Raw genomic sequence first — 47,916 nt, 5'->3', positions numbered from 1 at the left:
ATCCTAAGTAATACATCTTCAGTATCAATATTTAACTTTTGGGCAAGAGATTTTTTTAATTCAAATGTCATTTTAGAATATTTATATATACCCAACGGATCATTTATTAACCTTTTATTTGAATTATTAACTTTTTCAAAATAAATATATGAATTCTTATTAATATATTTTGTTAATGGATTTGTTATTATTACATCGGACATAAATAATACATCTTCTCCATTTTTTATGTCCTTAAAAATAATTTTGTTATCAATCAAGAATTTTCTTCTAAATAACCTTCCAAAGACATTATTCAAATTAAAACCTATAACTATATTATAAGCTAATTCTCGTTCACTCATATAAGGTTGTGAATTACTAGTAACCATACTAAGGGTACTTGTTTTTATTGAATTTTTTACAAGAATATTAAAAATATATAGATCCACTCTATCATTTAAATTAATAGTCAAATTATTAAAAAATTTAGGAATAATTTTATCATCCGCATCAGCAAAAAAAATATATTCCCCCTTAGCCATTTTTATGCCAATATTTCTTGCCTTACCAACACCTTTTTTTTTAGTGTAATAATAGTTTATCTTATCATCATTATTTGATAATTTTTTATATACTTTACTTTTTTCTATATCTGAATTATTGTCAATAATCAAAACTTCATATGTTAGTAAAGTAATTTGTTTAATCGATTTAATACATTCCTCTAGTTCAAAGAACGAATTATTATAAACGGGAATTATAAAACTAATTAATGGTTGCATGCTATCACTCACACTTCCTAGAAAGATTTAAATAGAAATTCTCGAGTATTCTATACGATTTTGATATATCATAATCATTGTTATTTAATTTTAATATTTCACGACTTTCGCTATTATTAGCACTTTTATAAATTAACTTTGCCCAATCATATTTAGATGATTTTAATGAAATAAATTCTGAATTTTTACTAAACGCAACTTCTTTAGGTATATTTTCAGAAAATATGCATGGCAATCCGGAAAATTGCGCTTCTATACCTACAACAGGGATTCCTTCATACAAAGAAGGCATGACAAAAACATCCATTGCTTGATACAATTCATTAACGTCATTTCTATTACCTAAAAAAGATACATATTTTTTTAAATTTAATTTCTCTACTTTTTCTTTTAAACGTTTTTCTTTTTTTCCAACACCAACTATAATTAAATGTGAGTTGATATCATTACGTATAAGAATATTTAAAATATCAATTAAAAAGGACTGATTCTTTTGATTAACAAGTCTCCCAACATTTCCAATTACTAATTTTCCATTTAACGACAATTGCTTTCTTATTTTTCTTCTAATATTAGGATTGTAGACAAAATTATTTTTATCGATTGCATTAGGAATATATGTAAATTTTCTCTTATCTCTAAATAAATATTTACCTGCTTCTTGCCCACAAGCACAAAATTCGTTTGCAACATTAACAATTTTGTATCTAAAAAGCTCTTTTAATATAAATTTGTAATCCAAATCTATTGAAGTATTATGACTATGAGCGATTCTAATAGGTACTCCTGCTTTTTTTGCAGCTAAAAGTGGAAGATAACTCATAGAATCAATATGTGAATGCACTATCTTATATTCTGGATGTTCTGCAAAAAAATCACGCATAAAATGAAAATACTTTACATAGTTTTGTGGATATAATCTTGGAGCATGATAAATATGTCCTCCCATTTCTAAAATTTCAGAATCATAGTCTCCCACAAAATCTCTATGAGTTAAAAAATCAAATTGAATCCTATTCCTATCAATATTCCTATAGTAATTCATTAACATAGTTTCCAATCCAGCATGATTCATACTATTCACTACCTGAAGAATTCTAATAGGCATTTTAATGTCCTCCTAGGCCATATAGTTTTTCGGTTTCTTTGACTATATCATTCCAATTAAACTTAGATAATACATAATTGCTACTCCTATCTGAATACTTTTTTACAATTAAAGGATTATCGCATACAAACTGTAATTTATTTTTTAGATCTTCTAAATCATTATTTTTAAATATTAATCCATTATCTTTTATTACAGACTTAATCTCTTCTATACTTGAACCAATGACACAATTTCCATACGCCATGGCTTCTAATAATGACATCGACATTCCTTCAATTTTTGACGGTATTACATAACTATACGCATATGTATAAAGTTCATTTAAAGCTTCACCCGATAAAAAACCTGTGAAAATTATGTTAGGATTGGTTTTAGCTATTTTATACAGCTTTGCTTTATATTCATCAGTATCACTTGAATCACCAACTACTACCAATTTCTTTTTGGTTTTTACTTGCATATATGCTTTCATTAATAGATGAATCTGCTTTTCTTGAGTCAATCTAGAAACACTTAATATATACCCATCTGGCTTTAAATTGTACTTATCTAGAAATATTTTTTTTTCACTTTTTTTAGGTGAATTTACACCATTAGGAATTAAATATGTTTTTCTACTATACTCACTCAAAAAATATTTTTTCGTGCTTTGATTTAAAACTATTATTTCATCTGCATATTTGGCTAATATCTTTTCAGAAAATTTTATATATTTAGAGCCAAAGCCATTTTTCCATTTATCACGTTTCCAATCCAATCCATGAACTGTAACTATACATTTTTTTCCAAACAGTTTTGGTATCATTATCCATAAAGATGGCCCTTCTGCATGAAAATGTACAACATCTATATTTTTATTTAAGCTTGCACGAATACTTGCAAAAAAGGATGAAGATACTGCAGCTAATCCTTTCTTTTTGAGAGTAAAAACACTTTTTAAATGTACACCCTTATATGTATTATTAACTATTTCATTATTATATTCATTATCTATATCATCGAAGTCTCGATTAAAACAAATAACATTATAACCATCTCTAACTAGGAGAGGGGTTAATGTTGTCAAAACTTTTTCGATACCTCCATTTCTAGAAGGTACGACTTTTTGTCCTATCATAGCAACTGTAACTTTATTTTTATGCATAACTTTCTCCATTTAATATGAACTATTAGGTGTAAAAATAACAGCAATGGTTTTCCAAATAATTAAAAGATCGTATTTTACACTACAATTTTTAATATACTTCAAATCTAATCCAACCATTTCATCAAAACCAACATTATTTCGTTCGGTTGCCTGCCATAGTCCCGTACAGCCAGGTACTACATACAGTCTTTGCTTATCATAACTTGTGTATTGTTCTACTTCAGATGGTAGTGGTGGACGTGGCCCAACAAGACTCATATCGCCCTTTAAGACATTTACTAACTGTGGCAATTCATCTAAACTATGTTCTCGAATAAAATGTCCGACTTTTGTAATTCGAGGATCGTGCTTCATCTTAAACATTGCACCATCTACATCATTTTTTTCTTTCAATTTATCTAATAACTGATCTGCATTAACCACCATTGAACGAAATTTATACATTTTGAATTTTTTACCATTTTTTCCAACTCGTACCTGCTTATAGAATACTGGTCCACCATCTTCTCGCTTAATCTTATAAGCAACTATTCCCATTACTGGACTTAAACCAATTAAACCTAAAGTTGATAACACAATATCAAGAAAACGTTTCGTCAAATGGTAGACTTTACGAGATTCAACTTGTTTTTGGTCTATTAACTTCTGTTGTTCAATCATCAAATTAAATTAGCTCCTCTCTAAATAATAATTAAAACAACCAGAACCTCTTTTTCTTCTTTAATTCCCGAATCTCATTTATCGGTACATTCTCACCATTAATAATTAATCGGGCATTTTCTGCATAACGTTTAGCAAGTTCTGCATCAAATTGACGACTCAACTTTTCAAATGCTTGACGCATTTCATACTTCCGCCCTGGTAAATCGTGAGCATCAGAAGCAAACAAGTATCCTTGCCCATTTGCAATTAACTTTTTACTAAAGTCTTCTACCTTCTTACCAAAAGTTCCAGCATAGGAGCTAGCGGTAATTTGTGATAAACATCCCTTTTGTAATAACTGATACAACAATTCCGGATGTGCCATAATCTTAGTATTCCGTTCTGGATGAACAATTACTGGTGTAATTCCCCGTTGCTGGAGTGCAAAGATCATTTGATTAGTATAATGCGGTACATCGTCATCAGGAAACTCTAGCATTAAATACCGATTCCCCTCGTCCGCAAATAAAATGTCATCTTTGTCCAACGCTTCAATCAGCTGCCCATTAATTCGCACTTCCTGGCCCGGAAAAACTGTTAATGGAATATTATGTTCTTTTAATTGCTGCCGAAACTCGACAGTTTCTTTAATCACATCCTGTTTATGGTTAACGTACCGCCCATTCATATGGTGTGGAGTTAACAATGCATGGGTAACCCCATTTTCAACGGCCTCTTGAGCTAATCGTAAAGAGATTTCCATATTCTTTGATCCATCATCAACCCCTGGCAAGAGGTGACAGTGTAGATCAACCATTACCATTAATCATCAATCCATTTCTTACTTTGATTCTGAAGAATATCCGTAGCCATAACCATAACCATATCCGTAGCCATAACCTGCATCACCGTTCCGATCAACATCGTTCATGATATAGCCAAGAATATTGGCATGAGCTAATTTTAATAGTTCAACTGAGCGCTTAAGACCCGCTTTTTCAGTTTGTCCCATTTTGACAACCAAAACAACACCATCAAGGTGACTAACTAACGCTTGGGTATCAGAGACGGCCAAAATCGGCGGTACATCCAAAATTACAACATCATAGTTATCCTTCATACTAGCAATCAATGCCTGCATTCGTTGGGAATTCAATAATTCGGCTGGGTTGGGTGGAATTGGACCAGAAGTAAGGATCGACAGATTTTCCACCTCTGTTTCTTTAATCATGTCGGTAATATCCATTTCCGCTGCTTCTGAAGTCAAGATTGTTGTTAATCCTTTTTGGTTAGGCACATTAAAGGTCTTATGAAGCGTTGGTCGACGCAAGTCAGCATCAACCAACAAGACTTTTTTACCTGCATTTGCTGCAACTACTGCAATATTATCAGTAACCGTTGACTTACCCTCACTAATATTGGCTGAAGTAAAGGCAAAGGTCTTAATAGGATGATCAATTCCCATAAAACTAATATTGGTACGAATAGTCCGGAACTGTTCAGCAATAACACTTTTTGGCTTTCGTACTGTAATCAATTTTGCACCATATTTGGTGGTTTCATTACTTACAACTGATTTTCTCTTAAATAGACTCATCTGAACGATCCCTCCTTATACCCGACGATGGTGATCTGCAGATTGACTTGATTGAATTCCGTGTTCACTTGGTTTCATATGAATATGAGCAACGGTACCAAGGTTAGTTAACCCTAATTCGTTTGTTAAGAAGTCATCACTCTTCACAGTCGTGTCAGTTAATTCCTTAATTAGAGCGTAAGCAAAACTAAGCACAAGGCCTAAAACAGCTCCCACAAGCGTAAATAACTTTTTGTTTGGAAAAGACGCTGCCTTGGGTGCATTAGCTCGTGAAATGATTGTTACATTATTGACAGACATAATATGCTTAATCTGCTTCTTAAAAACTGACGCAACGGTATTGGCAATTGCTGCAGACTTTTCTGCATTATCAGTTTTTACATTTAAGGTAAAGACTTGCGAATTCTGTTGGGTCTGAACAGAGATAGCCTTCTTTAATTGTGCTGTCGTAACATGGTAGGACTTTTGACCGGTTTGTTCAACAACTGCCGGTTTAGCTGAGCGAACAAGTTCTCGGTTACCATTCGCATTTCGTTCGTAAACAGCCTTCTTAGCTGGCGTGATCACTTTAACCGGATTTTCTAGCTGTTTACTAGCTTTCGATAAAATAACCTGATTGGTAATAATATCTTTATAGGTATTAATTACTTGGATATCGGCTTGCTGATTATTGTAAGCTTGGCCGTCAGCATTGTTATGCTTTTGATTAACCAAGATTTGTGTAGATGCCGTATATTGCGGTGTAATTACGAACTCAGCCACCACAAAACCAAGAACGGCCATAATTACTGTCCAAATAGCAAACAACTTCACGTGGTTGTGACAGATTTCCATTAAACGGTGTAAGTCAATTTGATTTTCTTGACTTTCTTTTTCAGTAGAACTATTGTTATTCACTTTTTTCTCTCCTGTTTAGTTAGTTTTATATATTAAGGTAAAATAGATTTTTATTAGATTATTTGACCGAAGGTCGTTAGCTTCTAAGGCAGCACAGTCAAAACGTGTTCGCCCTAACCTTTCTAATGCCTCGTAATCTAAATATGCTTGCCAGAGACTTGCTAGAATCTCTGATGCAACACAGTCTAAATATGTTCGCCACGACCGCAATCTCCGCCTAAATATCCCGTCCTTGATTGCAAGCCAATCATCGGCCGGGAATCCCTTAGTGCTCGATTGCTAGTTCGTCGTGGCTCTCATTCTAGTGACTTCTCCACTAAATTCGTGATCCGTTGACGTTCGTCGTTGTTGACGGTTTGGAAGGAAACACCGCCTTCGTTGTCGTTATCTCCTTCAGCGTGGTCCTGAACGATATGGTCACGAGCGTCGGAATAATGCTGGGCAAGTTGTAACATGTTGTGCATTGTAAGATCAGTCTGTGAACTATCAGCGATTGAATTCAAAAAGCTCTTATTAAGGACTGTCTTGTATGAAACTGACTTCTTTAGTAAGGCTGCAATGATTAATCGTTGTCGTTGTTGGCGACCATAATCACCATTCGGATCATCATATCGCATCCGACTGAAGGCGAGAGCTTCTTTACCATTTAGGTGATACTTCTTTCCTTTTTCAAATGAATGTCCTTCATAGGTAAAGGTTAATGGTGAAACCACATCGACTCCGCCAACTTTATTAATTGCTTTTTCCAAACCGTTCATATTAACCAAGAGGTAGAAGTCGATTGGAATATTAAATTCTTTTTGAACGGTATTAATTGCTTCCTTAACTCCACCGTAAGTATAGGCAGCGTTAATCTTTGACGGTGAATATTCAGGATAACCAGGTAGGTTGACCTTCATATCCCGCGGAAGACTAACCACAGTAGTTGTCTTCGTTTTGGGATTGAGGGTCATAATCATTAACGTATCTGTCCGTCCCTTTTCTGTCCGGCCAAATTCACCGGTATCTGTTCCCATTAAGAGGATTGATACTGGTTTCTTTTGTGCTAGTACTTGTTGTGCATTTCGCTTGGTATTGGCCCCTGAAGTGCTATACATGTTATCAGTCGTCACATCCAAATTATGGTACGCAACTCCCGCAAAAATCAAAGCAATGATAACCAAGGCTCCCAGGATTGACCAAAAGATCTTCCATCCCCGCCGCATATGATGGTGACGGTGGTGGTGATGATGTCTATGGTGATGGTGCTTTTCTACGCTATTTTCTGAAGACCAATCATTTTCCGACATACTAATATCTCCCCACGCATTATTTAATTTTTCTATAAACTTTAATTTTTATATCATACTGTAAAAAATTGTCTATTTCAAGCCGCTTTGAAAGGTTGTCAAGTAAAAACGCTTGATTGGGTTATCGCTAGAATAATAATTTTCCTTCTACTAATTAGCTTCAATACCAGCATTTTAGCTACCTTAAATAATAAAAATGCTTTTTTCACTAACCTTTCCGAATCAATTTTCAGCAACCGTTCACTTTTTACATACTCTTCTTTTATCACTTATTAACTATAATTTAGGCTATGACTAACAGTTAAGAAGTAATTGGCCTAAAAAATAAGAGCCGCCAAAGCAGCTCTTCATTAACCCTTTTGGTAATTTTCCTGCCAAAAGAATCACAATCTAGTCATCGCCCATGAATAAAAATCTGTGTTGACACAATTTTTAGAGATTGGGAATATAGGCAATGACCTACAGTTAGTGATTATATAAAATTTTCACAAAAGATTAAAGAACATCTTGCTAAAAGAATTAATTTTAACCTAAAAAACAAGGTCACAGAACTTCATCCGTGACCTTGTTCTACTTCTATTCTCATATCTCACTAAATATTCATATACTTCCGCACAACTTCATCCCGAAACTTAACCAGGGACTTTAAGTCAGCAACCTGTTCCGGTTCAACAATCAGTTGTGGGATAATCTCTTCTTGGTCATCCATTCGTTGACGACCCCAAACACTTAACGAAATTAACATATTCCGTAAGTCTTCACCATCATTTGATAGTGTCCATTTTTGTTTGTCGTCCTTAATTGGATTGACCACACCGTTCTCACGTAGCTTTTGTAATGCAAGCTCAATTGCTGTACTTTCACTATCGATCAGAACAGCAAGTTCATCTTCATCGAAGGGCCGAAATTCCAGCTAGAATATCAAGGCTGCTTGATCTGGATCAGCCAAAACCTTTTTGGCATATGTAAATCCACTTTGTTTAGAAACATTCTTCATAATAACACTTCCATGCCTTTCCGCTCTGAATATCCCCCTTCTCCTCATATCATAATAGATTATCAGACAAATTGTTAGTCTTTTGTATATAAAATTTTCTAATATAAGGTCAAAGTCCGCCGCAATTGGGCATAAAAATCAGTGCTCAAGTCATCCCCATAGCACTTATCCGCCGTCTGCTTAACTCCATCTAAAATTTGATCCAGGAAAACTTTTTCGTATTGTTTCCGATGAAGGTAACGTTCATGGTAAGTCGTGGTACAGGAAAGATGGTTCAGTTCTTGATCACCAATCCCAAATTTATTACAAAGGTTCTTCACCGACTCCAGCTGGATCTTCCCCACTGCATGAGCTTGTTGCAAAAGGCGGTTAAAAGTTGCCATACAAGCATCGACCATAACCGTGATTAGTCGTTGATTAGCTCCTTTAAATGTGATCAAGATATTCTTATTTTCCTGGTTCAACTGGTAATTATCCATGTGGTGGGCCATGTAATAAGCAACCCGGCAGTTGCCCTGTCCACACGTCGGTACTAACTCATAGTGACCAGCGATAATCCCCGGTGTGTGTCCCCCGACCATCCGATACAGGATCTGCATTTCAATCCGCGGAACGTCCGCCCACTCACTGAAATCGTGCAGGACTTCTTTCAAGCGCTTCGGTAAAATGATCCCTTCACCATCGCGTGTCAACACGTACGTTCTTTCCCGATCATATCCCGTCATCAATAAAACATTATCCCAACGCGGCTGGAAACCGCTCGTAACTAAGTAATCCTCAAGCTCCCCTAGTCGTGAAATATCAACTATTCCATTCATGTAGGTGGCCCTCCCTTTGCAAATCGTAAATTTAAGCATAATTAATCTAAAATTTGCTCATTTAATAACAAATAATACAATATGCGATTATGCAACCGGTGTCAACAGCTTTTTAAGCGGATTAGACCATTTTCTATCACTCGCTCAGTCAGCGGCTTTTTGATAACTTTAAGTCACTCAAGAGCTCTTGGGAATAATCTCACAAAGGATGTTTCCAAATGACAAATGAAAAAATTATTGAAGGTCTCGTTTATTTATCGACAAACAAGCGAATTAATCTCGTCCACAGCGTCTTAAAGCAGCTCCACCTTTCACCAATGCATGACTGCTACGACGACTTCTTCCAGGAAGGATGCCTGATCTTCGGCCAAGCCTACACGAAGTTTCCCGACGACCCAACCGATCCGGAAAACGAACGGCAGTTAATGAACTTTGCCTTTAAGCGGATCTACTGGCGACTATTGGACAAGTTGCGCCGGCAAGTCTGGGAAAAGGAACACTGGCTCGGTTCGATGAATGACGAATCTCTAGATGAAACCACCCGTAATCGCTTTAACTTTGATCCCAGCAGTCAAGTCGGTTTTGCCCATCTTGAGAACAGCGACTTTTTTACCCAACTAGCAGCTTGCTGTTCACCAAATGAAAAGCGCTACCTCAAAGCAGTCCTCCTCTTGGATCTCAAGGACGCCGAGATTGCTAAGAAGTATAATGTCTCCCGTCAGTCCGTTTATTCATGGAAACGGGGACTAATTAAGAAAGCCCGGTCGCTTGATTGTCCGATCTAGTCTATAATACCGGTGAGGTGGTATTGTGAATCAACATCAAACAAGCAATCATGATCAGTGGTTCCACTCTTGTTATGACGGTGAAGACCAGGACGATGGTTGCCAAAATGAACTCAGCATTAAGCCCAGCCAGGAAGAAGCGGATCGCCTTGAGCTACTTTTAACCAATGTCGGCTTTGATGGGCACACGTTTGACAACACCTTCTCCCTCACCCGAGAAGATGCGGCCTTGCTTAAAGATTTTTTGACTAACTGGCTTCGTAAGCAATAATATAGAGAAAAAGAGACGAGGAATGCGTTCTGCTTTCCTCGTCTCTTTTCAATAGCTAATTTCTAGCTTGTTTTTAGAATTCCCGTAGCGCATCCCCCAAGAACTTCCAATAGTCCAACAGGAGTGACATGTCGACCACGCTCAAGTCATCGAGACTAAGCTTAGTCATGTCATTGAGGCTCACCCGGAGAATATTTAAGAAACTCGTCATCCGGACAATCTTCCCCTGCTGAATCTTGGGAATCCGTTCCAGAATAGATGACTGTAATTCCTGCAGGATCCCGTCATAGAAGCCGGCCTTATCCGTTGCTTGGATCGGCATGGCGTCAAAGATCTCCTCGCTTTGCTGAGAGAATGACTGGTGCCACTGATCCATCGCGGTCCAGTAAAGCTGGTACAAACGTTGATCCTCCGCAGTCCCGTGTTCTGGGCGGTAACGGTTGACCGCCTTCCACTGGGCAAGGACTTCAAGGTACAGGGATTCGTGTTGGGTCCACACCTGATCCTCACGGGTTGCGGTAATCCACCGTTGCATATCATCAATCAATTTTTGCGGGTTGACGTTCTGGTTCACTTAAAAAACTCCTTTCGGGATTAAATGTTTTCGTCACTACTTACCGTGACTAAAGAATTGGGCCGCTTTGATGGCTTGTTGCCAGCCCTGGTAAAGTTGTGTTGCTTTATCTTCGGCCATTTGAGGATTAAATTCATCCCCGATCTTAGAAAGCTTCTTCACTTCATCCTGGTCATGCCAAAAGTCGACGGCTAAACCGGCGAGGAAAGCTGCTCCCAAGGCGGTAGTTTCTTCCATGGCCGCGCGTCTGATTGGGGTTTGAAGGATATCGGCTTGGAACTGCATCATGAAGTTGTTCCGCGATGCTCCACCATTAACGGTTAAGGCCTTCAGTGGTAATTGAGTATCTTTGACCATTGTATCGACAACATCCCTGGACTGGTAGGCGATCGCTTCTAGGGTTGCCCGGATAATGTGCCCCCGGTTGGTCCCCCGGGTCAGGCCAAACATTGCCCCACGGACTTCCTGATCCCAGTATGGCGCACCCAGTCCAGTAAAGGATGGGACAACATAAACGCCACCAGTGGTTTTCGCATCGACGGCCATCTTTTCTGATTCACTAGCATGTTCAAAGAGCTGCAGACCATCCCGCAACCATTGAACGGCAGAACCGGCAACGAAGATACTCCCTTCCAGGGCATAGTGGGTCTCACCATTAATCCCGTAAGCAATCGTTGTCAATAAACCATTATCAGAGAGGGTCGGCTCCAGGCCAGTGTTCATCACAATAAAGGCCCCGGTGCCGTAAGTATTCTTGACGGATCCCTTCTCGTAAGCCGCTTGACCAAACAGGGCTGCCTGCTGGTCCCCGGCAATTCCGGCAATCGGGATCTGGACACCGTAGAAGTGGTAGTCCCCGGTATAACCATAGATTGCTGAACTCGGCTTTACCTCTGGCAGCATTGCCTTCGGGATATTCAAGAGCTTCAGGATATCATCATCCCACTTCAGATCGTGAATATTAAAAAGCATCGTCCGGCTAGCATTAGTGACATCAGTCGCGTGAACCCGCCGTCCGGAAAGGTTCCATAGCAGCCAGGTATCGATCGTCCCAAAGAGGAGATCACCATTAGCGGCCTTCTCCCGGGCTCCCGGAACCCGATCCAGGATCCACTTAATCTTGGTGGCGGCAAAGTAGGAGTCAATCACCAGCCCCGTCTTTTGGTGGATCATGTCCTTATAGCCGTCCTTAATCAAGTCTTCCGCAATCGCGCTAGTTTGCTTTGATTGCCAAACGATCGCATGGTAGATCGGCTTTCCGGTGTGGCGATCCCAAATAATGGTTGTTTCCCGTTGGTTGGTAATCCCGATTGAAGCAATCTTATACGGGGGGATCTGTGACTTGATCATTACGTCAGAGATGACCGACTGGACAGCATCCCAGATCTCTAGTGCATCGTGTTCCACCCATCCTGGCTTCGGGAAGTATTGGGGAAATTCTTGTTGGCTCATGGCCACCTTATTACCATCATGATCAAAGATAATGGCCCGGGTGCTGGTCGTCCCTTCGTCAATCGCCATTACATATTGTTGTTCATTCAAAGTAATCATCCTTTTCGTTTGAGCTAAAAAAAGGTCGGGAAAGTTCTGCCTTTCCCGACCCCTTTATCTTACTTGTCGCTAACCATCTTGCCGGCAACACTGTAACGATCCTTACGCATTTCGTTCAATACGATGTGGATCCGTTCGGCTGGAACGTTGGCATCCTTAGAAATAGCAGCAGTAACGTCCTTTACCAAGGCCTTCAATTGTTCATCGGTCCGACCTTCAAGTAAGTCAATATGTACTAATGGCATCTGTGTGCCCTCCTTGTTCAATTTTCTTTAATCTTACCATATCACCAGGTGTCCGGCAATCATTCTTCTTAACCCCGACGACCAAGCCGTTGACGAACTTCGTTAACGATCTCATATGGCCCGGTATAAAGAATGTGATCACCGTATTCGATGACGGTATCACCATTTGGTGAGATTGGTCGGTGCTTCCGGTAAATCCGACTGATCGTGATCTGATCAATCAATGGCAACTCATGCAATTCTGCTCCAACGTAGCGCCGGTTGCGGATTGTGACTTCGAAAAGTCCAGAATGGGCACTCATCAGCATTTCAAAGACTGATGGCGACTCGATCAGGGAACGCAAGACACTGTTTTGAACCATGTAACTATTGAAGATTTCCACGCCAAGACGGTGAAGTTCTTCAATGTGATCCACTGCCGTCTTTGGATTCTGGACACTTGCGATTACCCGCTTGACCCCGTGCTGTTTAGCCAGGTTCGCCAACCGGTAATTCTTCTCGTCTTTCCGGAAACCGAGGACCATGACGTCGGTATCAAAGTACTTGCGCTCTTCCAAGACCTCTTCAGTAATCTCGGGGAAGTACTTCAAGTCATCAACCTCACTATTGAAGGTCTTATAGTTATCCTCCTGGTCCGTCAGCATTCGCACATTGTACCAGTTATGAGAAAGCTGCTGGGCAACCGGGACAGTCAGAATATTACTACCGATAATGACAACCCGTTCCTTAACGAGGTCTTCCTTAGCCAACTTGTAGCTAGAATTGAAGACGATTGGGGCAACGATACAAACGATCACCGCGGCCAGGACAAAGGCAGCCGATTGACTACTGGTAATCGCATGGAGGTTTTGAGCAACTTGCAACGAAGGCAAAACCAACGTAATAGTCGTTACCGTTAAGAAACCACCAGCGAAGGAATTACGCCCGTTAAAGCGCCGCCGGTAAACCAAGACCGTTGGCAACTTGGCGATGATAAAGCAGAGAACTAAAACTGGGATCAAGGCTAAGGCCGTCTTATTAGCGAATAATGATTTCAGATCAAGGCGGACCCCAGTCATGATGAAGAAGACCGGGATAAAGAAGCCGTAACCGATCGAAGTTAGTTTCTCCTGAGTAGCTTCACTTGGTTCGAGGAGCTTCATGACCATCCCCGCAAGAAAAGCCCCCAGGATATTTTCCGCACCGACAGTTTCGGCAACGGTAACCAGGGTAAAGATCAGGAAGAAGGCTAGCCGGATATCAAGCTGGGTCGTGGCCTTGGAGACCTTATTGAACCAGATGTATGGTTGCTGGAACCGTCGTAAGAGGATAATTGCCGCCAAGAAAAGGAGGACAATCAACCACAGACGGCCAGCATTATGACCGTAGATCGAGGCGTAAAAGGTCAGTGCAATCATCGGGACTACTTCACCCAAGACCGCCGTCAAGAGGATCGTTTGCCCCATTGGCCGACCCAAGATTTCCTTTTCCTTCAGGGTTGCAATGACCACTCCTAAGGCCACCGTTGAAAAAAGAATCGTCCCTAAGAGGATGTCCGAAAAGAAGCCCATGAAGTGGAGAATAACCCCCAGTAGGAATGCGGTGATGATGACACAAGTAAAGCTCAGCGCGGCCATTGAGACTGGCGAATTAGCTGTCCGCTTCTGTCCGGGTGTCTTTTTGAAGAGATCAAAGTTAATCTCCATCCCGGAAAGGAACATTAACAGGATCACCCCAAGGCTAGACAGGAGGTGCAAGTAACCCGTTTCCTGAACGACATTAAACGCACTTTTTCCTAAAAGGATCCCGATGACGATTTCCGCAACCGCGGTCGGGATGCTTGAGACCTTAAAACGGGCCATCACAATTGGAATTATTAGTGCGGCCAACATCACAATCAATAGTGATAGTTGTTCCATGTTCTACCTTCTCTCTCGAAAATAATTACCTCATTATATGATCTTTTTATGGTGAACACCAATAAATATTCAAGCTGGGAATTAACCTTTTAGGGAGCCTGGTTGGCTAACCTAGAACGATGAATGATGATGAAATCATCAGAGTCGTTCGTAGCCAAATAGGCTTGCTCCGCTGCGTTAGACTCAAAGGCTCTGGTTACGACGCGAAGCTAGCCTATGGATTCCCGCGATTAGACTCTGTAATTTTAAAAAGCGTTAGTTATATATTGATACTTAAAAATAAAATGCTTTTTCCAATCTTTGCTAAGTAGTGCGGTGTATAATTGAGGTAACGATAGTAAGGATAGTGTCACCGTTTCTTAAAATGGTGAGATAAATTAATTTTAAAAGGGGTTTTAGATATGCCAAACAAATTATCCGCATGTACGAGTATTTTGATTGGGAAAAAAGCCAGCATTGACGGCTCAATCATGATTGGGCGAAACGAAGATGCCAAGGCTGCCTGGCCAAAGCACATGGTAATCCACCCACATGGTGCGGTTCCACGAAAGTTTACTTCAAAAGAAACTAAGCTTGAAATCGACTTACCAGACGATAGTGCCCGTTATTCCGCTACTCCAGAATGGACGGACAAGTATGGGCTGTTCGAAGAAGACGGGATTAACGAATACGGTGTTGCAATGAGTGCGACCGAAAGTGCCTACTCCAATAGCCTAGTCCTTGGTGCGGACCCACTGGTAAAGAACGGGGTGAACGAGGAAGCAATGGTCACCGTTGTATTGCCATTTGTAAAAACTGCCCGTGAAGGGGTTCTCCGCCTGGGTAGCCTGATTGCCAAGTACGGAACTGGCGAAACAAATGGTGTCCTATTCGCCGATGATGATGAAGCCTGGTACTTTGAAACCGGTGCGGGGCACTACTGGGTTGCCCAACGGATCCCGGATGATTGCTACGCGGTAGTTGCTAACCAATTGGCAATCCAAGAAATCGACTTCAACGATCCGGACAACTTCATGTTCCAACCTGGGATCCAAGAGTTTGTCGAAAAGAACCACTTGAACCCCGACCCAAGCACATTTAATTTCCGTAAGATCTTTGGAACCGCGGATCGTTCCGACGCAATCTACAGTGAACCACGAGTCTGGATTGGTCACCAGATGTTCAGTCCAAGCCAAGCTAGCGACGAAACTCCAGAATCAACCGAATTGCCATTCTTGATGAAGCCGGATCGTTTACTTTCAGTTATTGATGCCCAAAACTACTTGAGCAACCACTATGAAGGAACCAAATTTGATCCACTCACTGATGGTCCGAACGCTCATAAGTACCGGCCAATCAGCCTGGCAAAGACACAGGAATCACACGTTCTCCAAACTGGACGAAAGGGTCCAAGCATCCACTGGCTCGCCATGGGAGTTGCTAACGAAAGTACCTATGTCCCATTCTTTAATGGGATCACGAAGCTTCCTGCCCCATATGGCCGCGGAAAATTACCAGCTCAATTAAATTCAGCTTACTGGATCTTCAAGCATGCTAGTGTCCTGGTTGATAGTCACCTCCACGACTTCCTTCCCCTTCTCCGGGATGTTCAAAAAGAACGGAACAGCGCTGCTCAAAAGCTTATTCGGGTGACGGACGAGACAGTTCCTACATTGCATGGTGATGCATTGACCGATTACTTGAATGACCAAAGCGACAAGTTTGCTACCGATACTTTGACGGCTTACAAGAACTTAGCTCTAGAATTGATTACTAAGATGACCGATTATTGTGAATTGAACTTTAAGACGGATGAGAATCTGTAATGGGATAAAGATAAAGTGCTGATAGGCTTATTATCGGCGCTTTTTTTGGTTTAAAATAGGTTGTAATATTACACATAAGGATGCGATTAGCATGGCGATTACAACCACTGAAGCTAACTTTAAAAAACACCTTAACAATTACCTTGACCAAGTCAGCGAAGACAAGCAAACAATTCTTATTACCCGTACAAAGCAAAAAGCAGTTGCGATCTTTTCTAAAGGTGAATTAGATACTCTCCTTGATGCGACACATGGTAAAGAGAACTCGTTAGACTTTGCAATTGCCCGGGATAAGTTAATTGGCATGAATGTCCTTCCCGATGATCCAATTGTTAAATCAACTGATGATTATTGGGATAATTTTAAATAAATAAAAACCAGTCAACAACGTAAAAATTGCTGACTGGTTTTTATTTTGGTTGAGATAGGCATTGTTGTGACCGCGATCTCCGACTAGCAATCCTAGGCAACCTAGCCGAAACGTGTTCGCCAGGAGAAATTGCTAACTTTCCGCAGGCTCTATGCTGGCTCACACCCTACTTATCCAACACAATATCTCCCGGCTTTACTTCGCTGCCGAAGTAAGGCTTTAATTGGCTGTTGTAGTCTTGGGTGAAGAAGCCCTTCTTGGTTAACTTGGTGATTTCCTTGTTGGACCAATCGAGGAGGGACTTGTTACCTTTCTTAACGGCTGGGGAAATGTATTGCTTAGGACCGATGCTCTTGATACCAACAGTATACTTCGGGTTCTTCTTTACCCAAGCATAGAGGTAAGAGTTATCATCGGCCAAGGCAGCAGCACGGTTATTCTTCAAGGCATTGAATTGTTGGGTCTTGGAGTCAAACTTTAAGAGTTGAACGCCGGGTTGCTTACTGGTGAAGTAGTTTTCAGCAGTAGTTCCCTTGGTAACGATGACTTTTTTACCCTTCAATTGGCTAACCTTGGTGATGGCCTTCTTCTTAGGAGAAACGACACCAACAGAAACCTTCATGTAAGGCTTAGCGAAATCAACGACCTTCTTCCGTTCTGGGGTAACGGTGAAGTTAGCCAAAACGATATCGGCCTTGTTGGAGTTCAAAGTATCCACCCGGTTATTGGCGTTAACTTGGATGAACTTTGGCTTTACTCCAAGATCCTTGGCCATTTGACGGGCTAACTCGACATCATAACCAACCCGCTTACCGTCTTTGTTTACCCAACCATATGGAGGTAAGTCACCAAAGACAGCGACCCGGAGCGTTCCCCGCTTCTTAATGGCGGAAACAGAACTTGAGTTACTTGCGGCACTGGCGGTAGTTGGCTTAACGTAGCTTGATCCGGCAAGTAAAGCGACTGCGCCGGCTACGGTAAGGGCACCGGCAATAATTTTCTTCCAATTAATCTTCTTCATCTTAACTCTTCCTTCCTAAAATTCCATACTTGATAAGAATTCTGCTGCTCTGGCGGTTTGTGGGTGTTCAAAGAATTGCTTTCCTGGGGTTTCTTCCAGGATCCGGCCATTCTCTAAGAACAGGACCCGGTCCGCAATCTGGGCAGCAAAGTTCATTTCGTGGGTCACAATGATCATCGTCATGTGATCACGATCAGATAACTCCTTAATAATTTCGAGAACTCCACGGACCATTTCGGGATCTAGTGATGCGGTCACTTCGTCAAAGAGCATCAATTCAGGATGCATCGCCAATGCCCGAACGATGGCGATCCGTTGCTTTTGTCCACCGGATAATTGCCGGGGGTACGAATTAGCTTGGTCTGCTAGATCGACCCGGTCCAAGAGCTCCATCGCTTCCTTTTTAACATCCGCGCGGTTCCGTCCTTGAACCTTAGTTGGTGCCAGGAGAATGTTGTCCAACACAGTCAAGTTCGGGAAAAGATCGTAACTCTGGAAAACCATCCCGATTTCTTGACGCAACTTCTGCCATTCCTTCGGGGTCGGATCAATTTTCTTTCCTTTAAAGTAAATACTTCCTTTCCGGAATGGTTCAAGACCATTGAGCGTCCTGATCAAGGTACTCTTCCCCGAACCAGACGGTCCAAGAAGGGTCACAACTTCACCCTTCTTGAGATCAAAGTTAATGTCGTGGAGGACTTGCCAATCACCATAAAACTTATTTAAATGTTCAACTTTTAGAATTTCTTCCGTCATAATTCCACCTGCCTATTTTCGTTCTGCCTTTGCGGTTAAGTGCTTTGACCATAGTGATAATGGGTAATCAACAATAAAGTAGAGGATAAAGATTAACCCGTACACCCAGAAGATTCCGGTTGGGTGTGTCTGGTTATTCGCCTCAATAATCTGTTGGCCGACATTAATTACATCCATAACGCTAATCATCAGCAACAGCGAAGTCGTCTTGATCACCCGGGTAGCCAAATTAATGGTTGCCGGCAATTCAAGCTGGATTGCTTGGGAAAGCAAGACATAACGGAAAAGTTGCCATTGGTTCAAGCCCAACGCTAAGCCAGATTCTCGCTGGTGTTGGGGAACCGATTCAAGCGCTCCCCGAACGATGTCACTAAATTCAGCAGCAACCCACAGGGAAAACGCTAAGACTGCCATCCAGGTTGCCGGGAGGTTAATATCAAATTGCCGTGGCAAGATGTAGTAAACCAGGAACAAGAGGACTACCGTCGGGACAATCCGGAAAAATTCAAGGTATAACAAGAGGATGAAGCGGATAATCCGACTCCGCATGGTCCGCAGAAGGCCAAAGATTGTCCCAATCAAAAGACCAATCACTAGGGAAACAACCGCGATCCAAACCGACGTCCACAGGCCGCCCATTAGTCGGGTAAAGTTCGTCCCTTCAAAGAGAACACTAATCCCCGAATGCGCCATAACGGACCCTCCTTTCAAGCCAATCAAGTAGTAAGATTACTGGAATCATGATAATTGCGTAGGCGATTACCAACATCAACAGGTATTCGTTGGACCGGTAGTACATCCCGATCAAGTCCAAGGCGGTGTTGGTTAGTTCCGGGATGGCGATTACAGAAAAGATTGATGTTTCCTTAATTAGGAAAATAATGTTCGCTGCCAATGCCGGAACACTCAACGATAAGCCTTGGGGCAAGACGACATACCAGGCAAGTTGGTACTGGTTCATCCCCAGTGCCTCTCCCGCGTCAATCTGGGTTTGGCTCACCCCGTTGAAACCACCGGTAAATCCCTCAGCCATGTATGCACCACCGAGGAAAATCAAACCGATAATCCCACAGGTCTCAGCTGTCATCTTAATCCCCATTACCGGAAATGCATAGTACAGGAAAAATAGCTGAATTAGTAAGGGGGTATTTCGTGCAACCTCAACGTAAATCCCGAACATCCGGCGTAATACCGGGATCCGAAAGTACTGAATCAAACTCGTAATGATACCAACAATAATCGATCCAACAATCCCAACCAGTGAAAGCCACAGGGTTAATTTAAATCCCTGGACGAAATTGGGTAGGCTTTGCTGGATTATCGTCCAATCCATCGATAGATCATCCTCTCTCCTTTTTTACCGCGAAGTTAAAATAAAAAAGGCTTGCAATTCCAAATCCAGAATTGTAAGCCTAGTTTATGAGCAGTCAAAATAAACACTTATCTCAACCATTTACTAGAGTACAAATTACTGAATTTTTCCACACCAAAAGTCTTGTTACAAACACTGCAACAAGCAAGACAAACTTCTTTTGGCATGGCAAAACTCTGCATAATCTGAACTCCCTTCGTGATTAATTACCTAAATTCTACATGATAATTACTAAAAGTCAATAGGATATACTAACTTATTGTAAGTTTTCAAAAGAGATTAACTATCTAGTACTCCTTATAACTAGAGAATGCTTACTAATGAGGTCAAAAGAACAACGATTAGAATAATTCCCATGATAATTTTAGCGGGACTAAACTTTTCAGGCTTTTTTTGCATATGCCTTCCGGTGTTCCTTTTCAACATGGTTTAACCGATCAAGGGCATGCTTTTCTATCATTGACTCATTATTATTATCTTGCTTTGCCATCCGTTATCGCCCCAATCACTTCTTTATACTGTTCAACAGTTGAATCATTAGCATATTCACGTTGAGTATCAATTAGTTTCTTCATTAGCGCTGGTTTGAGCAATGCTGTTAAGACTGTTTGGGTCATCTGCTGAGCTTGATTAGACTCAAAGACGTTTTGTGGAGCAACAAATTGCGGCTCATGAAGAGTATCCTTAAAGCCAAGAATTAACATATTTTGTTCAAATGCCGCCCGAACACTATCAAGAATTTCACTACCATGATTAATATCAAGGTAAATATCACAGTCTTTTAATAACTGTAAGGCTCGCTTACGACTAACATTTGGATAAACTTCAACATTTGGTCGTTCACCAAATGCCAATAATTTCCCAGACATTTCTGTTACTGCAGCAATCCGGAATTCAATATTTGGCATTGCATTTACCAATTGATCCAAATGTTCAATTTCATCAGAATTAGTCATAATTAAAATCCGCGGTTGAAGTTTATTTCCTCGTGGATGAGGATAAATCATCCCCAAGTAATGAAAATCAGCTACATTACCAGTTCCTTCAGGGAATAATTCTCGCCGACGAACCCAATCACGGTACTTCTGGAAAACAATGTGCTTTGTTCGCGTATTTTTGTTAAGAAGGTATTGCATATTACCAGGAATCGTTGCACCAGTATCCTCATTCCAAAATAGGGTATCTGTTCCACCAGCCGGTAATTCATCCATCACCCATAGCGGATGACTCAGCGAGTTATAGAAGACGTGATCCAAGTTATATTTACGGAATTGGAGGTAGAAGGTTACAAACTTAGCCAATGACGTAAAGTGCCGATGGAGTCCCTTCACATCCAAGAAGAGATCTTCAGCCGCAAAATTCCACTCAATTACGGTCTGACCATGATTATTAAAGTATTTTCGGTAAGTTGCTTTTCCATCTTGATAATAGGTCTTAGCAAAAAGGTGGCCATGGTTATTGTAGTGATCAACCCATGATGTCGTCCCAACATCATTAAACCACTGGACTTCTTTAACAAAGCGGGAATTATCCGTTGCACTGTAAATAATTCGCGCTTTCATTTTGTCTAAATCATAAATCTGACCACTTTCGCCAGTACTCAAGATCCGCCAATAGTACGGAATCTTAAGTTGATCAAAGTAGAGTGGATCATGGTCATCATTTAAATTACAGAAGTACTTAAATGGTGAGTCAACATCATCAGGCAAAAAGCCATTATCAATCATTGCTACTGATGGAATCTTAATTTTGGCCATTTTTTGGGAAAAAAGGAAATCACGGGAACTACCGTCATATTTTTCAAATAGGTTAATCATTCTTCAATTCCTCCAATAGCTTTCCCCAGCGTTTAGCAACATTATCGGTTAAATATGGCTCAGCCAATTCATATGAACGCTGGACGAACTTTTCTTGATCGGCTTTGGTAAAGAGTTTGACGACCGCTCCGGCCAAAAGGTCAACCTTTTTATCGTCACTCCAATCCTGAGCATACGGCAATAGGTAACCATTTTTACCATCATCAATGAAGGTCTGGTTACCATATGGAACATCGAAACCAATCATTGGTAAGCCAGAACCAACTGCTTCAAGCAAACTTAAGCCAAATCCTTCACTAGTCGAACCAGCAATATAAGCGGCATACTTTTGGTAAACGGTAGTTAGATCATGTTGTCCCATGAGGCGAATATACGAGTTAGCCTTATACTGGTTAATTAATTGACTCAACCGGCCCATTTCACCACCCTGGCCATAAATATCAAGTGTTACATCCGGCACTTCCTGGTGGGCTTTTGCTACTGCTTTAATTAGCCAGTCAATATGCTTTTCGGTAGCTAATCGGGAAGCAGTAATTAGAGAATGAGGTTTCCGTTTAGTTGTCGGCTTCGTTAATTGTTTAAGATTACCGACCGGAATCGTTGTAACATTTGGTTGTACGTTTTGATATTGTTTAAATTGCTTTTTTAATAAGTCACGTTGCTTATCAGTAGCAACGATAAAACTAGCAACATCTTTAGTATGAGTGAATTGGTACTCATAGAAGTTGTTCCATAAAACAGTCTTCTTGTTAGTATAGTGCTCATCATAGTGATCAGCATGGACCACGATTACCAACTTGGCGGGATCATGGTGTTCAAAAATTAATTGACCATTAATCAAGATATTTCCATCATCTTCCCGATCAAGAATAATGGTATCGTCCTTGGTTAACTTCAGTCGTTTCAACATTTCTAAATAAAGGTCATTCTTTGAATAGTAGATTTTATCAGGAAATTCAAAAACCTCATGTTGTCCCCGAACATGTTGGGTATAGGCAACACTACCATCTTCGTTGTAAAAGTCACGGTGGGTAACCTGATTATTTTCCTTAACCCCATTGTAATATTCGGTCGCATATTTCGTGTAAGAGTAGAAATCACGCTTAACCATCACTTCATTAGCAACGTAAGACACTTGATCAATCGTTTTCTTTTTCTGATCATGAAAACGCACATTAATTGATAATCCTTCATCAGCTAAAGTATAGAAATAGTTCTTTCCGCCATTAATTTCTTCACGTTTAGCATTCCGTTCATTAAGGTTAATATCCTTTTCAAATTGACCCAACGGGTAATCTGACGGTGCAATCTTCACGTCAGTAAAGAAATTGTAAAACCAGATAATCTCATCATCGGAATAGCCAAGATTCTTTGTTAGATCCTCGATATTATTGGCCAAGATCAGATCTGAAAAGATAAATTTAGCTGGTACTTTTAATTTTCGCAAGGATTGCGCACGGTAAGCCTGGGCGTATTCTATACCACTGCTTCCCCAACCAATCCCGAGGTTGACATTATATACAGTCATCTAATCTTCCTCCCGTGTAACTAGTTGAAACTAACCACTAGTTGGTTCTTCTTGTTTAGTTTGATCCGACTAAGCAGCAAGTTATCAACCACTTTTTTTCGTGCTTCACGAAGCATATTTTTGTAAGAGTTAAAAGCCTTTACTTGATATACATAACCGGGATCACGACCAGAAAGTGACCATGGTTCAACAATAATTCGTAAATCATTAAGGCAATTAACCTGATCAGTCCAACAATTATCCAACGCGGTTAACAGGGCTGAACGGTAAAACTGGTTTAACTGCTCCGTATTAATTAAGGTCTTGTACTTTTCCTTCAAAATATCAGTACATAAACCTTCAAGATATTTCTTTAGCGCTTTCCGGTTATACATTAGGTTATCTGGGACCTTGACTTTCTTATACGTAAAGTGCTCATTAATTAAGTGTTGTAACTGACTAGCCGTCCATTCGGTCTGGGTGTTTAAGAAATCATCGTTTCCTTCACTTAACCAGTTACCAACCGTTCGCTCTAGCCGGGCATTATTCATCAACTTTGCCCGTTCCTTGTAGAACTGGGTCCGCTGAATCCGCAAAGCCACTTCATACTTATTCGTCTTCTTCCGTGAACGAACTTCACCATCCGCTACCCGGCTCTTTAACATTTCAAGACTAAACCGGATTCGTGAGCTCTTTAATTCTTTTGGCATTGCACCTTTACGCCGTTTTTCAACTAACTTCCGGTACATCTTCTTGAATCGTTTAGTACTTGCCTTTGCGATGTAGCTATCTTCCAGTGAAATATAGAACTGACTCGAGCCGGGATCATCCTGCCGACCCGCACGACCAGCAAGCTGTAATTTAACCCGTTCCGGAAGCATCTCAGTCCCAATAACGGCAAGACCACCTTTTTCCTTAACACCGGATCCTAATTTAATATCGGTTCCCCGTCCGGCCATATTAGTCGCTACCGTTACCGCTCCTGGCTGGCCAGCATCCTTAACGATTGCGGCTTCTCGAGCGATATTAAAGGCGTTTAGGACGTTATGCGGGATTCCCCGGTCCAGGAGTAATTTAGAAATAATTTCAGAATTTTCTACTGAACCAGCAACTAGTAAAATTGGGCGTCCTGCTTTATGGAGAGTGATGACATCATTAAGAGCCTGCTTTAATTTTTCTGAAGTTGTTAGGTAGATCTTAGCCGGATAATCTTTCCGAATAACTGGCTTGTGAGTAGGAATCTGAACAACTTCCATATTATAAACGTTGATAAATTCGTCTTCATCACCCTTAACGGTCCCACTCATTCCGGAGATTTTATCGAACAAACCAAAAAGGCTTGGGAACGTAATCGAGGCAGCCGTTTTTTGGTTATCAGTAACTTCAACGTGTTCCTTTTGCTCAACTGCTTGGTGAAGACCGGTGTTAACTTTAACCCCGTTCTTTAGCCGACCATCGGTTTCATCAAGGAGAACGACCTTCCCTTTCTCAACCAAGTAATCATGACCATTCTTCATGAAATAGTGGGCCCGCAATGCCAAGGCAATATGACGGTATACTTCACGACTTTCATCATCATACAAGTTCCGAATCCGAAAATATTGTTCAGCACGTTGAACACCGTTATACGTCAACCAGACCGCCTTGTCTCGACGGCGAACAGTAAAGTCACGTTTTGGCACAAGTATCCGCACAAAGTCATCACATAGCCGGTAAAGGTTAGACTGTAGCATCGGGGCACTTGCAACAACAAATGGTGACGTAGCCTGGTCTAAAAGCACATCGTCCACTTCATCAATAATTACGTAGTGGTAGGGACGCAAATATTGACCATCCTTATTTGCCGCCAAGTTATTAAATAGGTAATCGAAAGCAAGGTTACTTGCGGTTGTGTACAGAATATCTGAGTTGTACCATTTTCGCTTTTCTTCAGGACGAACTTTCCGGTCTGGATCATCCTTAGGAAAACCAGTACTTACAGTTAGGCCCATCCACTCATAAACGGGAGCTAATTGTTCCTCATCACGTTGTGCCAGGTAGGCATTTGGTGTCACCAAAATCGCACCCTGCTTGCTTAAAGCATTGAGATACAAGACTAAGGTAGCAGTTAAAGTCTTCCCTTCACCGGTTTTCATTTCAGCAAGGGAATCACATCATGGATGAAGATAATCCGCTTTAAGTGATCATAAATCAACGTTCGTTTAAGCAACGCGGTATCCCATTCAACTGAATTCCAGGATGGCGACTGAAAGACAATTACGTTCCCCATTTCAACTCCAGCCAACATTCCGTCAAATCGTGCAGTTAATGAATCATTGCTTTCATTTTTATCATGATATTGAAAAACACCGATTTCACGAAAGCCAAGTTCCTTAGTTGCAATGTCAGTTACCATATGCTGTGTTAACTTAGCTACCCCAATCATATGGTGAGTATTGGTAATATGTACTCTCGATTTGTCCATCCTTCTTTCTAGATTCAATTATAGCAGACTTACTATTTTTATAAAAAGAGCTCCCCCATCTCAAGTAAGAATGTAAGGAACTCTTTAATAATACATTATTTATTTTTTATCTAGTATAAAATGAAACGCTTTTTTATGCTTCTTCAACTGCTTTAACAAGTTGTTCCATTGTCTGACTACCAAAGATAACCGGACCATCATTAATTATCGTGGCAGGCACGCTCATGATGTTCTTAGCTTTTCGTAGTTCAGGGAAGTGCTGAAGGTCAATCATTGTGGCAGTAATGTTAGGATTTAATGCTGCCATCCGTTGACATGCAGCCACTACATCCGGACAGAAGTGACAAGTAAGTGAGACACCAATCTTAATATTAGCTGCAGGAAGCTTTTTGATCCGTTCAACCATTTCTGGCGAGATCGTCTGTCCGGGTCCTACAACATTATAAACACCGAGGACAAGCGAATTTAATTCGTGTCCCGTTGGAATACCAGCATAGTGGAGCCCAGTATCTTTTTCCGTATCGTCAAGCAACCTCAATTGAGGAAGGTACTTAACGTCCAGAGGAGCTGCTTTTGTTTCAACATTTATGTGTTCATCCAATGTAGCAAATTCGGTTACAAAGCCAACCAGTTGGTCACTTAAAGGTGTTTCGTTGGTCAGAACCTGTAAGGTGATCTTCTTTGTTAAACGAGCAAAGATTGGCTGCAATTGTTGCACAATATCGGCAGTTAACCAATCACCTGAATGGGGAGTGACTTCTTCCTGGTTATCAAGGGAAGAAGTTTGGCCAACCGTTTTTGCTGGTTTCTTAGCTTCAAGATGAATTGGGATCCCTAGCCGCTGCTTTTGTTCAGTTACATATTTTTCCGCAGCTGTTGCAGCTTCAGCGCCATCAGCAGTTGCTGTGACGATTTGCCGAAGTTCCTTTTCAATAATGTCACCAGCAGCAAAGACACCAGGAATATTCGTTTGTCGATGATTATCAGTAATGATATAACCCTGCTGGTTAAGTTTGATGATCCCTTTAAGGTTTTGCGTTGCTGGCCGGGTGCCAACATAAACGAAGACACCAAAAGTCTGATCACCATCATCAAGGTGGTAAACGGTCTTTTTACCAGTCTTATTATTAACCAAGGTAGCAGCGGTAAGGTAATCATCACCTTCAACGCTTTCGACTTCGGTATTATACTCAACACTTACCTTGGGATTATCCAATGCCCGAGAAGCAATCAATGGTGGACAGGTAAAGTGATCACCCCGAACCAATACGGTAACGTGTTTACCATAACGGCTTAAGTAATCAGCCTCTTCTGCTGCTGCATAACCCCCACCAACAACGAAGATTTGCAACCCAGTAAAGAGTTCGCCATCACAAGTCGAACAGTATGCTACTCCCCGACCACGGAATTTATCTTCACCAGGAAAACCAACTTTCTTGGGGTTAGCCCCACCAGAAATAATAATGCTTCGGGCCTGATATTGTTGCCCATTAGCATCAATCACAGTTTTAACATCATCATTTAAATGATCATACTTAGTAACTTCAGCGTGCTTAATCTCAACACCAAAGTCCGCAACTTGTTTTTGCATCTTGTTCATCAGTTCGGTACCGTCGACTTCTGCTACCCCGGGATAGTTATAAACAACGGATGTCGTCGTTACTTGCCCACCGACACTATTTCCTTCAAGGATTAATGTATCAAGGGTTGCCCGACCAGCATAAAGGCCAGCCGTTAATCCAGCTGGCCCGGCACCGACGATGATCAAGTCATAGATATGCTCGCTCATCGGTGTTTCCTCCTATTAAATTAAAGCTTACCAACAAGGTCAAGACTTGGCTTAATTGAATCTTGACCTGGCTTCCAGTTGGCAGGGCAAACACGATCACCATGTTCACGAACAAATTGGGCAGCTTGAAGTGTCCGTAAAATTTCATCGGCGCTCCGACCAATGCCCATGTTATTAATTGTGTAGGATTGGATCTTACCATCAGGGTCAACAATGAAGACACCACGGTAAGCTTGACCAGCATCTTCGTCTAAGACATCAAACATCCGGGCAAGCTTACCAGCTGGGTCGGCTAACATGTTGTACTTAATCTTACCGATCTTTTCTGATGCTTCAGCCCATGCCTTATGAACGAATTCTGTATCTTCAGAAACAGAATAAATATCAGCATTAGCTTTCTTGAAGTCTTCATACTTATCTTGGAGGGCTTCTAGTTCAGTTGGACAAACGAATGAAAAGTCAGCTGGGTAGAAGAAGAAAATGCTCCACTTACCTAAAACGTCGGCCTTAGTAACTTCCTTAGTCTTTCCATCTTGGTATGCATTAACCTTGAAATCATCAATTTCGTGACCGATAAAGTTCATCATAAAATCCTCTCCTTAATTTAGAATCATTCTTAATTACACTTTTTAGTATAGTCAATTTAAGATTAATATCAAGGCCAAATTAGAATTATTTTAAATTGATTTATTTAAAACAAAAACAGCCAACTTAGGATATCCCAACCTAAGTTAACTGTTATTAATCAATTAATTTACTTACTTAACTATTTTAGCTAATAGTATAGCACACGCTCGTGATTATGTTAACAATAGTTTTACTAAAAGTCTTAGTAGTATGAAATTAGTTCTAGGTAGCATAGTGGAAATGTTGGAGTGAATCAGAAATTGATTCATCAATTTCGTCTGTGAGCCCACTCAGCTACTGCGCTTCGCCCGAATTTCCTAGAGCTAGCAAACTCCTTCCTAGGCGCAAGCCGCCTTCGTCAGGAGAAATTATCAAGTCAACATAGTCAAAATGTGCTCGCCCTAAGCTTCCTCGAGCTAACGACCTCCACCTCCGACGACAAGTTCGTCGTTCGGTGGAGAAATCGTTAGCCACCGGAAGCTTTTAACGGGCTCGCACTCTACTATTTACCAACTAGCCTTTCTTACGCCAGGAATTTGACCTTTGTGGGCGAGTTCACGGAAGGTTAAACGAGACATACCGAACTTCCGCATGTAAGCATGAGGACGGCCATCGTAACGATCACGATTGTGTAGACGAACGGCACTGGAATTCCGTGGTAACTTGGACAAGCCAATGTAGTCACCCTTGGCCTTTAATTCCTTACGCTTGGCAGCGTACTTCTTTACTAATGCTTCTTGGTGCTTTAATTTAGCAATCTTTGACTTTTTTGCCATATATTCAAGATCTCCTTTTATATATACTTTTTGAAATAAATTGACGATAACAGAATGGCGAAACAGAAATAAACTAATTGGTAAAAGCCCGTTCTTAATTTTCCCAATTAGCTTATATCCTGTTTCTATGTGACTGCAACGAAATGTGCTTACCCCCACACATTATTAAGGTTCACACAACTATTAATTAACATTTGCGAACAATTCTTTACATTTTATTATACTAACTTTTTGTAAGACTTACAAGAGAAAAGTTTGACTATTTTTGACCAATTCGTTTGCAGTAGTCTAAATACTGTTGTGCATAGTCATATTTATGGTTAAGCCGGGTTAACTTTTCTGGATCATGAGTATATGCCCGACCCGTCTTCATCATCAAGTCATAAAGCTCGAGATACGGAACTGCAGACTGATCAGCAATCGCCTGCTCAGCTTTCCGGTCATACCCAACATGACGTAAGTTGACGGATGCCATCCCCATATCATCCACCTCAATCACCAGGTAATGGGCGCGCATATCACGGTGGAGCTTATCCCAACCATTAAATGGTTCACCAACTGCTCCCGGATTCATCACAATCCGCTCATCACTAGCATAGCGCATGATTTCATGGTGAACATGGGCATAAATTGCGACATCAATTGCTGGATCTTCAGGTGGAAAAAGTTGATCAAAATTCTGTGTTGACTGTGTTGGGAAGAGATCCTGACCCATATTTAACCATGGCAGGTTATGGGAAATTCCAAAGTTAAGTGGACCAACCTTTTTTGTGACATGCAATGGCCAATTAGCAATCTCTTCGACCATCCCCCGTGGCGCGTTTTGACCAACATACTGGGCTAACCGAGCAAAGTAAATGTGGGATGGAAATTTCACGTCCATCTTCCCCCGGACACCATTTACCACCAGATCATCCCAATTTCCCCGGACAATCACCGTTGGATTAATTATCTTAAATAACCGCCAGATTTCGCTTACACTTGGCCCTGGCATCAATAGGTCACCCACAAACCAGTACTGATCAACATGTTGTTGACGACTATCACGGTACATTGCCCGCATCGCACTTAGGTTTCCATGGACATCAGAAAAGACTGCAATCCTTGTCTTCATTAAGCCTGCTCCCTCTCCTAGAATCACATTTTACTTTTTATTGTACCAAAAGAATGTTTAACTGATGCAAAATTTGATTTGACAGTGCATGGTAAACTATTTTAGTAGTCTAAAATAAAGGAGTAATAGTGTGAATCAACAAGGTCAAATTAATCCACGGATCCGCCGAATTGTGACTGCTGTGTTACTTGGCACCTGTTTTATCAGTTTAGCAAGCCAAACCATGATGGTAACGGCACTGCCAGTTATTCAGGAGGATCTTCACGTCTCATTAAATGCGGTACAGTGGTTAACAACCGGGTATACCTTAATCATTGGGATTGTAACCCCACTTTCATCTAATATGTATGAAAAGTTTACCAACCGACACGTCTTTACTGGAATTATCGGAACATTTATTCTTGGGACATTGGTAGGCTGTTTCGCTAATAACTTTGCTACCCTCTTGTTAGCTCGTCTAATCCAGGCCTGTGCTGGGGGAATGCTCATGACATTCCAAATGACAACCATGATTTCAATCTACCCAATCGAAAAACGGGGCGCAATCCTCGGCTTGTCTAGTCTGGTCATTTCTGCAGCGCCAGCTCTGGGGCCAACAATTTCTGGGTTAATCCTGGAATTTCTCTCGTGGCGCTGGCTGTTCATTTTAGTCCTTCCATTAATGATCCTGGCATTTATTGTCGGGTACCTAAAGTTACCAAACTTTTCTACCCCACGACCAATCAAGATCGACTATCTTTCAGTTTTAATTTCTTTAATTGGTTCTGGACTAGCGCTAGGAAGCTTAACTGTTTTCCAAATTAACCTGTGGTACGGTTTAGCAATGTTAATCATTGGGCTCCTTATTATCGCTGTCTTTACTAAGCGACAACTTCACCTGAAGAACCCAATGTTAAAGGTTCAAATCTTTACTTACCCTTCTTTCCGGTGGATGACAATTGTCGGAATTTTTACCTTCATGGTTCTTCTGGGAACCGAACAACTGATGCCAATCTATACGGAAAAGATTCTCGGAATGGGAAGTTTTCTCTCGGGGTTAATCCTTCTTCCTGGAGCAATTGGTAACGCAATCACCGCTTACTTTGTTGGTCCCATTTATGACAAGTATGGTCCAAAATGGCTCGTTACAATCGGTGCTGTAATCATGCTTGTGGCTTCGATTCCATTAGTCTTAGTTAATAACCACTCTTCAGTCATTATTCTTACAGTGGCTTACATGCTGCGGATGATTGGGAATGCCTTTGTCTTCAGTCCGGCCCTATCGGAAGCATTCTCTGACTTGAGCAAGGAAGAAAATAGTCACGGAACAGCCCTCAATAACACTCTTCGCCAGATATCAGGAGCTGTTTCAGTTACCCTCTGCGTGGTAATTGCCAACACCCCTGCTTCATTAGTAAGCGGGATCCGCTATGGAATGTGGTCAACCGTGATTATGGTGATCCTAATGATTTTAAGCTTCTATCATTATTTAAATATTAAGAAAGCTAACAAGAAATAGCTTCTTGTATGGGAACTTGTTATACTCATAATTATTACAATTATAAAGGAGCAAATATTTATATGGATTCTGAGCTATCTCCCCAGTGGCGCAAAACTTTCTATTCGTTATGGATTGGCTGTTTTATAACCGGGATGGGATTCTCAATGACGATGCCGTTCGTTTCACTCTTTATTAACGAACTTGGCGATTTTTCCAAATTCCAATTAAACTTCTACTCCGGTCTAGCATTCGGTGCGACCTTCGTTAGCCAGGCAATTGTTTCTCCACTCTGGGGAAGCCTCGCTGACCAAAAGGGCCGAAAACTAATGTGTATGCGGGCTTCAGGAGTGATGGCCTGTACCATCTTTATTACGGGGCTTTCTCAATCAGCGTGGATGATCATCGGAATGCGGTTCCTTCAAGGTGCTTTTTCTGGCTATATTAACAACGCTGCAGCATTAATCGCTGGTGAAACACCCCACAGTAAATCTGGTTGGGCAATGTCCGCCATTTCAACCGCCGGAATTGCCGGAAACCTGGTTGGCCCATTGCTTGGTGGGGCTCTTTCCGGTTCATTTGGTTACCGGATCCCCTTCTTTATTACCGGGTTCTTAATGTTCTGCGTATTCCTTAGCACTACTTTTTTGGTTAAGGAACGGCATTTTGTTCCAATCAAGAAGGAAAAGATGCACCCTATTCGGGAAGTAATGGCTGATATTCCGAACCTAAAATTAATCTTTGTTACTTTCTTTACGACCCTGATCGTAATGGTATCATCAATGTCCATCAGTCCAATCATCAGTTTATATGTCCGTCAGTTGATGCATAACCACGGGAACATTGCCTTTGTTGCCGGGATTGTCGCCGCAACGCCAGGACTCGGAACATTGACTGCCGCTTCTAAAGTCGGTCATACAATGGATAAGATTGGGCCAGAAAGGGTTTTGCGAATCGGTTTAATCACTGCCTTTATCCTCTTTATCCCGATGACATTTACCCACTCACCTTGGTCATTGGCCTTTTGGCGGTTCCTCCTTGGCTTCGCAAACGCTGCCTTAATGCCCGCTGCGCAAACTGTTCTTACCCTTAACGTACCAACGGAAGCCTTTGGACGGGTCTTCAGTATTAACCAGTCCTTCCAAGCCGGGGGTGCGGTGTTTGGTTCGTTGCTAGGCTCTGTTATTTCCGGGTTATCCTCATACCCAATGGTCTTTGCGATTACCGGACTTACTTTACTCATAAACTTCATCTTGATTGTCCTTGTTCAACCAAAGAAGACCGCTACCAACTAGGGAGATGTTAGCCATGACAAAAACAAACCATTTAAAAAATGAAGACGAAGTTAACCAGCTATTCACTCGAGTAGCGCCCCACTATGACAAGCTCAACAATGTGATTAGTTTGGGAACGCAGAAGCTCTGGCGAAAGAAGCTCCTGGCAGGGTTAGAATTCAAGCCTGGAGTTAAAGCGCTTGATATTTGCTGCGGGACGGGGGATTTAGCAATTGCGATGGCAAAACGATTACCCCAAGGTCGTGTTACCGGGGTCGACTTTAATGCAGCAATGTTAAAGATTGCGAAGCGTAAAACAAAGGCGATCCCGAACTTAATCTTGATTAACGGGGATGCGATGAACCTCCCGTTGGACGACGAATCCTTTGATATTGTCACCATTGGTTTTGGCTTGCGGAACGTTCCGGACGCCGATAAAGCATTAGCTGAAATTTACCGGGTACTGAAACCCGGTGGTCAGCTAGGAGTTCTTGAAATGTCACAGCCGACTAATTCACTAGTCAAGCTTGGATGGAAAGCATATTTTAAAGCCTTCCCTTACCTAGCTAAAGTTGCAGGTGGTCACATAAAGGATTACCAGTACCTCCAAAAGACGAGTCAACAGTTCGTCTCCGCTAAGCAGTTAGCTAAGATGATGGAGGACGCTGGATTTAAGTCGGTAAACTATACACCACTTAACCTTGGTGCCGCTGCACTTCATTTTGGGATTAAAGAATGAAAACAGACTAAGATTAGTAATGGAATTTTTAATCGACGGATTAAGGATTTCATTGCTTTTTTCGTTTAAAAGCAATTACTGAAGTTGACATGTCGCAAAGTACTTTGACACTCGATGTCGTAATAAAAAGTGGCAACTTCATTTTCCTTTCATAATCTGTTTTGAGTCTGCTGGCTTTAAAGTCGTGTATAGAAAATTAGAAATGGAAGGAACGATTGAGCTTCACAAGGAGATGTAACTTGATGCAATGTGTGTTTGGAATCGATATTAGTAAAGATTCAATTAGTGTGGCTATCGTTATTGATAAGATATTATTTAATGAAACTAAACTCCCTTTAAATCGAGATGGTTTTACTAAGCTAGAAAAAGCTTTGGCTTCTTTTAATGATCCAGAGATCGTCTTCGAAGCAACTGGCGTATACTCCAGGCGACTTCAACGTTTCTTAGATGATTTAGGGCGTAATTATACCTGTCTAAATCCATTAGTAGCTAAGAAACAACTTGATAGTCTTCGACCATATAAGACAGATCGTAATGATGCTCGTCATTTAGCTGAAACTCAATTTATTATGAAGCGTGCTATTACTTACAAAATCAGTCCCACTTACCGTAAGCTAATGGACTACAGTCGTTTTTATCAGGAAGTGACTAAAGATGTCGCCACCCATAAAAATCGACTTCATCGTGCGTTACAGCTAGTTTTTCCCGAAATAGAAGACGTCTTAAGTAATACGAATAATGAACTCTATTGGTCAATAGTTAGCCAATTTGCCCATGCTAAGCGCGTAACTCAAGAGCTTACGTTTACTGAATTAACCGACACTATTCAGCATGGAACCAATAAAAGAATTTCTCGTGCTCGTGCAGAACAGATAGCACACAGCCTTTATAGCGCTGCCGGCATCTCGTATTCAGCAGTTGATGATGATTCTCCCGTATATCAGCAAGTTAAACACCTCGTTAATCAGATCCAAGGAGAAACAAAGTTAAAGGATCATATTATCGAGCAAATGACAGAGTTGGCTAAAAGCTTACCCGAGTACAATAAACTTTTAAGCATTCCTGGATTAGGCATCCGCACCGTCGTCTCTCTTCTTGGCGAACTTGGGGATATTTGACGATTTAGAAACAGTAACGCTCTGAACGCCTTTATCGGGATTGATCTTCGTCATTACGAATCAGGAGAATATATAGCTACTGACCACATTAGTAAACGAGGAAACACTGTTGTCAGGAAGATCCTATTCAAAGCAATTCAAAATATCGCTTCCGCCGCTCACTACCACCCTAACCATATTAATGACTATTATCAGCGTAGAAAAAAAGAAGATGGTCAACATGGCACTAAAAAGATTGCCATCGCTACCATCCACCGTCTATTACGCACAATTTATCATCTCGTCATAAATAATCAATTTTACGATTATACATTAGCTAAAGGATAACCAAGAAATTGATTCAAATTAAGGGTTCAGTCCACTGTTAAATCATTTCTCGACAATGGGCTTTTTTGTCGTACCTTTAAATAGGCTTTCGCCAGTCATATCCTTTAATTTAAACCAAAAGAAAAGAGGAACTGCCAACATGAAAGCAAATAATGTCGGTAATTTCTCTTGACTAAGCGTAGAAACAATACATGTTATTCTACTTTGAACTTCAATTACTACTAACTAAGGCAACAAAGTCAAAGCATACTCAGTCGAGCCTTCCTCAAGCTAACGACCTCCACTTCCGACGACTTACTCGCCGTTCAGTGGAGAAATCGCTAGCTTTCCGCAAGTCCTTCGCTGGCTCGCACTCTAATCTAAATTCCAATCCCATACGTTATTACTTGAATAAGGGAGCCGACGAGGAGAATTTTGACGGCACAGGGGAAAGTGCGTTTTTTGACTTGCTCATGATAGAGAAGTTTGGTTTGTTTAACTACAAACGGAATAATTAGAAGCGTCAGAAGCATTGTCCAGGGAGCAAGGCGAGCCATAACGGCGGTAATAATTGCTAAGAAGGCAATTACGTTTTTGGTCGTGAAACTATTGAGTCCTTGCTTGACTCCGATAAAGTGAATAATCGTGTGCCGATGATTATCTTCATCTTCTTGGGCGTCACAGATATTGTTAGCCAACATTAAATTTGAGATCCAGAGTTCACATGGCAAGGCAACCAGCCAGATTTTAATTAGGTTCCGCCAGCTCCAGTCAAAATTACCAGTCTTATTGATGTAAACCGAAATCAGCATAATCATAAAGCCCATTGTAAATCCAGAGAAAAACTCACCAACTGGAAGACTGTTAAGTGGAAATGGTCCTGACGAATAAAGGATCCCCACAGCAAAGCAGAAAATTCCCATCCACAAGAGCGGCAAACCAACCCGGGTTACCAAATAAATCCCGATTAACGCTGCGATGATGCTAAAAATTAAGATTAAGGACAATACCAATTTTGGAGAAATCTTTTCTCGCCCAATAATATTAGTATTTTTCTTATAATCCTTAGTATCGACCGCGTGATTATAATCGTTATAATTATCCATCATGTCGACTGCCATGTTAAACAGTAGCATCGCCACAAAGAAGAGGATTGAGTTAACAAGATTAAACGAGTGGTAATAATAAACACTCATACAGACTCCAAGAAGCATCGGGAGGATACTAGCAGTTTTCGCTTTAATTTCAACTAATTCTAAAAAGACATCTAATGACACAATCATACTTCCCATTCATTTAAAATTACTGTTACAATATGATAGTACACCAATACAAAGGAATTATCATTCAATGGACAAACATTATTTTCGTAGTGATCCACAATTAAATAATGCATTAAAAGAAGTTAACCGTCTAATTAACCAACGAATAACCGTTAGTAATCAGGATTTACAAGCCGCATTAAAACAAATGGCTTCACAAGGTGGTAAATATTTACGCCCCGCTTTTTGCCTAACATTTGCACGGCTTGGCGGCAAAAGTAATTGGAACAGCACTAAACTAATTAAAATTGCTTCGTCACTAGAAATCCTCCACATGGCTACATTAATTCATGATGATGTAATTGATGATTCACCTGAACGTCGAGGGGCAAAGAGTATTCAGGCCGCCTTTGGCAAAGATACTGCGGTTTATAGTGGTGATCTTCTATTTACAGTTTTCTTCGATCTTTTGGTAGAAACTATGAGTAACTCACCATACCTGACAACGAATGCTCAAGCAATGAGAAAAATTTTGGCTGGTGAACTTGGTCAGATGGACAAACGCTACCAACAACAATCACTTCTTGAATATTACCGAAATATTAATGGTAAGACTGCCACCTTGTTCAGTTTGGCAGCACAAGAAGGGGCTTATTTTGGGGGTGCCGATCCAAAAGTGGTCCATCTTGCAAAACACATTGGACAAAACATCGGAATCACTTTTCAAATTCTGGATGACATTCTCGACTACAGTACAGATGGTAAATTAAATAAACCAATTCTCGAAGATCTTTCGACTGGCGTTTATTCGCTCCCCTTACTTCTTATTCTTAGGGAACACCACCAAGAGCTTAGACCATACCTCACAAAGAAACAATTCATGACAGATGAAGATACCCTAAAGGTCCAAGAACTGGTCAACCAATATGGCGGTGTTAAAATGGCACACGCACTTGCTAGAAAGTTTACTAAAAAGGCGTTACAGCTAATTGATGAGTTACCAACAAGTAATACGCAAAAATTATTAAAGAAGGTCACCACCCAACTCTTAGATCGCTCAATGTAAGGTAAGCATAAGGAAGTAATAATGTGAAACGACAATTATACATTTTATATCTTCTGACAATGGCAATCCTGGCGGTCGTCTCGATCCTCCTCATTGCGTTTGACTTTGCTCACGAACTTGACCTTAATACTGAACCATTCAAAGCAGTCAATAACGGGATCCTAGTTATTTTTACAGTTGATTACTTTACCCGCTTTTTCCTCGCCAAGGATAAGAAGAAGTTTTTTAAACATAATATTTTTGATCTACTTTCGATTATTCCAGTCGGTGGTCTTGTCGGGATCTTCCGGTGGAATCGAATAGGGAGAGCCTTTACTATTTTACGAATTGCTAGATTAGTTGGGTTAACCGGTCGACTAAATAAATTCATTGAAAAGGATGGCCTTCTTTATTATATTTACGTTACTTGTACGGTTCTGTTAATTTCTGCCGCCATGTATAGTGTTTCCGAAAAGACACCTTTCTCAAATGCTCTTTGGTGGGCAATCACAACTGCTTCCACTGTTGGTTATGGTGATATTTCACCTAAAACCACAATTGGACGAATCGCCGGTGTCCTGCTAATGTTAGTCGGGATTGGCCTGATTGGAGTTATTACAAGTACTATTACTGACTACTTCTCCCAAGAAGATAATAACCAAGTCCAGGATAAATTAGACGTGATCGAAAAAGAAAACCGAGAATTACGGGCTGAATTAAAGAAATTAAATGAACACCTGGCTAAAATTGAGAAAAAGAGTGAATGATAGTATAAAAAACTCCAGAGCTCGAATCTTCGAGCTCTGGAGTTTTCTCTATACGAAAGCTTATTTTATTTATTTAGCTCTGCTAAAGAGCCAATCCCTAATTTTGCCATTGCTTGAGGTAACTGCTCAATGATATGTGGCATGGCAAATGCATCATGAAAATGAGCAGAACCAACCTGAACGGCAGAGGCACCAGCTAGAAAGAATTCGATCACATCTTCTGCGGACGCAATTCCTCCTTCACCAATAATTGGAATATTAACGGCATGGGAAACCTGGTAAATCATCCGGATAGCTAATGGCTTAATAGCAGTTCCAGAAAGGCCACCCATCACATTACCCAAAACTGGTTTTCGGGTTTTAAGATTAATCTTCATCCCCAATAAAGTATTAATCATACTCAGGCCATCGGCACCCCCTGCCTCTACAGCCTTTGCAATCTCAACAATATCAGTAACGTTCGGCGTTAACTTAACATAGACTGGGACACCCCCGCTTGCCACCTTAACAGCCTGCGTTAGTTTTTCCGCAATCTTAGGATCAGTCCCAAATGCCATTCCCCCATGTTTAACATTTGGACAAGAGATATTTATCTCTAATGCATCTACTAGTTTTGTTGCTACTAATTGCTGGGTAACCTTAACATAATCCTCAACACTTGCCCCACCAACACTTGCAACTAACGGTAAGTCTGGATATTGCCGCTTTAGTTGGGGAATCTTTTCTTCTGCAACCACCTTTACTCCAGGGTTTGTTAAGCCAACCGAATTTAAGACCCCATCCCCTAATACAGCAATTTGCGGTTGCGGATTCCCTGTCCGCGCTTGGGGTGTGGTCGTTTTAATTACAATTGCCCCAAGTCGGTTAAGGTCATACTTGCGTGCCTGGGGGACATCCCCAAAGCCAAAGGTTCCTGAAGCGGGCATCACTGGGTTTTTCATTTTCAAGCCAGGTAAGTTTACGGCAACGCGTACATCTGTCATGCAAATTCCTCCCCATTTCGTGAATAAGCAACTTTACCATCTACCAAGGTTAGATCCGTGGTTCCATATACCTGTTGGCCAGTAAAGGGATTATTGACTCCCTTTGAACGGTAACCCTCTTCGGTAATCCGCCGTTCGGTATTCAAGTTAAAAATTGCGATGTCGGCCGGTTGTCCCGGTTCCAAGTGGCCAGCGTTCTTTAGGCCAAATTGCTCTGCTGGAACCGTACTCATCCAGTTTAATAATTGGGACAAACTAAAGATCCCTGACCGGACAAACTTGGTATAAAGCATCGCAAAAGCAGTTTCACTCCCGGTAATCCCGTTTGCAGCACCACGCATGTCGTTTTGTGGCTTTTCTTCTTGAGAATGAGGAGCATGATCGGTGGCAATCATATCAATTGTGCCATCAAGCAGTCCCTCAATCACTGCCTGACGATCTTCCTCATGCCGAAGCGGTGGGTTCATCTTAAAGTACGAATTATTTGCAGGAATATCCCGGTCAGCTAGTAAGAGGTGGTGTGGTGTTACTTCACAGGTCACATTAACTCCCTCTTTTTTCGCAAGGCGAACTAATTCAACGCTTTCCTTCGTTGAAACGTGGCAAATATGGTAATGAACCCCCGTTGCCTTAGCAAGGACTAAATCCCGGGCAATCTGTGCCGATTCGGAAACGCTTGGTGCCCCAGGAAGGCCAAGTTCATCTGCCCGTTTTCCCGCAGTCATCACTCCACCAAAAAGAAGGGAATTATCCTCAACATGGGCAGCTAAGGGTAAGCCAACCTTAGCTGCTCCGGCCATTGCCTGATACATTGTCCCAGCGGTTTGAATTCCACTGCCATCATTGCTAAAGGCAAAAGCTCCGGCATCCTTCATTGCCTGAAAATTAACCAGGTGATCACCCTGTCGATTGACCGTGACACTTGAATATTGAGCAATATGAACAACACCAGTTTTTTGATTATGCTCAACCATTTGACGAATTTTGTTTGGAGTATCAGGAACGGGATCTACATTGGGCATTGCCCCCACGGTTGTAAAGCCACCATGAGCAGCAGCCTTACTCCCTGTTTCGACCGTTTCCTTATAAGTGAAGCCGGGATCCCGGAAATGAACATGAACATCCACTAATCCCGGAGCAACTAATTTATCATGAGCATCAATCACTTGGTCAGCCTTTTCTTCGGCAATTAGTCCTTTTCCCAAGGCTTGAATCTTACCCGCTTGGACTAAAACGTCCGTCTCCACTAATCGGCCATTGACGAAACATTGACCATCCTTAATTAGCATTTTCATTAGTCCAAGCCACCTAACTTCCGTCCGCGAAGAACTGCTTCTAACATTGCCATCCGCATGAAGACCCCGTTCTGCATTTGTTCATAAAACTTGCAGTTAGGTGCTTCTACCAGGCTTCCTGCTAATTCAACATCGTGGTTAATTGGGCCCGGGTGCATAATGATCGCATTCTTCTTCATCCGGTTGTAACGTGCTTCGTTAATTCCATACTTTTCATGGTAGGATTCGGCTGAAAACTTTGCTTCATTGGCATCCCCAGCGTGACGTTCGTGTTGAACCCGAAGGAGCATGAGGACGTCCATTTCACTAACTAAGTCATCAAGGGGCATGAACTTGCCGTACTTATCAAATGCGTGGTCGTACCAGTAGTCAGGACCGGAGAAGTAAACCGAAGCGCCGAGACGGTTTAAGATTTCCATATTACTACCGGCTACACGGGAGTTGGTAATGTCTCCAATGATCCCAACTTTGAGGCCGTCAAAGTGGCCAAAGTGTTCATGAATTGTCATCATGTCAAGCATACTTTGGGATGGGTGTTGTCCCGAACCATCACCGGCATTAACAATTCCCATATCAAGGTGGGAACCTGCTTGAGGATGAATTAATGGTTCATAGTAAGCATTAGTTGAATGACGGATAACCGCTAAGTCTACCCCAAGAGCATCCATTACCAACATCGTGTCGTACATGGTTTCACCCTTTTTAACTGAACTGTGTTGGGGATCGAAAAAGATATCGGTTAAGCCAAGACGCTTTTCTGCAACCTCAAAACTGGTGTGCGTCCGCGTTGAATTTTCAAAGAAGGCGTTAGTAACGTAAACTGACTTAGTTAACGTTGGTGTCTTTCCGCCGTCTTTATAATATTCAGCACGGTGAATGAGTGAGAGGACTTGTTCTGCTGCTAAATCTTCAACAGTAACAAAGTGGGGGAGCTTAACTAATGGTAATTCAGTCATAATTGAATTAACTTCCTTTATTTAAAATTTGCCCTAAAGAAAAACACCAGGCACATTGGAGGCCTGGTGTTAACGAATTTTTTTAAAGTTAGTTAATCTTACTTTGAAAAAGTCGTCTTTCTAGCCTCACGGGACTAAATTAAAGGACATTGATTGTTGTTAATAATTTACTCTCACCATCGCAAAATGTCAATCAAATTTGGCCAATAATTTTATTAATTAATAAAAATAGGCGAGCACATATATATCGACAGTTATTTAACGTATAATTAAAAGTGAAAATAATCTGGGAGGCATAATGGTGCAAAAATTATCAAATAAGCAAAAGCTTTGTTTAATTATTATTATCGCTGCTGTGGCGGTAATTTTACAGTATGCTTGTGGTTACCCGCTCCTTGCCCAAATTCTTGTAACGGTCGTTGGAGCGGTCGTCGCCCTTTCGATGTTTATCGGGATGGTTAAGTCGATCCGTACTGGTGACTACGGGGTGGATTTGCTGGCAATTCTAGCAGTAGTGGCAACCCTGGCAGTTAGTGAATACTGGGCCGCAATGGTGATTCTAGTGATGCTCACTGGTGGAGATGCCCTAGAAGATTACGCAGCAAAGAAGGCTAATACCGAGTTGAAGACACTCCTTGACAATACTCCGCAAACTGCTCATGTGGTTAAGGATGGGACTACTATTGACGTAGGAGTCAAGGAAGTTCCGGTTGGTGCCGATGTTATTGTTAAGCCAGGCGAAATTATTCCCCTTGACGGTAAAGTAATTACTGGACAAAGTGACCTTGATGAGTCATCGCTAACTGGTGAATCACGACCAGTAAGTAAGATTCCTGGCGACCAGGTAATGTCCGGTTCAGTGAACGGTGCTAATTCAATTACAATTAGGGTTACAAAGTTGGCTAAGGATAGCCAATACCAACAACTGGTTAAGTTAGTTAAAACCGCTGAATCCTCCCCAGCCCACTTTGTCCGCCTTGCCGATCACTATGCCGTACCCTTCACAATTGTAGCGATTGTCATCGCACTCGCTGCGTGGTGGTGGTCTGGTAACCCCGTTCGGATTGCGGAAGTTCTGGTGGTCGCCTCACCATGCCCGTTAATTTTGGCGGCACCGATCGCAATGGTCTCGGGGATGAGCCGGGCTTCACGAAACGGGATTGTAGTTAAAACAGGAACCGTCCTGGAAAAATTAGCGAATGCGAAAACCGGGGCCTTTGACAAGACCGGAACGATCACCAACGGACAATTGGAAGTCGGTCAAGTTATCGTTGCGCCCAATACTAAATTTACTAGTGAGGAAGTTCTTAAACTTACTGCTAGTGCCGAAAGTGAGTCATCACATATTCTTGCCCGGTCGCTAATTAACTATGCTAAAAAGCAGTCGATTAAGTTAAGTCCAGTTAAAGAGCTACAGGAGTTAACCGGAAAGGGAATTACTGCAAGGGTTGACGATCACCAACTAAAAATCGGGAAACTCACATTCGTTGATCCAGCCGGGAAGCAGGAACTCCTCCCCTATACTGCTGTTTATATTGCGATTGATGGTCAGTACGCCGGAGCAGTCACATTTGTTGACCATGTTCGTCCCGAAGCACGACGCACAATGGATGAATTACGTAAAATGGGCGTTACTAATCTAATGATGCTAACTGGAGATCAAGCCTCGTTTGCTAAAGAGGTTGCCAAGCAGGTTGGGATTTCAGATGTGAAGACTAACCTCCTGCCTCAAGGAAAGATTGCGGCATTAAAAGCCATCCCACTAGATCAGCACCCGGTATTCATGGTGGGGGATGGTGTTAACGATGCTCCATCATTTGTCACCGCCGATGTTGGAATCGCGATGGGTGCTCATGGTGCGACTGCAGCTAGTGAGTCTGCTTCGGTTGTAATTATCCGGGATGACCTTTCACGAATCGCTAAAATTGTGGAAATTTCGCAAGACACGATTAAAATTGCTAAGCAGGCCGTGTTAATTGGGATCGCGATTTGTACAATCCTAATGCTAATTGCTTGCACCGGAATCCTACCTGCCTTTGTCGGTGCAATGTTTCAGGAAGTTATCGACACGGTTTCAATCTTGTGGGCATTAAAGGCACGGAAAATTAAATTGGATTAAATATATATAAAAAGATGAGGATTGGAAAAACGAAACATTTTTCCAATCCTCTTTCTGTCACTAATAGTCTCCGAACTTATAGAGTCTAATCGCGAGAATCCGAATAGGCTAGCTTCGCGTCGTAACCAGAGCCTTCGAGTCTAACGCAGCGGAGCAAGCCTATTTGGCTTCGAACGATTCTGATGATTTCATCATCATTCATCGTTCTAGGTTAGCCAACCAGGCTCTCGAGGAGGTTAATTCCCAGCTTCATCCCTTTTAGTTTGTTGCATATAATTTTTTAACGGCTTGGATGTCACCGGGTTGAATGGTATAGAAAGATCCAGCAGGCTGCATTACAGAAACTTGCTTGGTGTGATCAAGCCCAATTGCATGGCCGAGTTCGTGTTCAGCCGTGTTAACGATCCGCTGCTGATCATAACCGTACTCCGGATCAAGAAGATAGCGTTGGTTTAAATAAACGTTGGCGTGAACAAAGTGGTTATTAATTGAGTTTGATGACGTTTTAGTCAAGCCAGCCGCATTAGTACTATCGTTGTCCATTGCACTTACAACTATTTCCGCTTGTTGACTGCTATTAACAGGGCGAAAAGTAAACGCCCCTGTCTGGTTCCACTGCTGAATTGCTGATTGAGCAGCTGAATCAAGGGTTTTATTACCCGTATTCACGTAGATCGTTGCCGTATTTGTTGCCCACCGTCCATTGGTAGGAATCGTTGTCGAATCAGTCTTTTGTTGACTAGTTTGTTCGTTTTTCTGGGAAGAATCGCTCAGGTTTAAACTCTGAGTAGATGTATCATCCCCATTGCCAATTAAATTAACAATTCGTTGACGGAAGTTCCAGATCATTGCAGTTGATGCTGCTTGAATTTGTGAATTAGTAAAGTATAACCAGCAACCACCGATAATTAATGTCCAAACGACCAATCGTTTAAGAAGACGAAAGATCCCTATCTCAGCCACCTTCTTTCTTAATGTTAATCATTCTATCCAATAATATTTACCAAAGTGTGACCAAGATATTAAGTTTTTATTAATTATCGTCGTATTTTTTATAATTAAAGATCAATTTCCAATTCAATCGGTGTGTGATCGCGCCGTTCTCCAGAATCAATCATTATCGAATTCTTAATTTTACCTGCGATCCGGTCACTAACAAGCCAGTAGTCAATTCTCCAGCCAGAGTTATTCTGCTTACTGGTGATTACCCGTTGAGCCCACCAGGAGTAAGCCCCTTCTTTATCGGGATTAAGGTGACGGAAACTATCAGTAAAGCCTGCTTCTAACAGCTGAGTAAAGTGCTCCCGTTCCTCATCAGTATAACCGGCTGAATGGTGGTTATTTTCTGGATGGGCCAAGTCAATTGGCTCATGGGCAACGTTAAAGTCACCACTCGCCATTACCGGTTTTTGTTGGTCCAGCTCATGGAGGTATTTCCGGTAACAATCATCCCAAAGTTGACGACTGGCTAGCCTCTTCAGGCCACTTCCTGAATTAGGGGTATAAACCTCGGTCACAAAGAAATCGGGGAATTCAAGTGTAATAATCCGCCCTTCATCATCCATCGTTTCCGGTGCACCAATTTTTGGGTAGGTAACAGTTGGTTCATACTTTTTCAAGTAAAGGTACATCGTTCCCGCATAGCCTTTCCGTGCAGGTTCAACCGAACTCCGCCAGGCTACCTGGTAATCTGGGAATAACTCTTGAAGAACTCCAAAGTGTTTCTTTGTGGGACCATTTTTGGAAAGTTTCGTTTCCTGGATCGCAATGACATCCGGCTTTTCATCAGCGATTTTATGAAGGACTTCCCGGGTTTCACTAGCCCTGGTTGAAGTCCCGGTTAAGGCCGCGTTGATTGAATCAATATTCCATGAAATTAGTTTCATCGTAACTCCCCCTAGTTTTCTTTCTCAATATCGCTTTGTTTAATGAAAACACCATCCGGGGTCGTCTCACCCTGACGATGTGCAATCTCTTGGTATGCGGCAGTCAATGCTTCTTTATGGTCAACACCAACCAACCGACAAAAAATTAATAGGGCAATTTGGAGATCGCCAATACTATCAACTAGCCGTTCATGATTTTTCTTGTTATAGGCGCCAGATAGTTCGCCGACTTCCTCCGCTAGTTTCATGAATTCAACTCGCGGATCGGCTTGGTCAATTTTTCGTTGGTGCGCCCATTCCATAATCTTAGGAATTAATTCTTCGTAAGTCATTTTAAGGCTCCTTTATGCGAATAGTTCAACCTCTATCTTACCAAATTAACTGGTAATTAGGCTTACTTCATTCTAATTCTGCCCGCTTTATGTTCTTTTGGGAAATCAAATCAGTAAAGACGTCATCAACAGTAATCCCCGGCTTCAAACTCCCAAAGATACGAAAAGCAATTTCATGGTCACTATAGCCATATAGTGAATACCCTAATTCACCTTTAAAATATTTCCGCAAGTGCTTGATAATTGCGTGTAATTCAGCTGGATCCCCTGCTAATTGGATAAACCAAGAAACCTGTTTTTCCTGGTTAACCGCAAATTTATTTAGGTACTTCCCAAGAAATTCCGCTAACAGAACAAATGCTGTTCCAATAACACCAATACTATATAAGCCGCTTCCGTATGCTAAACCAATTGCACCAGTAACCTAAATACCGGCCGCAGTCGTTAAACCATCGATAACCTGATTATGGCGGTTAAGGATTGTTCCAGCACCCAAGAAACCAATTCCACTAATTACCTGAGCCGCAATCCGTGATGGATCGACGGCCCAATTTTCATGTGTAATCTTTAATAAGTCAAAGAATCCGTACTTAGAGACAAGCATTGCCATTGCTGCACCTAACGCAATTAATGCATGTGTCCGAATACCCGCATTCTTTGCTTTAGTCTTTCGTTCAAAGCCAATAAAGTCACCGCAGATTGCAGCCAAGATCATTCGCAGACACCAATCTAATTCAACCATTTTCGACTCCTCCCTAACCTTTTACTTCTACTATAGCGCTTTCAAGAGGGCGGAAGGTGGTTTTAAAGTAAAAAGGAGCCTTGGGGAAGAAGACTCGAGGAAATTCTATATTTCTTAGCATTAACGATTATAAATATCCCAAAAGTAATTTCTATATATAATCAGTTATCATATCCAGTGTGAGCCTCATGATTATTCTCATCATTAATTATAGGATCCTCAGAATTCTCCTTAGACTCTTCACTATTATTACTTTCGTTAGACGAGGTATCCTCACCCATAATAGTTCTTACTCTTGGATCATCACCATGGCCAGAATTAAAGCCATCTTTTAAAGCTTGATCCCACCATATAATTTTGAGACCGCACTTGCAACGATATGTTCCAGTATACAAGCCCAGGATAAAATGGTTCTCCACCATAAGGACAAGTAGCTCTATGTTGGTTTATTGTATCTTCGGCTTCATTAACAGTATTAAAGTATAGTGTTTTTCCTTCATTCGGTTTACCTTTTTCCGAATCACCGTTTTCTTTTGGTATATTACTCCTATCACTTTTTGAAGTATTATTCTCTTTTGACTTCGTTTTATTTTTGACTGTTTACTTGATACCACAGCATCATTCTTAATAGTATTACTTTGGTTCTTCATGAAAAAGATAATACAAACTACCAAAATAGACAGTGAAAGAATAAGCAGTATCTTAAAAAGAATTTTAACGCGATACTTCATGATATTATCCTCAACTTTCTGGAATTACTAAAATATTACAGTGATATTCGTTTTCATGTCCATCCTTGATAACTTGTGTATTGTACCTTATCCCATTGTAAGTAAACCCGTTTTCATCATCGCTACAATTTTCGTAGAAGTCTCTAATTGATACAGATGCGTCAATTATTCCTAATTTTAGTGCTGCCCTATAATTAAACTCTGGTCCATTTTGAACAATTATACTTCCACTAGGAATTGAGCTTGTTTCGCTATTCTCAGTATTGGATTCTTGAGATTCTTCAGATGTTTGATTAACTTCGATATCACTAGCCGACCCAGAACCAGATGACGACTTCTCACTTTGAGAATTACGTTTTGCTGAATTTTCAATACGAAGATTTTCAGTTTTTGAATTTGATTTATTCTTAACATTTAAGAATAAACAACCACCCAAGATTACTATAGCAGTAACCAAAATACCCGAATTATTCATACGAGGTTTAATATCGGCATACCGCACAATTTTGGACCAATTCTCGTGCTGCTATGGCGTAGTCAAAACAAGATGTACTGTTTTTACTAAAGGCTACTAAATTATGGGGCTGGATAAATCTTTGATCCTCAATTTTGGGCGTACTTGCCCCTTGGTCGAACGGCCTTTTTTTGATTTATCGTACTGAGCTAGCCCCACTGTAGCGCTTGAATTCGAGCTAACAGTTGGGCGAATTGTCAAACTAAGTGCAACGGTTTATCAAAAAATACTTCATATAGGGTTTCACAGTTTACCACTCTGCGCGGACGTTGATTTAACTGCTTTTGGCAGTGTTCAACGTCCTGTTCTGTATAATTATCAATATCTGTTCGCTTGGGAAAATATTCCCGGATTAATCCATTTGTA

General features: G+C 41.3%; 47 protein-coding genes and 2 pseudogenes. 12 read left to right on the top strand and 37 right to left on the bottom strand.

Going from position 1 to position 47,916, the window contains the following annotated elements; all coding sequences use genetic code 11:
• The 10 genes from H9564_RS06170 to H9564_RS06125 all read right to left on the bottom strand — a co-directional run.
• On the bottom strand, nucleotides 1-764 hold a 764-nt coding region (locus H9564_RS06170), incomplete at its 3' end, for a glycosyltransferase family 2 protein (protein WP_191684620.1).
• A gap of 4 nt (nucleotides 765-768) precedes the next feature.
• Nucleotides 769-1,872, bottom strand: coding sequence for a glycosyltransferase family 1 protein (locus H9564_RS06165; RefSeq protein ID WP_191684619.1), 1,104 nt, complete (start codon nucleotides 1,870-1,872; stop codon nucleotides 769-771).
• 1 nt (nucleotide 1,873) lies between these two features.
• Complete coding sequence (locus H9564_RS06160; RefSeq protein WP_225209576.1) at nucleotides 1,874-3,019, bottom strand: glycosyltransferase family 4 protein; 1,146 nt, start codon at nucleotides 3,017-3,019, stop codon at nucleotides 1,874-1,876.
• A 12-nt stretch (nucleotides 3,020-3,031) separates the two neighbouring features.
• Complete coding sequence (locus H9564_RS06155; RefSeq protein WP_191684617.1) at nucleotides 3,032-3,682, bottom strand: sugar transferase; 651 nt, start codon at nucleotides 3,680-3,682, stop codon at nucleotides 3,032-3,034.
• Between the two features lie 31 nt (nucleotides 3,683-3,713).
• The gene (locus tag H9564_RS06150; RefSeq protein WP_191684616.1) at nucleotides 3,714-4,487 is read right to left on the bottom strand and encodes a tyrosine-protein phosphatase; all 774 of its coding nucleotides are present in this window, start codon (nucleotides 4,485-4,487) and stop codon (nucleotides 3,714-3,716) included.
• Between the two features lie 18 nt (nucleotides 4,488-4,505).
• Entirely contained in the window at nucleotides 4,506-5,261 is a 756-nt protein-coding gene (locus H9564_RS06145) for a CpsD/CapB family tyrosine-protein kinase (protein ID WP_191684615.1), read from the bottom strand.
• Between the two features lie 15 nt (nucleotides 5,262-5,276).
• Nucleotides 5,277-6,158 (bottom strand): YveK family protein, encoded by an 882-nt coding sequence (locus H9564_RS06140; RefSeq protein ID WP_318241079.1) that lies wholly within the window; start codon nucleotides 6,156-6,158, stop codon nucleotides 5,277-5,279.
• A 296-nt stretch (nucleotides 6,159-6,454) separates the two neighbouring features.
• A complete protein-coding gene (locus H9564_RS06135; protein WP_191684614.1) occupies nucleotides 6,455-7,447 on the bottom strand; it encodes an LCP family protein in 993 nt (330 codons plus the stop codon).
• Between the two features lie 592 nt (nucleotides 7,448-8,039).
• Nucleotides 8,040-8,261, bottom strand: a complete 222-nt coding sequence (locus H9564_RS06130; protein WP_191684613.1) for a hypothetical protein — start codon at nucleotides 8,259-8,261, stop codon at nucleotides 8,040-8,042.
• Nucleotides 8,262-8,542: 281 nt separating this feature from the next.
• Nucleotides 8,543-9,262, bottom strand: a complete 720-nt coding sequence (locus H9564_RS06125) for a hypothetical protein (RefSeq protein ID WP_191684612.1) — start codon at nucleotides 9,260-9,262, stop codon at nucleotides 8,543-8,545.
• Between the two features lie 218 nt (nucleotides 9,263-9,480).
• Between H9564_RS06125 and H9564_RS06120 the strand changes: the two genes are divergently transcribed.
• Both H9564_RS06120 and H9564_RS06115 read left to right on the top strand, forming a co-directional pair.
• Nucleotides 9,481-10,047: a sigma-70 family RNA polymerase sigma factor gene (locus tag H9564_RS06120; protein WP_191684611.1), complete on the top strand. Its 567-nt coding sequence runs from the start codon at nucleotides 9,481-9,483 to the stop codon at nucleotides 10,045-10,047.
• Between the two features lie 25 nt (nucleotides 10,048-10,072).
• Nucleotides 10,073-10,318, top strand: coding sequence for a hypothetical protein (locus H9564_RS06115; protein WP_191684610.1), 246 nt, complete (start codon nucleotides 10,073-10,075; stop codon nucleotides 10,316-10,318).
• Between the two features lie 73 nt (nucleotides 10,319-10,391).
• Here H9564_RS06115 and H9564_RS06110 read toward each other — a convergent pair whose 3' ends face one another.
• The 4 genes from H9564_RS06110 to H9564_RS06095 form a co-directional block, all read right to left on the bottom strand.
• Nucleotides 10,392-10,892 carry a hypothetical protein gene (locus tag H9564_RS06110; RefSeq protein ID WP_191684609.1) on the bottom strand — a complete coding sequence of 167 codons (501 nt, stop codon included), beginning with the start codon at nucleotides 10,890-10,892 and terminating at the stop codon, nucleotides 10,392-10,394.
• 36 nt (nucleotides 10,893-10,928) lie between these two features.
• Nucleotides 10,929-12,434 (bottom strand): glycerol kinase GlpK, encoded by a 1,506-nt coding sequence (gene glpK, locus H9564_RS06105; protein WP_191684608.1) that lies wholly within the window; start codon nucleotides 12,432-12,434, stop codon nucleotides 10,929-10,931.
• Nucleotides 12,435-12,502: 68 nt separating this feature from the next.
• A complete protein-coding gene (locus H9564_RS06100; RefSeq protein ID WP_124031687.1) occupies nucleotides 12,503-12,688 on the bottom strand; it encodes a 2-hydroxymuconate tautomerase in 186 nt (61 codons plus the stop codon).
• Nucleotides 12,689-12,756: 68 nt separating this feature from the next.
• Complete coding sequence (locus tag H9564_RS06095; protein ID WP_191684607.1) at nucleotides 12,757-14,586, bottom strand: monovalent cation:proton antiporter family protein; 1,830 nt, start codon at nucleotides 14,584-14,586, stop codon at nucleotides 12,757-12,759.
• 401 nt (nucleotides 14,587-14,987) lie between these two features.
• Between H9564_RS06095 and H9564_RS06090 the strand changes: the two genes are divergently transcribed.
• Both H9564_RS06090 and H9564_RS06085 read left to right on the top strand, forming a co-directional pair.
• Entirely contained in the window at nucleotides 14,988-16,391 is a 1,404-nt protein-coding gene (locus H9564_RS06090) for a C69 family dipeptidase (protein WP_191684606.1), read from the top strand.
• 91 nt (nucleotides 16,392-16,482) lie between these two features.
• The gene (locus H9564_RS06085) at nucleotides 16,483-16,761 is read left to right on the top strand and encodes a type II toxin-antitoxin system Phd/YefM family antitoxin (protein ID WP_191684605.1); all 279 of its coding nucleotides are present in this window, start codon (nucleotides 16,483-16,485) and stop codon (nucleotides 16,759-16,761) included.
• 166 nt (nucleotides 16,762-16,927) lie between these two features.
• Here the strand turns inward: H9564_RS06085 and H9564_RS06080 are convergent, their stop codons facing one another.
• From H9564_RS06080 to H9564_RS06020, 12 genes are all read right to left on the bottom strand, one after another.
• Nucleotides 16,928-17,782: a transporter substrate-binding domain-containing protein gene (locus H9564_RS06080; RefSeq protein ID WP_191684604.1), complete on the bottom strand. Its 855-nt coding sequence runs from the start codon at nucleotides 17,780-17,782 to the stop codon at nucleotides 16,928-16,930.
• Nucleotides 17,783-17,797: 15 nt separating this feature from the next.
• A complete protein-coding gene (locus tag H9564_RS06075) occupies nucleotides 17,798-18,538 on the bottom strand; it encodes an amino acid ABC transporter ATP-binding protein (RefSeq protein ID WP_191684603.1) in 741 nt (246 codons plus the stop codon).
• A 12-nt stretch (nucleotides 18,539-18,550) separates the two neighbouring features.
• Nucleotides 18,551-19,231: an amino acid ABC transporter permease gene (locus tag H9564_RS06070; RefSeq protein WP_191684602.1), complete on the bottom strand. Its 681-nt coding sequence runs from the start codon at nucleotides 19,229-19,231 to the stop codon at nucleotides 18,551-18,553.
• Entirely contained in the window at nucleotides 19,212-19,871 is a 660-nt protein-coding gene (locus H9564_RS06065; RefSeq protein WP_191684601.1) for an amino acid ABC transporter permease, read from the bottom strand. The genes H9564_RS06070 and H9564_RS06065 overlap by 20 nt, the downstream gene beginning before the upstream one ends.
• Nucleotides 19,872-20,383: 512 nt before the next feature.
• Nucleotides 20,384-21,727 carry an accessory Sec system glycosylation chaperone GtfB gene (gene gtfB, locus H9564_RS06055; RefSeq protein ID WP_191684600.1) on the bottom strand — a complete coding sequence of 448 codons (1,344 nt, stop codon included), beginning with the start codon at nucleotides 21,725-21,727 and terminating at the stop codon, nucleotides 20,384-20,386.
• Nucleotides 21,720-23,255, bottom strand: coding sequence for an accessory Sec system glycosyltransferase GtfA (gtfA, locus tag H9564_RS06050; RefSeq protein ID WP_191684599.1), 1,536 nt, complete (start codon nucleotides 23,253-23,255; stop codon nucleotides 21,720-21,722). Before gtfA ends, gtfB begins: the two co-directional genes overlap by 8 nt.
• Nucleotides 23,256-23,275: 20 nt before the next feature.
• A complete protein-coding gene (locus H9564_RS06045; protein WP_225209575.1) occupies nucleotides 23,276-25,369 on the bottom strand; it encodes a preprotein translocase subunit SecA in 2,094 nt (697 codons plus the stop codon).
• Nucleotides 25,366-25,698: a hypothetical protein gene (locus tag H9564_RS06040; RefSeq protein WP_191684598.1), complete on the bottom strand. Its 333-nt coding sequence runs from the start codon at nucleotides 25,696-25,698 to the stop codon at nucleotides 25,366-25,368. Before H9564_RS06040 ends, H9564_RS06045 begins: the two co-directional genes overlap by 4 nt.
• Nucleotides 25,699-25,831: 133 nt before the next feature.
• Entirely contained in the window at nucleotides 25,832-27,487 is a 1,656-nt protein-coding gene (locus H9564_RS06035; RefSeq protein WP_191684597.1) for an FAD-dependent oxidoreductase, read from the bottom strand.
• 20 nt (nucleotides 27,488-27,507) lie between these two features.
• Nucleotides 27,508-28,071: an alkyl hydroperoxide reductase subunit C gene (ahpC, locus tag H9564_RS06030; protein ID WP_191684623.1), complete on the bottom strand. Its 564-nt coding sequence runs from the start codon at nucleotides 28,069-28,071 to the stop codon at nucleotides 27,508-27,510.
• A gap of 549 nt (nucleotides 28,072-28,620) precedes the next feature.
• Nucleotides 28,621-28,890 (bottom strand): 30S ribosomal protein S14, encoded by a 270-nt coding sequence (rpsN, locus tag H9564_RS06025; RefSeq protein ID WP_191684596.1) that lies wholly within the window; start codon nucleotides 28,888-28,890, stop codon nucleotides 28,621-28,623.
• A gap of 259 nt (nucleotides 28,891-29,149) precedes the next feature.
• A complete protein-coding gene (locus tag H9564_RS06020) occupies nucleotides 29,150-30,004 on the bottom strand; it encodes a metallophosphoesterase family protein (protein WP_191684595.1) in 855 nt (284 codons plus the stop codon).
• A 130-nt stretch (nucleotides 30,005-30,134) separates the two neighbouring features.
• On the opposite strand from H9564_RS06020, the gene H9564_RS06015 reads away from it, so the two are divergent.
• The 5 genes and pseudogenes from H9564_RS06015 to H9564_RS09155 all read left to right on the top strand — a co-directional run.
• Nucleotides 30,135-31,502, top strand: a complete 1,368-nt coding sequence (locus tag H9564_RS06015; protein WP_191684594.1) for an MFS transporter — start codon at nucleotides 30,135-30,137, stop codon at nucleotides 31,500-31,502.
• A gap of 62 nt (nucleotides 31,503-31,564) precedes the next feature.
• Nucleotides 31,565-32,776, top strand: coding sequence for an MFS transporter (locus tag H9564_RS06010; RefSeq protein ID WP_191684593.1), 1,212 nt, complete (start codon nucleotides 31,565-31,567; stop codon nucleotides 32,774-32,776).
• A 13-nt stretch (nucleotides 32,777-32,789) separates the two neighbouring features.
• Nucleotides 32,790-33,494: a bifunctional demethylmenaquinone methyltransferase/2-methoxy-6-polyprenyl-1,4-benzoquinol methylase UbiE gene (gene ubiE / locus H9564_RS06005; RefSeq protein ID WP_191684592.1), complete on the top strand. Its 705-nt coding sequence runs from the start codon at nucleotides 32,790-32,792 to the stop codon at nucleotides 33,492-33,494.
• Between the two features lie 242 nt (nucleotides 33,495-33,736).
• Nucleotides 33,737-34,612 carry an IS110 family transposase gene (locus H9564_RS06000; protein ID WP_225209574.1) on the top strand — a complete coding sequence of 292 codons (876 nt, stop codon included), beginning with the start codon at nucleotides 33,737-33,739 and terminating at the stop codon, nucleotides 34,610-34,612.
• A gap of 12 nt (nucleotides 34,613-34,624) precedes the next feature.
• A pseudogene (locus tag H9564_RS09155) lies at nucleotides 34,625-34,939 on the top strand (transposase); the annotation flags it as partial.
• Nucleotides 34,940-35,298: 359 nt separating this feature from the next.
• Here H9564_RS09155 and H9564_RS05995 read toward each other — a convergent pair.
• The gene (locus tag H9564_RS05995) at nucleotides 35,299-36,195 is read right to left on the bottom strand and encodes a prenyltransferase (protein ID WP_191684591.1); all 897 of its coding nucleotides are present in this window, start codon (nucleotides 36,193-36,195) and stop codon (nucleotides 35,299-35,301) included.
• 73 nt (nucleotides 36,196-36,268) lie between these two features.
• Here H9564_RS05995 and H9564_RS05990 point away from each other — a divergent pair, with 73 nt between their 5' ends.
• Together H9564_RS05990 and H9564_RS05985 are read left to right on the top strand one after the other, a co-directional pair.
• Entirely contained in the window at nucleotides 36,269-37,246 is a 978-nt protein-coding gene (locus H9564_RS05990) for a polyprenyl synthetase family protein (RefSeq protein WP_191684590.1), read from the top strand.
• Nucleotides 37,247-37,269: 23 nt separating this feature from the next.
• Nucleotides 37,270-37,992, top strand: a complete 723-nt coding sequence (locus H9564_RS05985; protein WP_404804687.1) for an ion transporter — start codon at nucleotides 37,270-37,272, stop codon at nucleotides 37,990-37,992.
• Nucleotides 37,993-38,057: 65 nt separating this feature from the next.
• On the opposite strand, the gene H9564_RS05980 is transcribed toward H9564_RS05985, so the two are convergent.
• Genes H9564_RS05980 through H9564_RS05970 form a run of 3 tightly spaced genes read right to left on the bottom strand, consistent with a single transcriptional unit; the run spans nucleotide 38,058 to nucleotide 41,226 of the window.
• Nucleotides 38,058-38,975, bottom strand: coding sequence for a dihydroorotate dehydrogenase (locus H9564_RS05980; RefSeq protein ID WP_191684589.1), 918 nt, complete (start codon nucleotides 38,973-38,975; stop codon nucleotides 38,058-38,060).
• Complete coding sequence (locus H9564_RS05975) at nucleotides 38,972-40,270, bottom strand: dihydroorotase (RefSeq protein WP_191684588.1); 1,299 nt, start codon at nucleotides 40,268-40,270, stop codon at nucleotides 38,972-38,974. The genes H9564_RS05980 and H9564_RS05975 overlap by 4 nt, the downstream gene beginning before the upstream one ends.
• Nucleotides 40,270-41,226 carry an aspartate carbamoyltransferase catalytic subunit gene (locus H9564_RS05970; RefSeq protein WP_191684587.1) on the bottom strand — a complete coding sequence of 319 codons (957 nt, stop codon included), beginning with the start codon at nucleotides 41,224-41,226 and terminating at the stop codon, nucleotides 40,270-40,272. Before H9564_RS05970 ends, H9564_RS05975 begins: the two co-directional genes overlap by 1 nt.
• A 301-nt stretch (nucleotides 41,227-41,527) precedes the next feature.
• Between H9564_RS05970 and H9564_RS05965 the strand changes: the two genes are divergently transcribed.
• Nucleotides 41,528-43,345 (top strand): heavy metal translocating P-type ATPase, encoded by a 1,818-nt coding sequence (locus tag H9564_RS05965; protein WP_191684621.1) that lies wholly within the window; start codon nucleotides 41,528-41,530, stop codon nucleotides 43,343-43,345.
• A 258-nt stretch (nucleotides 43,346-43,603) separates the two neighbouring features.
• Here the strand turns inward: H9564_RS05965 and H9564_RS05960 are convergent, their stop codons facing one another.
• The 7 genes and pseudogenes from H9564_RS05960 to H9564_RS05930 form a co-directional block, all read right to left on the bottom strand.
• Nucleotides 43,604-44,308, bottom strand: coding sequence for a matrixin family metalloprotease (locus H9564_RS05960; protein ID WP_191684586.1), 705 nt, complete (start codon nucleotides 44,306-44,308; stop codon nucleotides 43,604-43,606).
• Nucleotides 44,309-44,403: 95 nt separating this feature from the next.
• Nucleotides 44,404-45,231, bottom strand: a complete 828-nt coding sequence (locus tag H9564_RS05955) for an exodeoxyribonuclease III (RefSeq protein WP_191684585.1) — start codon at nucleotides 45,229-45,231, stop codon at nucleotides 44,404-44,406.
• 11 nt (nucleotides 45,232-45,242) lie between these two features.
• Nucleotides 45,243-45,563 (bottom strand): MazG-like family protein, encoded by a 321-nt coding sequence (locus H9564_RS05950; RefSeq protein ID WP_191684584.1) that lies wholly within the window; start codon nucleotides 45,561-45,563, stop codon nucleotides 45,243-45,245.
• A gap of 424 nt (nucleotides 45,564-45,987) precedes the next feature.
• Complete coding sequence (locus H9564_RS05945) at nucleotides 45,988-46,305, bottom strand: MgtC/SapB family protein (RefSeq protein WP_191684583.1); 318 nt, start codon at nucleotides 46,303-46,305, stop codon at nucleotides 45,988-45,990.
• Nucleotides 46,306-46,466: 161 nt separating this feature from the next.
• The gene (locus H9564_RS05940) at nucleotides 46,467-46,727 is read right to left on the bottom strand and encodes a hypothetical protein (RefSeq protein WP_191684582.1); all 261 of its coding nucleotides are present in this window, start codon (nucleotides 46,725-46,727) and stop codon (nucleotides 46,467-46,469) included.
• Between the two features lie 319 nt (nucleotides 46,728-47,046).
• Nucleotides 47,047-47,538 carry a hypothetical protein gene (locus H9564_RS05935; RefSeq protein WP_191684581.1) on the bottom strand — a complete coding sequence of 164 codons (492 nt, stop codon included), beginning with the start codon at nucleotides 47,536-47,538 and terminating at the stop codon, nucleotides 47,047-47,049.
• Between the two features lie 209 nt (nucleotides 47,539-47,747).
• Nucleotides 47,748-47,916, bottom strand: a pseudogene (locus H9564_RS05930) (IS30 family transposase); the annotation flags it as partial.

It is taken from the genome of Limosilactobacillus avistercoris (assembly GCF_014836425.1).
In the GTDB taxonomy this organism is placed as follows: domain Bacteria; phylum Bacillota; class Bacilli; order Lactobacillales; family Lactobacillaceae; genus Limosilactobacillus; species Limosilactobacillus agrestimuris.
This window is presented reverse-complemented; position numbering and strand designations above follow the sequence as displayed.

What these genes read in the sequence shown, in the direction of transcription:
- H9564_RS06165 (WP_191684619.1), bottom strand. Translation starts at nt 1,872, where the DNA reads ATGCCTATTAGAATTCTTCAGGTAGTGAATAGTATGAATCATGCTGGA.
- H9564_RS06160 (WP_225209576.1), bottom strand. Translation starts at nt 3,019, where the DNA reads ATGCATAAAAATAAAGTTACAGTTGCTATGATAGGACAAAAAGTCGTA.
- H9564_RS06155 (WP_191684617.1), bottom strand. Translation starts at nt 3,682, where the DNA reads ATGATTGAACAACAGAAGTTAATAGACCAAAAACAAGTTGAATCTCGT.
- H9564_RS06150 (WP_191684616.1), bottom strand. Translation starts at nt 4,487, where the DNA reads ATGGTAATGGTTGATCTACACTGTCACCTCTTGCCAGGGGTTGATGAT.
- H9564_RS06145 (WP_191684615.1), bottom strand. Translation starts at nt 5,261, where the DNA reads ATGAGTCTATTTAAGAGAAAATCAGTTGTAAGTAATGAAACCACCAAA.
- H9564_RS06135 (WP_191684614.1), bottom strand. Translation starts at nt 7,447, where the DNA reads ATGTCGGAAAATGATTGGTCTTCAGAAAATAGCGTAGAAAAGCACCAT.
- H9564_RS06125 (WP_191684612.1), bottom strand. Translation starts at nt 9,262, where the DNA reads ATGAATGGAATAGTTGATATTTCACGACTAGGGGAGCTTGAGGATTAC.
- H9564_RS06120 (WP_191684611.1), top strand. Translation starts at nt 9,481, where the DNA reads ATGACAAATGAAAAAATTATTGAAGGTCTCGTTTATTTATCGACAAAC.
- H9564_RS06100 (WP_124031687.1), bottom strand. Translation starts at nt 12,688, where the DNA reads ATGCCATTAGTACATATTGACTTACTTGAAGGTCGGACCGATGAACAA.
- H9564_RS06095 (WP_191684607.1), bottom strand. Translation starts at nt 14,586, where the DNA reads ATGGAACAACTATCACTATTGATTGTGATGTTGGCCGCACTAATAATT.
- H9564_RS06090 (WP_191684606.1), top strand. Translation starts at nt 14,988, where the DNA reads ATGCCAAACAAATTATCCGCATGTACGAGTATTTTGATTGGGAAAAAA.
- H9564_RS06085 (WP_191684605.1), top strand. Translation starts at nt 16,483, where the DNA reads ATGGCGATTACAACCACTGAAGCTAACTTTAAAAAACACCTTAACAAT.
- H9564_RS06080 (WP_191684604.1), bottom strand. Translation starts at nt 17,782, where the DNA reads ATGAAGAAGATTAATTGGAAGAAAATTATTGCCGGTGCCCTTACCGTA.
- H9564_RS06075 (WP_191684603.1), bottom strand. Translation starts at nt 18,538, where the DNA reads ATGACGGAAGAAATTCTAAAAGTTGAACATTTAAATAAGTTTTATGGT.
- H9564_RS06070 (WP_191684602.1), bottom strand. Translation starts at nt 19,231, where the DNA reads ATGGCGCATTCGGGGATTAGTGTTCTCTTTGAAGGGACGAACTTTACC.
- H9564_RS06065 (WP_191684601.1), bottom strand. Translation starts at nt 19,871, where the DNA reads ATGGATTGGACGATAATCCAGCAAAGCCTACCCAATTTCGTCCAGGGA.
- gtfB (WP_191684600.1), bottom strand. Translation starts at nt 21,727, where the DNA reads ATGATTAACCTATTTGAAAAATATGACGGTAGTTCCCGTGATTTCCTT.
- gtfA (WP_191684599.1), bottom strand. Translation starts at nt 23,255, where the DNA reads ATGACTGTATATAATGTCAACCTCGGGATTGGTTGGGGAAGCAGTGGT.
- H9564_RS06045 (WP_225209575.1), bottom strand. Translation starts at nt 25,369, where the DNA reads ATGAAAACCGGTGAAGGGAAGACTTTAACTGCTACCTTAGTCTTGTAT.
- H9564_RS06040 (WP_191684598.1), bottom strand. Translation starts at nt 25,698, where the DNA reads ATGGACAAATCGAGAGTACATATTACCAATACTCACCATATGATTGGG.
- H9564_RS06035 (WP_191684597.1), bottom strand. Translation starts at nt 27,487, where the DNA reads ATGAGCGAGCATATCTATGACTTGATCATCGTCGGTGCCGGGCCAGCT.
- ahpC (WP_191684623.1), bottom strand. Translation starts at nt 28,071, where the DNA reads ATGAACTTTATCGGTCACGAAATTGATGATTTCAAGGTTAATGCATAC.
- rpsN (WP_191684596.1), bottom strand. Translation starts at nt 28,890, where the DNA reads ATGGCAAAAAAGTCAAAGATTGCTAAATTAAAGCACCAAGAAGCATTA.
- H9564_RS06020 (WP_191684595.1), bottom strand. Translation starts at nt 30,004, where the DNA reads ATGAAGACAAGGATTGCAGTCTTTTCTGATGTCCATGGAAACCTAAGT.
- H9564_RS06010 (WP_191684593.1), top strand. Translation starts at nt 31,565, where the DNA reads ATGGATTCTGAGCTATCTCCCCAGTGGCGCAAAACTTTCTATTCGTTA.
- ubiE (WP_191684592.1), top strand. Translation starts at nt 32,790, where the DNA reads ATGACAAAAACAAACCATTTAAAAAATGAAGACGAAGTTAACCAGCTA.
- H9564_RS06000 (WP_225209574.1), top strand. Translation starts at nt 33,737, where the DNA reads ATGCAATGTGTGTTTGGAATCGATATTAGTAAAGATTCAATTAGTGTG.
- H9564_RS05990 (WP_191684590.1), top strand. Translation starts at nt 36,269, where the DNA reads ATGGACAAACATTATTTTCGTAGTGATCCACAATTAAATAATGCATTA.
- H9564_RS05980 (WP_191684589.1), bottom strand. Translation starts at nt 38,975, where the DNA reads ATGACAGATGTACGCGTTGCCGTAAACTTACCTGGCTTGAAAATGAAA.
- H9564_RS05975 (WP_191684588.1), bottom strand. Translation starts at nt 40,270, where the DNA reads ATGAAAATGCTAATTAAGGATGGTCAATGTTTCGTCAATGGCCGATTA.
- H9564_RS05970 (WP_191684587.1), bottom strand. Translation starts at nt 41,226, where the DNA reads ATGACTGAATTACCATTAGTTAAGCTCCCCCACTTTGTTACTGTTGAA.
- H9564_RS05955 (WP_191684585.1), bottom strand. Translation starts at nt 45,231, where the DNA reads ATGAAACTAATTTCATGGAATATTGATTCAATCAACGCGGCCTTAACC.
- H9564_RS05950 (WP_191684584.1), bottom strand. Translation starts at nt 45,563, where the DNA reads ATGACTTACGAAGAATTAATTCCTAAGATTATGGAATGGGCGCACCAA.
- H9564_RS05945 (WP_191684583.1), bottom strand. Translation starts at nt 46,305, where the DNA reads ATGGTTGAATTAGATTGGTGTCTGCGAATGATCTTGGCTGCAATCTGC.
- H9564_RS05940 (WP_191684582.1), bottom strand. Translation starts at nt 46,727, where the DNA reads ATGGTGGAGAACCATTTTATCCTGGGCTTGTATACTGGAACATATCGT.